Genomic DNA, 57,671 nt, shown 5'->3' on the forward strand with positions numbered 1-57,671 from the left:
TTAAACAGATAGGTCATGTTGGTACCAGAGAGTCCCTGGTTAATCACAATCAGCAGATCGACAACGACTAAAACGATCAGCGCTTTATTGCGTAACAATCCCTTCAGTAAAACAGATACCGGCACGTTCTCTTTTGTCTCAACGCGCACACGTTCCGTCGTTAACTGGCACGTCAGTGTTAAGAAGATGAAAGCCAGCACTGAACATCCGATCGAAATCCAGAAGAAGCGCTCACCAGAAATAACCTGGCTACCGTCAACAAGGGTGGTATACATCAGGATAGGAATAAAGAAGCCGGTCGCCCCGCCACCGATAGCGGAACCAATGCTGCGATACGTAGAGAGCGAAACACGGTCGTCCGGATTGGAGCTGATAGCCGCCGACATTGCGCCATAAGGAATGTTAACGGTCGATAACAGCGCACCGTAGACAAAATAGGAGCCGCAGATGTAAATGATTTTCGCGGTATATGAAAATTCACTCACAAATGGCAGGAACAGCAATACCGCAACGGCGCAAAAAGGATACTTCATGCGACTAACCCAGGGGTTAAAACGCCCTTTGGCGGTTAGCTTAGAGGTATCGCATAAACGCCCCACGGCCACATCGACAAACGCATCAAAGAGTTTTGTCACAAAATAGAGTGACCCGACGATAACGCCAGAAATACCCAGAACATTGGTGTAATAAATCATTAAAAAACTGTTCACTAACCCAAGGATAAAACAGTTACCCAGGTCACCGCACATATAACCAAATTTATCTCTAAACCCGAAAGGCCTGATATTAATACTTTTATTACTTTCGATGATATGTTCATCTCGAACCGTCATACCAACTCCTTACACGTATTATTCACAAAAATTATGTATACATTCTGATAGTCTGGGTAATAGAAAGATGTACTATCGCTAACCATTTTTGGTACGACACATTTTCGCTGTAAAGAATAATTGGTATGACATCAAGATGGAGTGCTGGAGATCACACAATCTCAACAGCCCCTTTAACGACCGCACAAAAGGTATATATTTCAAATAAAATTGGTGTGATAACTATAATGCAGTAAAACCTGGCTACGCTTTGTAAAACTATACGTTTTACATATGAAATGGTTTCAGGAAATTAACAACACATATACATTCGCGGAAGTTATAGATGGATTACATTAATATCATTGGTTTTATTGGCGGCGGTTGCACTACCATTTCTTTTATTCCGCAGGTTGTTTTAGTGCTAAAAACAAAGTCAACGAAAGATATCTCGTTGATGATGTACTCCATTTTTGTTTTCGGCATTTCTTTATGGCTGCTATACGGAATTTTGTCGGGCGCACTCCCCGTCGTCATCCCCAATTTGATTACTTTCGTACTGGCAGGTTCAATTCTGTTTATGAAGGTAAAAAACGAAATTATTCAAAAAAATCGATGATTGTAGCGCCAGGTAGTAAAGCGAGTATGGATAATGCCTGCTACTTTTACTACCTGGATAATGACAGCCCAGACCTTCCCCCTGTACAGCGCCACAGAGATAAAATATCTCAGGCATCAGGTTGGGCCATTTTTGGAGTCGCGCCCGCCGGCAAGCCGCGGGCGCGAAGTATTACGCAGTGGTAAATCCAAGCATCATTCCCGTGTCTTCATGCTCTAACAGATGACAGTGCGCCATATAGGCATGCTCTTTCGGGGCCTCATGATCAAACTTGACCAACACCTCGCTGACGCCGCCTTCGACGCGTACCGTATCTTTCCAGCCCGTACGATGTGCTGCTGGCGTTTTGCCGTTTTCCGACAGAATACGGAACTGGGTACCGTGGATGTGGAATGGATGTAGCATCATGTCGCCCTCACCGGAGATGACCCAGCGCTCATACTGCCCTTTCGCCACCGCAAACATCGGCTTGTTCATATCGAATGACTGACCATTGATCTTGTTGGCGTTATGGAAATCAAACTGCCCACCGTGATTCATATGCCCCATGCTGCCATGATTCATATTGCCGTGATTCATTTTTCCATTGCCCATATGTCCCATCATCTGCCCACTCTTCATCCCCGCCATCGCTTGATCGCCGTATTTTTGCATCAGCATTTGCATGCCCATCATGTCGAGCATAGGGTCCATGGCGAGTTGCAGCTTGCGTACCGTCAGGCCATCAAGGGACGGTAATGTCGGCATGCGGGTTAACGTATCCGGCAACGTACCAGAAGCGGTCACCACCAGCGGCTGGATGTGCATGACCGGGTGCGGTTGATCAAAAGGCGCAATCGCCATTCCCATCTGGCTGACTGGCAGAGTCATCAAATCAAACGCTTTGCCATCGCTGATATCCACCAGCACTTCGAAGCGTTCCCCCATCAACATGGGCAGTTCATTCACTTTGACAGGCTCAGCCAGCAATCCACCGTCGCTGGCGATCACATACAGAGGGCGGCCATCGCTGGCGGCGATGTTGAGCGAACGGGCGTTACAGCCATTGAGCAAACGCAGTCGTAGCCAGCCTTTTGGCGCGGCGTGTTGAGGGTAAATCGCCCCGTTGGTCAGCAATGTGTCACCAAACCACCCTACTGCGGCGGTCATTACATCCAGTTGGTAATTAATCTGTCCGTCGGCGGAAAACTGTTTGTCCTGGATTATCACCGGTACATCGTCGATGCCCCACTGCGTAGGGAGCAGCAGCTTACGAATATCATCATCTTCAATAAGCACCAGTCCCGCCAGCCCCATCGCGACCTGACGCCCCGTTTTTCCATGCTGATGTGGATGGAACCAGCAGGTGGCGGCCCGCTGCTCAGGTGTGAACGTAACAGTGCGCGAACCACCGGCAGGAATAACGCCTTGCGGGCCTCCATCCACTTCACCAGGAATTTCCAGGCCATGCCAGTGTAATGTGGTCTCTTCAGCGAGCTGATTATGAATGTCGACGGTGACGGCTTTCCCCCTGTGCAGTTTTAACGCCGGTCCCAGCAGATTACCGTTGTAACCCCATGTCGTGGCCGTCTTGCCCGCGAATGCCGATTGCCCGGTTTTGACGATCAACTGTATTTTATTGCGTGCATCGGCGGTTAACAGATCGGGAATCGGTAACGCGGGGCGCGCGGCGGCAAAGACACTCCGGCTCCACAGTGGCAATGCAGATGCGACCCCAAGTGCGACAGAATATTTTAAGAAATCACGACGTTGCATTTTCACTTCCTTATTCTCAGCAGGCGGGACACAGCCTAAAACTTGAGCATAGACCCTCCCCCTACAGGAAGGTCAAGTCAGGGACTGCATCGAATGTAATAATAAAAGTCGTCGCCTCGCTCGCAGTATGCTAACGTTTAATTTCCGTGATGCAGTGGTAGAAGCAATGAAGACGTTTTTCAGAACCGTGTTGTTCGGCAGCCTGATGGCCGTATGCGCAAACAGCTATGCGCTCAGTGAGTCCGAAGCCGAAGATATGGCCGATTTAACGGCAGTTTTTGTGTTTCTGAAAAATGACTGCGGATACCAGAATTTACCCAATGGGCAGATTCGTCGCGCACTGGTCTTTTTTGCCCAGCAAAACCAGTGGGATCTCAGTAATTACGACACCTTCGACATGAAATCCCTCGGTGAAGACAGCTACCGGGATCTCAGCGGAATTGGTATCCCCGTCGCAAAAAAATGCAAAGCACTGGCACGAGATTCCCTCAGTCTGCTGGCCTACGTCAAATAAATTCCCCGATACCAGATTGCTGAAGTAATGACCGTGCAACACCGGTCATTGTTAGCTATGATGTTGCGCCCTTTTTCACGGGCGTCAACAATGGAGGTATCAACCAATGGCCGAAAATACCCCGTGGCATGAAACGCTACACGACCAGTTTGGTCAGTACTTTGCCGTGGATAACGTGCTGTATCATGAGAAAACCGACCATCAGGATTTGATCATTTTCGAGAACGCCGCGTTTGGTCGCGTAATGGCGCTGGACGGCGTGGTGCAAACCACCGAGCGCGATGAGTTTATCTATCACGAAATGATGACCCACGTGCCGTTGCTCGCGCACGGTCACGCTAAACATGTGCTGATCATCGGCGGCGGCGACGGTGCTATGCTGCGCGAAGTCACGCGCCATAAAAACATCGAAACCATTACGATGGTGGAGATCGATGCAGGTGTGGTCTCATTTTGCCGACAGTATTTGCCGAACCACAACGCAGGCAGCTACGACGATCCGCGGTTTAAACTGGTGATCGACGACGGCGTCAACTTCGTGAATCAGACCCGCCAGACTTTCGATGTGATCATTTCCGACTGCACCGATCCTATTGGTCCCGGCGAAAGCCTGTTCACCTCGGCATTCTATGAAGGCTGCAAACGCTGCCTGAACCCTGGCGGGATTTTTGTCGCCCAAAATGGCGTCTGCTTCCTGCAGCAAGATGAAGCCCTCGACAGCCATCGAAAACTCAGCCACTACTTTGATGACGTTGGTTTCTATCAGGCCGCCATTCCAACCTATTACGGCGGGATCATGACCTTTGCCTGGGCGACCGACAACGAAGCCCTGCGCCATCTTTCGACCGAGATTATTCAGGCCCGATTCCACACTTCCGGTCTGAAATGCCGTTACTACAATCCGGCAATTCACACGGCAGCCTTTGCCTTACCTCAATACTTGCAAGATGCACTGTCCGCGCAGTGAATCTAAGGATGTGATAAAAATTGAAAAAGCTGAAACTGCATGGCTTTAATAACCTGACCAAAAGCCTGAGTTTTTGTATTTATGATATCTGCTATGCCAAAACCGCCGAAGAGCGTGACGGCTACATCGCCTATATCGATGAACTCTACAACGCCAACCGTCTGACTGAGATTCTCTCGGAAACCTGTTCCATCATCGGCGCAAACATCCTGAATATTGCCCGTCAGGACTACGAACCGCAGGGCGCCAGCGTCACCATTCTGGTGAGCGAAGAGCCGATGGACCCCAAACTTATCGATAAAACCGAACATCCAGGCCCTTTGCCGGAAGCGGTCGTCGCGCACCTTGATAAGAGCCATATCTGCGTGCACACCTATCCGGAGAGTCACCCGGAGGGCGGGTTGTGTACCTTTCGCGCCGACATTGAAGTTTCCACCTGCGGCGTGATTTCACCGCTGAATGCGCTGAATTACCTTATCCACCAGCTCGAGTCAGATATCGTGACGATTGATTATCGTGTACGGGGTTTTACTCGTGATATCAACGGCATGAAGCACTTTATCGATCATGAGATTAATTCAATCCAGAACTTTATGTCCGAGGATATGAAGTCGCTGTATGACATGGTGGATGTGAACGTCTATCAGGAAAATATCTTCCATACCAAAATGTTGCTTAAAGAGTTCGACCTTAAGCACTACATGTTCCACACCAAACCGGAAGACCTGACAGAAACCGAGCGCAAAGAGATTACCGCTGCGCTGTGGAAGGAAATGCGCGAGATTTACTACGGCCGTAATATTCCTACGCTGTAAGCGTAATCGCGGAGCACGGAGGCTCCGCTGTGTAAAGTATCCCTGAACTAGCGTTGTTGTGCGAATTCACGATATGCCGCAACCACCTGAAGAAAATCCTCCACGCCGCAGAGTGACAGGCTCTCTTCGTCGTAGTAGTTCATCCCTTCTTCCATTTCGTCGCCAGAAAACTCAAGCTGGTTGGCGCGAACCATCACCTCTTCGCCATCCATCCAGAGCGTGTATTCATGCCCTACCCGTTGCCAGGAACGTTCACTGCCTTTCACCGCCTGCGCCGCCTGTTCCACTTCATCAAGCAAGGCCAGGTTTTCTTTCACTTCTTCATTAAACCAGTGCCCCACCACTTCGTGGCCCATGGACATCCGCACCTTTACGACTCCGGTAATATCACGCAGAAATTCGTAATCCATAATGTGTTCCTCTGCTCCCGGCAATGCGTAATTCCCGCACTGCGCCATGCTGTAATTATCGCAGCCTGGTCGCAGAAAAAAAGCGCCACGAGTGGAAGGAATGAAAATAAAAAACCCCGCTTCGAAGGAAGTGGGGTTTTATAGGCCGGTAAGCGGAGCGCTTCCAGCCATATTGCCGGGTGGTAACGAATTCACCCGGCCTTTAACAGCGTGTAACGCCTTATACCGCGGTCTGGAAAATCACGCCGTCCGCTTTCTCGGTGTACTGAGAGAGCTTATCGAAGTTCAGATAACGGTACGTGTCGACAGCGGTTTTATCTACCTGCGCCACATAGGTCTGATACTCTTCCGGCGTCGGCAGTTTGCCAATCAGCGCCGCAACGGCAGCCAGCTCCGCAGAGGCCAGGAAGACGTTCGCGCCGGTACCCAGACGGTTCGGGAAGTTACGGGTGGAGGTAGAAACCACCGTCGCACCGTCCGCCACACGTGCCTGGTTACCCATGCACAGTGAACAGCCAGGGATCTCGATGCGCGCACCGCTCTTACCGAAGACGCTGTAGTAGCCTTCTTCGGTCAGCTGCGCGGCGTCCATACGGGTTGGCGGAGCCACCCACAGGCGCGTCGGCAGTTGGCCTTTGTGCGCATCCAGCAGTTTACCTGCGGCACGGAAGTGACCAATGTTGGTCATGCAGGAGCCGATAAACACTTCATCGATCTTCTCGCCCTGTACGTCAGAGAGCAGACGCGCATCGTCCGGATCGTTCGGCGCGCACAGAATCGGCTCTTTGATATCAGCCAGATCGATGTCGATCACCGCTGCGTACTCTGCATCTGCGTCGCCTTCCAGCAGCTCAGGGTTCGCCAGCCATTTTTCCATGCCCTGAACGCGACGTTCCAGGGTGCGGCGATCGCCGTAACCTTCTGCGATCATCCACTTCAGCAGAACAATGTTAGAGCTGAGGTATTCAACGATCGGCTCTTTGTTCAGCTTGATGGTACAGCCCGCAGCGGAACGCTCAGCGGAGGCATCGGTCAGCTCAAACGCCTGCTCGACTTTCAGATCCGGCAGACCTTCAATTTCCAGGATACGACCAGAGAAGATGTTTTTCTTCCCTTTCTTCTCAACGGTCAGCAGACCCTGTTTGATGGCGTACAGCGGGATGGCGTGCACCAAATCGCGCAGGGTGATGCCCGGCTGCATTTTGCCTTTGAAGCGCACCAGCACGGATTCCGGCATATCCAGCGGCATCACGCCGGTCGCAGCAGCAAACGCCACCAGACCAGAGCCAGCCGGGAAGGAGATACCAATCGGGAAACGGGTATGGGAGTCACCACCGGTACCGACGGTATCCGGCAGCAGCATACGGTTCAGCCAGGAGTGGATAACGCCGTCGCCCGGACGCAGGGAAACACCACCACGGTTCATAATGAAGTCTGGCAGCGTATGGTGCGTGGTGACGTCAACCGGCTTCGGATAGGCCGCAGTATGACAGAAGGACTGCATCACCAGGTCAGCAGAGAAGCCCAGGCATGCCAGGTCTTTCAGCTCATCACGGGTCATTGGGCCAGTGGTGTCCTGAGAACCCACAGACGTCATTTTCGGTTCGCAGTACGCACCCGGACGAATGCCTTTCACGCCACAGGCGCGGCCAACCATTTTCTGCGCCAGCGAGAAGCCACGGTTGCTTTCCGCCACGTCTTTCGCCTGACGGAACACATCACTGTGCGGCAGACCGAGAGACTCACGCGCTTTGGTAGTCAGGCCACGACCGATAATCAGCGGGATACGACCACCGGCACGCACTTCGTCAATCAGCACGTCGGTTTTCAGTTCAAAACTTGCCAGCAGCTCGCCGGTTTCGTGGTTACGCACTTCGCCTTTGAACGGGTAAACGTCAATCACGTCGCCCATATTCAGGTTGTTCACGTCCACTTCGATCGGCAGTGCGCCCGCATCTTCCATGGTGTTAAAGAAGATCGGTGCAATTTTGCCGCCGAGGCACAGACCGCCGCCGCGTTTGTTCGGCACATGGGGGATGTCATCGCCCATGAACCACAGTACGGAGTTGGTTGCGGATTTACGTGAAGAACCGGTCCCCACAACGTCGCCAACGTAGGCCAGCGGGAACCCTTTCTTGTTCAGTTCTTCGATCTGTTTGATCGGACCAACAACGCCCGGCTGATCCGGCTCGATCCCTTCACGGGCGTTTTTCAGCATCGCCAACGCGTGCAGCGGAATATCAGGACGCGACCACGCATCCGGTGCCGGGGAGAGATCATCTGTGTTGGTTTCACCGGTCACTTTGAAGACGGTAACGGTAATTTTTTCGGCAAGCGCAGGACGGTTCAGGAACCACTCGGCATCGGCCCAGGACTGGATCACCTGCTTAGCAAAGGCGTTACCCGCTTTCGCTTTCTCTTCGACGTCGTAGAAGTTATCGAACATCAGCAGGGTGTGGGAGAGCGCTTTCGCGGCAATCGGCGCCAGTTTCGCATCGTCGAGCGCGTCGATCAGCGGATGAATGTTGTAACCACCCTGCATGGTGCCCAGCAGTTCAATGGCTTTTTCAGGGGTAACCAGCGGGGAAGTTGCTTCGCCTTTGGCGACAGCAGCAAGGAATCCGGCTTTGACGTAAGCAGCTTCGTCAACGCCCGGCGGTACACGGTTAATTAACAGGTCTAACAGGAATTCTTCTTCGCCAGCAGGCGGGTTCTTCAGCAGCTCGACAAGCGCAGCCATTTGGGTAGCATCCAGGGGCTTGGGTACAATCCCCTCAGCGGCACGCTCAGCTACGTGCTTACGGTATTCTTCTAGCACGACGGTTCTCCTCGCTCTCATTGTCATAGTGCGGCGCTTTTGTATATGGGCGATTCTCTTCACGCTCCTGTGAGACAGCAGTTAGTAGGGTAAATGCCCGATACCGCAATCGGCAGAATAGCAGGATTTTAGTGGGGTGTTAATGCGTTTACAAAAAAGCAACATAAAAAAGTGGCTGAATCGATACATATGGTCTAATGCCCTTCATCATGAGGACAAGAAATTATTTTCCCCCGTTACGTTTAGTCACATAATTTCGTCTGCTGATAGTCATCTTGCGGTATCGATCCCAAGATAAGTTAAAAATTAAACTATTGTCTCTCTATACTCATGCCACACCGCAACGTCATGCGGCAGGTATTATGACCCTGGCGATTCCGCAGGAATCGGGAGAGAGAAGATGAAGTTGCCCTTTAAGCCCCATGTGATTGCTCTGGTGTGTTGCACTGGATTACTCGCCGCTTCGGGTGTTTTGTATGTCAAAAGCCGTAGCCCTGAAGCGCCCGTTCCAGCGCCTGTCCCGGTTCAGACCGCCCCAGCCCCTGTAGCGACGCCGCCTCAAGCCCCCACTGCCGCCGCCACGCCTGACGCAAAACCGACGTTCACCAATGCCCAAATTGATCAGTGGGTTGCCCCTATCGCGCTTTTCCCTGATCCATTGCTTTCTCAGGTACTGATGGCCTCTACCTACCCGGCGAACGTGGTTCAGGCTGTACAATGGTCGCGTGATAATCCGAATTTGCAGGGAGATGCCGCAATTCAGGCGGTAGCAGGTCAACCGTGGGATCCGAGCGTCAAATCTCTGGTCGCATTTCCACAGCTGATGGCGATGATGGGCGAGAATCCACCGTGGGTACAAAACCTGGGTGACGCCTTCCTGGGGCAGCCGCAGGATGTGATGGATTCCGTTCAGCGACTGCGATTACTGGCGCAACAAACCGGTGCGCTGAAATCTTCACCGCAACAAACGGTGACCAGCGAACCGAAGAAAACGGTTGCCGCGACACAGACCACCACAACAACAACCACCAACAACACCACAAATACGACGACACAAGCCCCGGCACCGACCGTCATCAAAATTGAGCCCACCGACCCGCAGGTCGTCTATGTCCCGAGCTATAACCCTTCAACGGTTTACGGCACCTGGCCAAATACGGCCTACCCGCCGGTATATATGCCACCGCCTCCGGGGCAACAGTTTGCCAGCAGTTTTGTTAACGGGTTTGGTTTTAGTCTGGGCGTTGCCACCACTTACGCTTTGTTTAGTGACATTGACTGGGATGATGACGACGACGATTATCACCACGATCATGATGACTACAACGGTGGTGGCGGCCATTATGAACGTAACGGGGACAACAACATCAATATTGATGTGGAAAACCTCAACCGTATCTCCGGTCAAAATCTTAAAGACAGGAACATGAACTGGCAGCACAACCCTGCTTATCGCGGCGGCGTGCCTTATCAGAGCAACGCGGTCTCACAGCGTTTTAATCAGACCAATGCCAACGGTGGATTACGTACAACGCAGCAATCAGCTGCCACAACAGCATCCCGCGACAGCCAGCGCCAGGCGGCAATGACGCAGCTCCAGCAGCGTAACAACACGTCAACCAAAACGGCCCAGCAGTCGGTCTCTTCCCGCGATATGCAACGCAAAGCAGCTTCCCAACAACTGAATCAAGTTGCCCAGCGTAACAACTATCGCGGTTACGATACCCCGCAAAACAGCACGCGTCGGGAAGCCGCACAAAAAACGCTACAAAAATCGACAACGCCAAAGCAACAGCAGAATCGCAATGAGCAGAGAGCGAAAGCCCAACAGCAGGTTTCTCAGCAGCAACGCGATAACGCTCGCCAGCGCGTAGAGTCATCCACAACGCAACGGCGAAGCACTGTCTCGTCAGATCAACGTCAGGCACGCGTACAGAGTAACCGTCCTAACGCATTCAGTGGGAACGACAGCCGTTCACCCTCCTGGCAATCTCAGCAATCGCGAGGTCAGGAAAGCCGCCGAGTGAGCCGTGCGAATACCCAACAGCGTGCCGAGGCGCGTGGAAATGTGTCTGAGCGTCACGAACGCCGTCGTTAATCGGAGCAAATGATGAAAAAAATCATGTTAAGTGCCCTGCTGCTGTCATTGCCTCTGATGAGCCACGCGCAGCAGTTGTTCTCTTCCCCCGAAGAGGCGGCAAAGGCCTTTGCTGATGCTGTTGCTCAGCAAAATGAAACGCACCTTAATGCCGTGTTAGGCGACAACTGGCAACAGTATCTCCCGCCGGAAGGGGCCGACCCGGAAGCGGTCGCTCGCTTTAACCGTGACTGGAAGGTTAGCCATCGCATTGTAAAACAAGAGAACATCGCGCATCTGAATGTCGGCCAGGAAGACTGGCAACTGCCCGTCCCTATCGTCAAAACCAGCAAAGGCTGGCATTTCGATATGGCTGCCGCAGAGGATGAGATCCTCACCCGCGCCATCGGTCGTAATGAACTGTCGGCTATACAAGCAATGCGCGCCTATGTTGACGCCCAGTACGACTACTGGCAGCGCAAACAGGTTTTCGCCACCAAATTGATCAGCAGTGAAGGCAAGCAGGATGGCCTGTACTGGCCGATGAAACCCGGAGAAGACCCAAGCCCGTTGGGGCCGGCATTCAGCCCGGTTGTGCCAGGCACAGGTTATCATGGCTACCACTTCCGCATCGTCAAAAGCAATGATGAGAAAGGATTCGCGCTGCTGGCCTGGCCGGTCGAGTGGGGAGAAACGGGCGTGATGAGCTTTATTGTGAATCAGGACGATCGGGTTTATCAGGCTGATTTAGGTGACGATACCGTAGAGAAAGTGACGGCTATCACCCAGTATACTCAGGATGCCCCCTGGACACCGGTAGAATAACCGACATAAAAAAGCAGCGTATCGCTGCTGCTGACGACCCATAATCCCCGTGTTTTTACACGGGGATTATTGTCTATAGCTCCCCAGTAGGGCTCAAGTGATTCGCCTTTTTACGGGTGCAGCGTCAGATTACAGAATGTTGGCAACGGATTTTGCCAGTTGCGCTTCCAGCACCGGTTTCGCCTCTTCAAACTTCAGGTTAACTTTGTTGGCGTTAGAGACGACGCGAGTCTGGTATTTCGCGCGATCGCCCTTCTCACTGCTGGTTTGCAGCTTGATGCCGGAGGTGCCCTGACGTAGTGCAGCAACATTATCCGTAGTGACTTTCGCTTTGCTACGCTCGGAAATTTGCAGGTCGGTTACCATGGTGTAGTTCACGTCTTCTACCATCGCATCAGCGGCCATCCCGATCAGACCTGCCGCCAGCCCCACACCCAGCGCAGCACCGGAGGAGTTGCTGTTATAGGCGGTGATACCCGCGCCCAGAGCCGCCCCCATCGCAGCGCCTTCATAACCGGTTTTCAGGAATCCCTGAGCCTCGCGCAGATCCATTTTGTCCGCTTTCAGCACATTGGCCTGTACCCAGTAGTACGCGCTGTCCGGTGAACTGGTCACTTTATAGCCCTTCGCTGACAGATCATTTGCCAGCATAGTTTGCAGGTTGCTCATGTCTTTATCAGAAGTGTTTTTTACCTGAATGTAGACGGTCTTCTCGCTGGAAGGCTCCAGCCAGATGGTTTCACTCATCTGCGTTTTCACTTCAAGGTTACGTTTTTTCACTGCGGTGGTCATTGCGCCGCACCCGGTCAGCGTCATTGCCGCGACGACCATACCAACAACCGCGATTTTTTTTAAAGACATGTTTATTCCTTTCTTCGTGTAATGAGAGTCCAGATCCCAGTAAGCGCGCAGCCAGAAGCCACACAAAGGTGAAAGGGTTATCGGCAGAAGAGCGGTTTTTTTTAGGGAATAAATCAATACGATGACTACCAGAACAGGTAGCTTTCAGGCAAAAAAAAACGCCTCCGAAGAGGCGCTTTCACAAAAGTCAGAAGATTACTTCTTCTTCGCTTTCGGGTTTGGCAGGTCGGTGATGCTACCTTCGAAGATTTCTGCGGCCAGGCCAACAGATTCGTGCAGCGTCGGGTGCGCATGGATGGTCAGCGCGATGTCTTCAGCGTCACAACCCATTTCGATTGCCAGACCGATTTCACCCAGCAGCTCGCCGCCGTTGGTGCCGACAATCGCACCACCGATCACACGGTGAGACTCTTTGTCGAAAATCAGCTTGGTCATACCGTCTGCGCAGTCGGAAGCGATAGCACGGCCAGAAGCAGCCCATGGGAAGGTGGCGGTTTCGTAGCTAATGCCTTTCTCTTTCGCTTCTTTCTCGGTCAGACCTACCCATGCAACTTCTGGTTCAGTGTATGCAATGGAAGGGATAACTTTCGGATCGAAGTAGTGTTTCTTACCGGCGATAACTTCAGCGGCAACGTGACCTTCGTGAACACCTTTATGCGCCAGCATCGGCTGACCGACGATATCGCCGATAGCAAAGATGTGCGGTACGTTAGTACGCAGCTGCTTGTCTACGCGGATGAAGCCACGGTCGTCCACTTCCACGCCCGCTTTGCCCGCGTCGAGGTTTTTACCGTTCGGTACACGACCGATAGCTACCAGTACAGCATCATAACGCTGTGCTTCAGCAGGCGCTTTTTTGCCTTCCATGGAAACGTAAATACCGTCTTCTTTCGCTTCAACGGCAGTCACTTTGGTTTCCAGCATCAGGTTGAATTTCTTGCTGATGCGCTTGGTGAAGACTTTCACGACATCTTTATCGGCAGCCGGGATAACCTGGTCGAACATTTCAACCACATCAATCTCTGAACCCAGCGCATGGTACACCGTACCCATTTCCAGACCGATGATACCGCCGCCCATAACCAGCAGACGTTTCGGTACGGATTTCAGCTCCAGTGCGTCGGTGGAATCCCATACGCGCGGATCTTCGTGCGGAATAAATGGCAGTTCGATCGGACGGGAACCCGCCGCGATGATAGCGTTGTCGAAGTTGATAACGGTTTTGCCGTTCTCGCCTTCCACTTCCAGGGTGTTCGCCCCGGTAAATTTACCCAGACCGTTGACCACTTTCACTTTACGGCCTTTCGCCATACCAGCCAGACCGCCAGTCAGCTGAGTGATCACTTTCTCTTTCCAGGTACGAATCTTGTCGATATCGGTTTTCGGCTCGCCGAAGACGATACCGTGGTCAGCCAGCGCTTTGGCTTCTTCGATAACTTTTGCAACGTGCAGCAGCGCTTTAGAAGGGATACAGCCAACGTTCAGACAAACACCACCGAGGGTGCTGTAACGTTCTACGATTACGGTTTCCAGACCTAAATCAGCGCAACGGAAGGCCGCAGAATAACCTGCCGGGCCTGCCCCAAGTACCACGACCTGAGTTTTGATTTCAGTACTCATCATGACCTCTTAATTTATTTCCGGCGATCCCTGGTCTTGTCGCCCATCATCCACCGGGTCGTTCTATCCGTCCGTAGTGTACAAAAATGTTAACAATTTTGAAACAACAAACGGCAAACGAATTGTCTTTGTCACCCAATAACCTCACAACATACATGAGATTACCAGAAAAAAGCCGGCCGTCAGGCCGGCTTTTCGATTACATCACCAGGCGGCGAATATCAGACAGCGTGTTGTTGATGATGGTGATAAAGCGCGCACCATCAGCACCGTCGATCACGCGGTGGTCGAAGGAGAGAGAAATTGGCATCATCAGACGCGGTACAAACTCTTTCCCGTTCCATACCGGCTCCATCGCCGATTTGGAAACACCGAGGATAGCCACTTCCGGCGCGTTCACAATCGGCGCGAAGTGGGTGGTACCCAGGCCGCCGATGCTGGAGATAGTGAAGCAACCGCCCTGCATTTCGCCAGCCGTCAGCTTACCATCACGCGCTTTTTTGGAGATGGTGGTCAGTTCGCGAGACAGCTCAGTAATGCTCTTCTTGTTCACGTCTTTGAAGACCGGAACAACCAGACCATTTGGCGTATCAACCGCAACACCGATGTTGATGTATTTCTTCAGCGTCAGACGCTGACCATCTTCGGACAGAGAGCTGTTGAAGCGAGGCATCTGCTCAAGCGCCGCCGCAACGGCTTTCATGATGAAGACAACCGGGGTGAATTTCACGTCCAGTTTGCGCTTCTCAGCTTCGGCGTTCTGCTGTTTACGGAACGCTTCCAGATCGGTGATATCGGTTTTGTCGAAGTGCGTAACGTGCGGGATCATCACCCAGTTACGGCTCAGGTTAGCACCAGAGATTTTCTGGATACGACCCAGTTCCACTTCTTCGATTTCGCCGAACTTGCTGAAGTCAACCTTCGGCCACGGCAGCATGCCCGGAATACCGCCACCCGCTGCGGCAGCCGGAGCCGCTTCAGCGCGCTTGATAGCGTCTTTCACGTAAGTCTGAACGTCTTCGCGCAGGATACGACCTTTACGGCCAGTGCCCTTCACTTTCGCCAGATTCACACCGAACTCGCGCGCCAGACGGCGAATCAGCGGGGTCGCATGAATGTAAGCGTCGTTCTCAGCAAACTCAGATTTGCCTTCGGCTTTCACGGCCGGTGCCGCTGCTTTTGCAGCAGGCGCAGGAGCGGCAGCAGCAGGTGCAGCAGCCGGAGCCGCAGCAGGCGCAGCGCCTTCCACTTCGAAGACCATAATCAGAGAACCAGTTTTCACTTTATCGCCGGTGCTGATTTTGATTTCTTTCACAGTGCCCGCGAACGGTGCCGGAACTTCCATAGAGGCTTTGTCACCTTCTACGGTGATCAGAGACTGCTCAGCGGCAATTTTGTCGCCTACTTTGACCATCACTTCGGTAACTTCAACTTCGTCACCGCCGATGTCAGGTACGTTCACTTCTTTAGAACCGGAAGCCGCAGGAGCCGCCGCTGCTGCTGGTGCAGCCGCCTGAGCCGGAGCAGCAGCGCCCGCAGCGCCAGCTACTTCGAAGACCATGATCAGGGAGCCGGTAGACACTTTGTCGCCGGTGTTGATTTTAATCTCTTTGACCACGCCCGCGAACGGAGCCGGGACTTCCATAGAGGCTTTGTCGCCTTCAACGGTGATCAGGGATTGTTCAGCAGCAACGGTGTCGCCCACTTTCACCATGATCTCAGTCACTTCAACTTCGTCACCGCCGATGTCCGGTACATGAACATCTTTCGCCGCCGCCGCAGCAGGTGCTGCTGCCGGAGCCGCTTCTTTTTTCGCTTCTGCCGGAGCAGGTGCAGCAGCAGCTGCACCGTCGGCGGAATCGAAAATCATGATCAGTTTGCCGGTCTCGGTTTTGTCGCCGACAGAGACTTTGATCTCTTTAACAACGCCAGCCTGCGGAGACGGAACTTCCATAGAGGCTTTGTCGCCTTCTACGGTGATCAGCGACTGTTCAGCTTCAACTTTGTCGCCCACTTTGACCAGGATCTCGGTGATTTCAACTTCATCTGCGCCGATGTCCGGTACTTTGATTTCGATAGCCATTCTTCTTTTACCTCTTACGCCAGACGCGGGTTAACTTTTTCTGCATCGATGTTGAATTTGGCGATTGCGTCCGCAACCACTTTCTTATCGATTTCGCCACGTTTAGCCAGTTCGCCCAGTGCCGCTACAACCACATAGGAAGCATCAACTTCGAAGTGGTGACGCAGGTTTTCACGGCTGTCAGAGCGACCGAAACCGTCGGTACCCAGTACGCGGTAATCATCAGCCGGTACATAAGTACGAACTTGTTCGGCAAACAGTTTCATATAGTCAGTAGATGCCACAGCCGGAGCGTCGTTCATCACCTGAGCGATGTACGGAACGCGCGGAGTTTCCAGCGGGTGCAGCATGTTCCAGCGCTCACAATCCTGGCCATCACGTGCCAGTTCAGTGAAGGAAGTGACGCTATACACGTCAGAACCTACGCCGTAGTCGTTCGCCAGGATCTGCGCTGCTTCACGGACGTGACGCAGGATAGAACCGGAGCCCAGCAGCTGAACTTTACCTTTGCTACCTTCGAGGGTTTCGAGTTTGTAGATACCTTTACGGATACCTTCCTCGGCACCTGCTGGCATTGCCGGCATGTGGTAGTTTTCGTTCAGCGTGGTGATGTAGTAGTAAATGTTCTCTTGTTTCTCACCGTACATACGCTCCAGACCATCGTGCATGATGACCGCAACTTCGTACGCGTAAGACGGATCGTAAGAGATACAGTTCGGGATAGTCAGAGACTGAATATGGCTGTGGCCATCTTCGTGCTGCAGACCTTCGCCGTTCAGCGTCGTACGACCGGAAGTACCACCGATCAGGAAGCCGCGAGCCTGCTGGTCACCTGCTGCCCAGCACAGGTCGCCAATACGCTGGAACCCGAACATGGAGTAGTAGATGTAGAACGGGATCATCGGCAGATCGTTGGTGCTGTAAGAAGTTGCAGCAGCCAGCCAGGAAGAACCTGCGCCCAGCTCGTTGATACCTTCCTGCAGGATCTGACCTTTCTCGTCTTCTTTGTAGTAAGCAACCTGCTCACGGTCCTGCGGGGTGTACTGCTGGCCGTTCGGGCTGTAAATACCGATCTGACGGAACAGACCTTCCATACCGAAAGTACGCGCTTCGTCAGCGATGATCGGCACCAGACGATCTTTGATCGACTTGTTCTTCAGCATCACGTTCAGGGCACGAACGAAAGCGATAGTGGTGGAGATCTCTTTGTTCTGCTCTTCCAGCAGCGCACCGAAGTCTTCCAGGGTCGGCAGTTCCAGCTTCTCAGTGAAGTTCGGCTGGCGGCTCGGCAGGTAGCCGTGCAGTTTCTGACGCTGAGCGTGCAGATAGGTGTGCTCTTCAGAACCTTCCGGGAAGGTAATGTAAGACAGTTTTTCAACCTGCTCGTCGGTGACTGGAACGTTGAAACGGTCGCGGATATGACGCACGCCGTCCATGTTCATTTTCTTCACCTGGTGCGCGATGTTTTTACCTTCGGCGGTGTCGCCCATGCCGTAACCTTTAATGGTATGGGCGAGGATGACAGTGGCTTTGCCTTTGGTGTCCTGCGCTTTTTTCAGTGCTGCGTAAACTTTCTTCGGATCGTGACCACCACGGTTCAGTGCCCAGATCTGCTCATCAGTCCAGTCAGCGACCAGCGCTGCGGTTTCCGGGTATTTACCGAAGAAGTGCTCGCGAACGTAGGCGCCATCTTTGGATTTGAAGGTCTGGTAATCACCGTCAAGGGTTTCGTTCATCAGTTGGATCAGTTTACCGCTGGTATCTTTACGCAGCAGCTCATCCCAACGACCGCCCCACATCACTTTAATCACGTTCCAGCCAGCACCCGCGAAGATGCCTTCCAGTTCGTTGACAATCTTGCCGTTACCGGTGACCGGGCCGTCAAGACGCTGCAGGTTACAGTTGATAACAAAGACCAGGTTGTCCAGTTTTTCACGGGTAGCGATGGTGATCGCACCTTTAGATTCCGGCTCATCCATCTCGCCGTCACCCAGGAAGGCGTAAACGGTTTGTTTAGAGGTATCTTTCAGGCCACGGTGTTCCAGATATTTCAGGAATTTAGCCTGGTAGATCGCACCGATTGGGCCCAGACCCATAGAGACGGTCGGGAACTGCCAGAATTCCGGCATCAGTTTCGGGTGCGGGTAGGAAGACAGGCCTTTGCCATTCACTTCCTGACGGAAGTTGTCCATCTGCTCTTCAGTCAGACGGCCTTCGAGGAATGCACGTGCGTAGACGCCCGGGGAGATGTGACCCTGGAAGTACACCAGGTCGCCGCCATCCTGCTCGTTGCGCGCACGGAAGAAATGGTTGAAACACACATCATAAACGGTTGCGGAAGACTGGAAGGATGCCATGTGGCCACCCAGCTCAAGGTCTTTTTTAGATGCACGCAGCACCGTCATGATGGCGTTCCAGCGGATAGCAGAACGAATACGACGTTCCAGCTCCAGATTGCCCGGGTATTCCGGCTCATCTTCAACGGCAATAGTGTTTACATAATTGCTGGCCCCTGCACCTGCCGCTACTTTCACGCCGCCTTTGCGGGCTTCAGAAAGAAGCTGGTCAATCAGATACTGAGCGCGCTCAACACCTTCTTCACGGATGACCGATTCGATCGCCTGTAGCCAGTCGCGAGTTTCGATCGGATCCACGTCATTTGGGAAACGTTCTGACATGGGGGTATTCCTTATCTATCTAATACGTTGAGTTATCTGGAACCTGTCCCATTGCATTTTCGCTGGAAAACGCAATAAGACAGGTTCTGCGTTTAGTTGCCGCGCCTTAAATAGCGCTTGATTTACAACATCTTCTGGTTAACTTTCTACCAGAAAAATCACTAATTCTTTCGTTGCTCCAGGCGGCGTAAGGCGCGTTCACGACGGCTTTCCTCACGGCTTCGGTCCAGGAGAATCTCTTCAATAAACGCCAGGTGACGGTGCGACGCTTCACGCGCCTCTTCCGGATTCCCGGCGATAATCGCTTCAAAAATACGGGTACGGTGACTGCTTACCAGCGGCAGCATCTCCCGACGCGCATACAGCAATTCAAAGTTTTGACGAACGTTTTGCGCCAGCATCGGCTCCATGCATCTCAGTAAATGGAGCAACACCACATTGTGCGCTGCTTCAGTGACCGCAATTTGATACTGGAGAACGGCGTCGGACTCTGCGTCCAGGTCGCCTGACTGTTGCGCCAGTTCGATGGCATGGTGGAGTTCACGAATACGAGTCTTGTCTTCATCCGTGCTGCGCAGTGCCGCGTAGTATGCAGCAATGCCTTCCAGCGCATGGCGCGTCTCGAGCAGGTCAAACTGGGATTCAGGGTGATCGGAGAGCAGTTCTACCAGTGGGTCGCTAAAACTCTGCCACAGGCTGCTCTGAACAAAAGTCCCGCCGCCCTGGCGACGAAGCAGCAGACCCTTCGCTTCGAGACGTTGGATCGCCTCGCGCAAGGAGGGTCGGGAAACATCGAACTGTTTTGCCAGTTCGCGTTCCGGTGGGAGTTTTTCGCCGGGGCGCAAGGTCCCCTCAAGAATTAAAAACTCCAGCTGCTGCTCAATCACATCGGATAATTTAGGTTGGCGAATTTTGCTGTAGGCCATGATTCCCTGTCTTAAGCCATTTGCCCGGAGTCAATTGGTCTTACCAATTTCACGTTCGTGACGCTAAAGTAACAAAGTATTCACCTTCTGTCCATACAGGTTTTGATTGAAATCAGTAAACCAAGCACATTTTAACAAGATTACAGAAATAACGTTTCAAACATGTAACCATGCACAAATGTTAAATTTACCCCCAGGCAAGCAGATTTAACGTAATTGAAACGAAAAAATATCCCATCTGAACCGATTCACCTGCTTAATTATCGATTTTCACTACCTAATTATTGAATAAACATTCATATTGCAACCAGCGTTTCCGGTGAAATGGCATTTACAAATGGTTTCTTTTTATTCAAGTCGTCACCCGCCCTTCACAAAGCAGGTGCATTCGCGACCGCATACCATTATTCTGAATAAGACAAAAGTCTTTGTGTAACATTTTAGAATTCATTGCCGTAAACAAATTAATACAACAAACGGAATTGCAAACTTACACACGCATCACTGCGTAGTTCAAAAATAATGACTCAAAATAGTGCGGGCAGCGCCAAAGCCGCCTGGAATATGAAGAGTAAAACCACACACGAGGTTTCATGATGGATGGTCAACAGCATGGCGAGCAGCTAAAGCGCGGCCTTAAAAACCGCCATATCCAGCTCATCGCTTTGGGTGGCGCGATAGGCACCGGGCTGTTCCTGGGTAGCGCTTCCGTTATTCAGTCTGCAGGACCCGGCATTATTCTGGGTTATGCGATCGCCGGTTTTATCGCTTTTTTAATCATGCGTCAGTTAGGTGAAATGGTCGTTGAAGAGCCTGTTGCGGGCTCCTTCAGTCATTTCGCCTACAAATATTGGGGCGGATTCGCCGGTTTTGCCTCCGGATGGAACTACTGGGTGCTGTACGTTCTGGTTGCGATGGCGGAACTGACCGCCGTTGGCAAGTATGTCCAGTTCTGGTGGCCGGAAATCCCGACCTGGGTCTCAGCTGCCGTCTTCTTTGTTGCCATCAACGCCATTAACCTGACCAACGTAAAAGTGTTCGGTGAAATGGAATTTTGGTTCGCCATTATTAAGGTTATCGCTGTTGTGGCGATGATCCTGTTCGGCGGCTGGCTGCTGTTTAGCGGTAACGGTGGTCCGCAGGCCAGCGTCAGCAACTTGTGGGATCAAGGTGGCTTCCTGCCTCATGGCTTCACCGGTCTGGTCATGATGATGGCCATTATCATGTTCTCGTTTGGCGGCCTTGAATTAGTGGGGATCACCGCCGCAGAAGCGGATAACCCGGAGCAAAGCATCCCGAAAGCCACTAACCAGGTTATCTACCGTATCCTGATTTTCTATGTGGGTTCGCTGGCCGTCCTGCTCTCTCTGATGCCATGGACGCGTGTTACCGCTGACGTCAGCCCGTTCGTCCTGATCTTCCACGAACTGGGCGATACCTTTGTAGCGAACGCGCTGAACGTTGTGGTACTGACCGCCGCTCTTTCTGTCTATAACAGCTGCGTGTACTGTAACAGCCGTATGCTGTTCGGTCTGGCCCAGCAGGGTAACGCACCGAAAGCATTGATGAGTGTCGATAAACGCGGCGTGCCGGTGAACACCATTCTGGTTTCTGCGCTGGTCACCGCCCTGTGCGTACTGATCAACTACCTGGCGCCAGAATCTGCGTTCGGTCTGCTGATGGCGCTGGTCGTTTCTGCGCTGGTCATCAACTGGGCCATGATAAGCCTCGCGCATATCAAGTTCCGTCGCGCTAAAGAGCAACAGGGTGCAACCACCCGCTTCCCGGCGCTGTTTTATCCGTTAGGTAACTGGATCTGCCTGATTTTCATGGCGGCAGTGCTGGTGATTATGCTGATGACACCGGGTATGGCGATCTCCGTGTGGCTGATCCCGGTCTGGCTTGTGATCCTTGGCGTCGGCTATCTGTGCAAACAGAAAACCGCTAAAGCCGTAAAAGCGCATTAATCTTCTCCACCCTCACCCACCCGGGTGAGGGTTGTTACCTGCCTCACACTTTCCCCCGCATAGCTATTTTGTCCATATCCCTGACCTTTTACTGCAACGCAATTACCCATACCGGAGCGAATAATCCTCTTCACACCTGATGGGGAGAATTCTCAATGGAAACGCGTAAGCTGTCTGTAAGAGAAAAGATCGGTTATGGCATGGGTGACGCCGGATGTAACATCATCTTTGGCGCTATTATGCTGTTTGTTAACTATTTTTATACGGATATTTTTGGTCTGGCTCCGGCACTGGTCGGCGTGTTGCTGCTTTCTGTGCGCGTCATTGACGCCGTCACTGACCCGATTATGGGGGCTCTGGCAGACCGCACGCGCAGCAAATACGGGCGTTTCCGCCCCTGGTTACTGTGGATTGCCTTCCCCTATGCTCTGTTCAGCGTACTGATGTTTACCACGCCTGAGTGGAGCTACAACAGCAAGGTTATCTATGCGTTTGTCACCTATTTCCTGTTATCCATCACTTACACGGCCATCAACATTCCTTATTGCTCGTTAGGCAGTGTCATCACCAACGACCCGAAAGAGCGCGTCGCCTGTCAGTCTTATCGCTTTGTACTGGTGGGTATCGCCACCCTGCTGCTGTCGCTTACGCTCTTGCCAATGGCGGACTGGTTCGGCGGCGAAAACAAAGCCAAAGGTTATCAGATGGCGATGACCGTACTGGCCTTTATCGGCATGTGCATGTTCTTGTTTTGCTTCGCCACTGTGCGCGAACGTATACGTCCGGCGGTCCCGACCAATGACGATTTAAAAGCCGACCTCAAAGACGTCTGGAAGAACGATCAGTGGGTTAAAATTCTGCTGTTAACCCTGTGCAATGTATGCCCGGGGTTTATTCGCATGGCGGCAACCATGTATTACGTCACCTGGGTTATGCAACAGAGTACCCATTTCGCGACGCTGTTTATCAGCCTGGGCGTGGTCGGAATGATGGGGGGCAGCATGCTGGCGAAAGTGCTGACGGACCGCTGGTGTAAACTGAAGGTGTTTTTCTGGACCAACATCGTACTGGCGATTTTCTCCTGCGCCTTTTACTTCCTCGACCCGCATGCGACAACACTGATTGTCGTACTGTACGTACTGCTCAATATTCTCCATCAAATCCCTTCCCCGCTGCACTGGTCGCTAATGGCGGATGTGGATGACTACGGCGAATGGAAAACAGGTAAACGTATCACCGGGATCAGTTTTTCCGGCAACCTGTTCTTCCTGAAATTGGGTCTGGCGATTGCCGGGGCGATGGTGGGTTTTCTGCTCTCCTGGTACGGCTACGACGCCGGAGCGAAAGCGCAAAGTGAAAATGCCATCAATGGCATTATGCTACTGTTCACCATCATTCCAGGCATTGGCTATCTGATCACTGCAGGTGTGGTTCGCCTGCTGAAAGTCGATCGCGAATTTATGCAGCAGATTCAGGCCGATCTGGAGAAACGCCGTATCAACTACCGCGAGCTCAACGAGTATCAGGACATTCACTCTGCAGAAACAGTAAGGAAAGCCTAATGCACACCTGGCCAAATCCGTTTATTGAGCAACGCGCCGATCCGTTTATCCTGCAGGACGGCAGCCATTACTACTTCATTGCTTCCGTCCCGGAATACGATCGCCTGGAGATCCGTCGGGCTGATTCACTGGAAGGATTGCGCGATGCCACTTCCGTTGTGGTTTGGCGCAAGCCAGAAAGCGGCCCAATGAGCGAACTGATCTGGGCGCCAGAACTGCACCACATTGAAAATAAGTGGTACATCTATTTTGCCGCCGCGCACACCCAGGCGCTCGACAGTTTGGGCATGTTTCAGCACCGCATGTTCGCCCTCGAGTGCACGAATGATGACCCACTCACTGGCGTTTGGGTTGAAAAAGGCCAGATAAAAACACCGTTCGACACCTTCGCGCTGGATGCCACCACGTTTAGCCATCAGGGGAAACAGTGGTATCTGTGGGCGCAAAAATCGCCTGACATCGCCGGGAACTCGAACATCTATCTCGCTGAACTGTCCAATCCGTGGACGCTCAAAGGTGAGCCGGTCATGCTTAGCAAACCCGAGTATGACTGGGAATGTCGAGGCTTCCTGGTTAACGAAGGCCCCGCCGTTTTACGACTCGACGATACGCTGTTTATCAGCTATTCGGCCAGCGCCACGGATGAAAACTACTGTATGGGGTTGCTGTGGATTGCGGCAGATGCCGATCCGCTGAACCCGGATAACTGGCAAAAATCACCGCATCCGGTCTTTACCACCAGCAATGAAAACCGCCAGTACGGCCCTGGGCATAACAGTTTTACAAAAACGTCGGATGGAGAAGATGTGCTGGTTTATCACGCACGTAACTACACCGAAATCGAAGGCGATCCGCTCTACGATCCTAATCGTCACACACGTCTGAAGTTAGTTCACTGGAAGGAAAACGGGATGCCTGATTTTGGCATCCCGCCTGTGGATACACCTTAACTCATCGCCCGGTGGCGCTGCGCTTGCCAGACCTACTCTTCCGTAGGCCGGATATGCGCAGCCTCATCCGGCGATACAACGTTAAATCAGCGTCCCATAAATCGTCAGCAGTGCTATCACTACCACCACCACAAATGACGCTTTCTTCGCCATCGAAACAGCGGCTTTTGGCGTTTCTACTTTGCCCGTATGTGACTCCCGCGCCAGTGAGAACTGCGCCAGACGCGTCAGCACCTGATACTGCGAGGTGCGCAGATCCGCCAGCGAAGCAAACCAGGCTGGCAACGCCTTCTCTCCATGTCCCAACAAAGCATAAACCACACCGGCAAGACGCACAGGGATCCAGTCCACCACATGCAAAATGGCATCAACCCCCGATTGCAGACGCTGATGCGGGTTTTGATAACGCGCCAGCCAGGATTGCCATGCGCGTAAAAAGGCGTAACCCATTAGCGTCACAGGCCCCCACGAACCACCGACAATAAACCAGAACAACGGCGCCAGATAGAAACGAAAGTTAATCCATAACAGCGCATTTTGCAGTTCACGCAGAAACTCGCGCTCATTACACTCCGGCGGAACGCCATGGATCAGCGTCAACTCGTTGGCCATCGCCTCACGCGCATGCGCGTCATCGCGAGAAGCCGCATTCAGATAGGCGTGATAATGCAGGCGAACTTTACCTGCGCCGACACAGAGCAGGCCGATCAAGATCCAGACCGCAAGCGTTGGGGCATTGAACAGTAAACCTTCCAGCGCGCGCAGCAGCAAAAAGGTGATGCCCATCGCAATCGCCGTCATTCCCAGCGTTCGCAGCATCGAAAAATGCTTAATGCGGCGGAAAAACGCCTCCAGCCGGTGATCGAGGTGCCAGTGTTCACCCAGCTTAAACAGGCGCTCAACGATCAGCACCAATAATGTTGTAAACAGCGTCATGTCATCTCCTTGTGCGACGAGGGGGTGACCAGAGCGCGAAACTTCGCCCAGTCAAACGACGGGCCAGGATCGGTTTTACGCTCAGGCGCGATATCGCAATGTCCGGTCATGTTGTTGGTTATTGCCGGGTAAAGCGCGATTAGCGTACGCGTCACTGCGGCCAGTTGCTGATACTGCTCATCGCTATAGGCCAACGTGTCTGTACCTTCCAGCTCAATACCGATGGAAAAATCATTACAGCGCTCACGCCCGTGATAGTTCGACACGCCTGCATGCCATGCTCGCTTATCGAAAGGAACATACTGGACGATTTCGCCATCGCGGCGAATCAGACAATGGGCAGAAACACGCAGGTGCGCAATCCCGGCGAAAAATGGGTGGGCATCGGGATCCAGAGTTCCTGTGAATAATGCATCAATCCAGGGGCCACCAAACTCACCGGGCGGTAAGCTGATATTGTGCACCACCAATAATGAAGGAATTTCGTCGTCCGGGCGGCAATCAAAATGCGGAGAGGGGACACGTCGCGCCTCTGCCAGCCATCCCTTGTCTAACAACATGCAAGCTCTCCTTAAATGTGGTGCTGATATCCGGTTCAGAGTAGCATGTTTCTACCTTATGATTCGTTAGCAATTGGAGTTTTATCATGCCGCCTCGCCGCTATAACCCTGACTACCGACGTGACGCGCTGTTGGAACGCATAAATCTGGATATCCCTGCCGCTGTTGCCCAGGCGCTGCGCGAAGATTTAGGCGGAGAAGTTGATGCCAGTAACGATATTACTGCGCAACTTCTGCCGGAGAACACACGTTCTCACGCCATCGTTATTACACGCGAAGACGGCGTATTTTGTGGCAAACGCTGGGTTGAAGAGGTCTTTATTCAACTGGCCGGCGACGATGTAAGCCTCACCTGGCATGTCGCAGATGGCGACAGCATCAAAGCCAACCAGCCGTTATTTGAACTTGATGGCCCGTCTCGTATCTTGCTGACGGGTGAACGCACCGCGCTCAATTTTGTTCAAACTCTCTCTGGCGTTGCCAGCGTGGTACGCGAATATGTCGATCTGCTTGCTGGCACAAACACCCAATTGCTGGATACACGCAAAACGCTGCCAGGTCTGCGTACTGCGCTAAAATACGCGGTACTCTGCGGTGGCGGCGCGAACCATCGGCTAGGTCTTTCTGACGCATTCTTGATCAAAGAGAACCACATTATTGCCTCCGGCTCCGTACGCCAGGCCGTTGAAAAAGCGTTCTGGCTGCATCCGGATGTTCCGGTAGAAGTCGAAGTTGAAAATCTGGATGAGCTGGACGACGCGCTGAAAGCGGGCGCGGATATCATCATGCTGGACAATTTCGAAACAGATCAAATGCGCGAGGCGGTTAAACGCACTAACGGTCAGGCGCGACTGGAAGTTTCGGGTAATGTGACCCATGAGACCCTGCGTGAATTTGCCGAAACGGGTGTCGACTTCATCTCCGTAGGCGCACTCACCAAGCACGTGCGCGCACTGGATCTCTCCATGCGTTTCCGCTAATAGCGAATTGCATTGCTCGATGGCGCTTCGCTTATCGGGCCTGGTATTCTCGCTTCTTTTGTATGCCGGATAAGGCGCTTACGCCGCCATCCGGCATTTTCTTCGAGCCTCTTCGCAAATACTCTGTCTGGCTTTGAAACCAACATAAATACGCCTGAACTCGCCTTCCCGTTTTGCTTTTTGCCTCTCGTATGCAGTGCCCTGTGTTTGCCACAGTAGCGCCAGCTAACTCAAGGAGCAGACAATGGACAAGCAACGTGGCTTCACACTTATTGAATTGATGGTCGTCATTGGCATCATCGCCATTTTAAGTGCTATTGGTATTCCGGCTTATCAGAACTACCTGCGTAAAGCGGCACTGACCGACATGCTGCAAACCTTCGTCCCCTATCGCACCGCGGTGGAACTGTGCGCGCTGGACCATGGTGGGATGGATACGTGCAATGCCGGTACCAATGGTATTCCATCCCCCACGACCACCCGCTATATCTCAGAAATGAGCGTAGTGAAAGGCGTCGTCATCCTTACAGGACAAGAAAGCCTCAATGGTCTGAGCGTCACCATGACGCCTGGCTGGGATAACGCTAACGGTATTACTGGCTGGACACGCGTTTGCGCGATTCAGAATGACAGCGCATTGCAGCAAGCCTGCGAAGACGTTTTTCGCTTTGACGCCAACTGAGGTTAAATGATGAAAGACGCACAACTCCAGGCCTTGTGCCAGCGCCATCAGGCTGTACTCATCAATGTGGATAGCGATACTGTCCATATCGCCGTGGTCGACTCGCCCTCTCAGGGATTGTTGGATGCGCTGCGGTTCGCGACGCAAAAACGGATCGATCTCGTGTGCTGGACCCTACAACAGATGGAAAGTCATCTGCACAAACCCCAACAAGCGCCGTCGACAGCTATCCCGGAAAACAGCCCCACTGCCGCTGGATTGCTGCATCAGACCTTACAGACGGCACTGGCAAAACGCGCCTCTGATATTCACATTGAACCGTCTGAAAACCATTACCGAATCAGACTGCGCGTGGACGGCGTGTTACACGCCTTGCCGAACATTTCGTCGGACACGGGCACCGCGCTGGCAGCAAGACTCAAAGTGCTGGGTCATCTGGACATCGCGGAACACCGTCTCCCACAGGACGGGCAGTTCACCATCGAATTAACCGGTAGCACAGTCTCATTTCGTATCGCCACGCTTCCCTGTCGGGGCGGAGAGAAAGTGGTGCTCCGCCTGCTACACCAGGTCAATCAGGCGTTGGACATAAAAATGCTGGGGATGCAGGAATCCCAGTTAACCGAATTCATGCAAGCGCTACAGCAACCGCAGGGACTGGTGTTGGTCACAGGCCCGACAGGGAGCGGAAAAACCGTCACACTCTACAGCGCACTGCAAACACGCAACATGCCAGACCTTAACCTCTGCAGTGTGGAAGATCCGATCGAGATCCCCATTGAAGGTCTCAACCAGACACAAATTCACCCTCGTGCGGGTCTCACCTTTCAGGGCGTATTACGTGCATTGCTGCGTCAGGACCCCGATATCATCATGGTTGGAGAAATCCGCGACGGAGAAACGGCGGAAATTGCCATTAAAGCGGCGCAAACCGGTCATTTGGTTCTCTCTACGCTACATACCAACTCAACCATTGAAACATTGGTCCGTTTGCAGCAAATGGGCGTGGCGCGTTGGATGCTTTCCTCAGCGTTGACGCTGGTGGTTGCACAACGGCTGGTGCGAAAACTGTGCCCGCACTGTCGGCATACCACCGGAGATTCCATAACTCTCCCGGCTGCACTATGGCCCACGTGGCTACCGCGCTGGCAGGCGCCCGGTTGCGAACATTGTCACCATGGGTTCTACGGGCGAACGGCACTGTTCGAAGTCCTGCCCGTCACGCCAGCGCTCAGGCAACTCATCGCTAACGGAACTGACATTGAAACGCTTGAATCCCATGCCCAGCAGGCCGGTATGCGTTCGCTTTTTGACAATGGCTGCCAGGCCGTTGAACAAGGATTAACGACATTTGAAGAGTTGATCCGTGTACTGGGTATGCCTCATGGCAGCTAAACAACTTTGGCGTTGGCAGGGCCTTAACAACGAAGGCGTCTCTGCCGACGGCACGTTGTGGGCTGAGAACCGGGTATTGTTGCTTGTGGCTCTGACGCAACAACGAATTACACCGCTTCGTGTCAGGCGCATAAGCGTGAAAACCGCCCAATGGCGTGCCGAAAAAACCGCAGAACTTATCTACCAACTGGCAACGCTCCTCAAAGCAGGATTGACACTTTCAGAAGGGCTGACGTTACTTGCAGGGCAGCATCCCAGTGGGCAATGGCGGGCATTACTACACGTTCTGGCGCACGACCTGGAACAGGGAATACCGTTTTCCAGCGCGCTGTCGCAATGGTCTAATGTCTTTCCCCCGCTCTATCAGGCGATGATTCGTACTGGGGAATTAACGGGTAAGCTTGATGAATGCTGTTTTGAGCTGGCCCGCCAGCAAAAGGCGCAGCAGCTACTTACGGAAAAAGTGAAAAAAGCGCTGCGCTATCCCATCATCATTTTAACCATGGCGGTACTGGTGGTTATCGCTATGCTGCACTTTGTTCTACCGGAATTTGCGGCGATCTATAAAACGTTCAATACACCGCTGCCCGCCCTGACGCGAGGGGTGATGGCATTCGCTGATTTTATGGCGTCCTCGGGATGGCTACTGGCGCTGCTTTGCATCCTGTTAGCGGTAGCAAATACGCTGCTAAGGCGAAAGCCTTCCTGGCAGATCGTGTGCCAGCGTATTCTGCTGAGAACGCCGGTGATTGGTCGTCTGGCTCGGGGACAGAAGCTCACTCAAATATTTACCATCCTGGCGCTGACGCAAAGTGCGGGCATCACTTTTTTACACGGGCTGGAGAGCGTGAGAGAAACGATCGTTTGCCCCTGGTGGTCGCAACGACTGATGCAAATTCAGCACGACATTACCGCAGGGCACCCCATCTGGCTGGCGTTCAAAAATGCCGGAGAATTTAGTCCATTATGCCTGCAACTGGTGAGAACAGGAGAAGCCTCTGGCTCGCTGGATACGATGCTGCATAACCTTGCCCGACATCACAGTGAAAATACGCTCTCCCTGGCAGATAACCTGGCGGCACTGCTGGAACCCACGCTGTTGGTGATAACCGGGTTAATTATAGGAACGCTGGTGGTGGCAATGTATTTGCCCATTTTCCATCTCGGGGATGCAATGAGCGGAGGATAGTGAGAGGCTGGCGCTGAATACAGCGCCAGCACAGGCGATTACAGGCTATTGAAAACGCGGTTTTCTTGTTCCTGAACGCGAATAAAGGTGGTGCGCTTGGTCAGTTCTTTCAGACGAGATGCCCCAACATAAGTACAGGCAGAACGCAAACCGCCCAGGATATCACGCGCGGTGTTTTCAACCGGGCCACGCAGCGGCAGCTTAACGGTTTTACCCTCTGCGGCACGGTATTGCGCAACGCCACCTACGTGGCGAGTCATTGCAGACTCTGAGCTCATACCGTAGAACAGCATGAACTTCTCGCCGTTCTCTTCAACAATTCTCCCGCCGCTTTCTTCATGACCCGCCAGCATTCCGCCCAGCATCACGAAGTCTGCGCCACCGCCAAAGGCTTTGGCAACATCGCCTGGCATCGTACAACCGCCATCGCTGACAATCATGCCGCCCAGACCGTGTGCTGCATCAGCACATTCAATCACAGCAGAAAGCTGCGGATAGCCCACGCCGGTTTTCACTCGGGTTGTGCATACAGAACCAGGGCCAATCCCGACCTTCACGATATCCGCGCCGGAAAGAACCAGTTCTTCACACATTTCACCGGTGACCACATTACCTGCACAGATGGTTTTTGTTGGCCATGCTTCCCGCGCTTTCGCCACGAACTGTACGAAATGTTCAGAGTAACCGTTTGCCACATCAATACAGATAAAGTTCAGTACCGGATTCAGCGCCAGAATCTGATTCGTTTTTTCAAAATCAGCATCAGAAGTCCCGGTAGAGACCATCACGTGCTTAATCACATCTGCAGATGCTTCACTGACAAACGCGCTCCAGTCTTCAACGGAGTAGTGCTTGTGAACGGCGGTCAGAATACCGAAAGAGGCCAAAGCGGCAGCCATCGAAAATGTGCCAACGGTGTCCATATTCGCAGCAATAACCGGGACGCCAGACCAGGTCTGACCTGAGTGTTTAAAGGTAAATTCACGTTCCAGTTCAACATCGGAACGACTTTTGAGAGTAGAACGCTTAGGGCGGATAAGAACGTCTTTGAAACCTAACTTCAGATCTTCTTCGATACGCATGTGCGGATTCCTGGGGTTAATGGCTATTAGAATGAGAGCACAACTCCAGTGACGCTATCATACGCACTAATCATGGCTGCGCAAGACTGCGAAATTCTCTTTTTTTACGCTACAATCCCATAAATTTACCTGGCGAACAGTGGGCAAACCCCACGACAGCCTCGCCTTCGCATGTTTAACTTTTAACCATTTGATTATCAAAATCAATTTCCCGGGATCAAATAATATGAGGTATACGGTAGCCTTAACGGGCGGCATCGGCAGTGGTAAAAGCACCGTTGCAAATGCATTTGCTGACCTCGGAATAAACGTAATTGATGCAGATATTATTGCCCGCCAGGTGGTTGAACCCGGCCAACCTGCCCTTAACGCGATTGCGGAACATTTTGGTTCAGACGTTATCGCTGCGGACGGTTCGTTGCAGCGGCGAGTTTTGCGCGAACGCATATTTGCCACCCCAGAAGAGAAGTCCTGGCTAAATGGCTTGCTGCACCCACTCATCCAGCAGGAAACTCAGCGGCAATTTCAGCAAACCACATCGCCTTACGTGCTTTGGGTGGTGCCGCTGCTGGTTGAAAACGCGCTCTACAAAAAGGCCGATCGCGTACTGGTGGTTGATGTCACCCCGGAAACTCAGCGCCTTAGAACCATGCAACGCGATGATGTGACGCGTGAGCATGTTGAACAAATTCTGGCTGCCCAGGCGACGCGTGAAGCGCGTCTTGCCGTGGCGGACGATGTTATTGATAATAACGGCGCACCGGATGCCATTGCATCGGATGTCGCACGCCTGCACGCGCGCTATTTGCAACTTGCGTCGCAGTTTGTCTCACAGGAAAAACCGTAATGCACACCCAGGTCCTTTTTGAACACCCTCTCAATGAGAAGATGCGTACATGGCTGCGCATTGAGTTTCTGATTCAACAACTCTCTGTCAAACTCCCTATTGCCGATCATGCCGGAGCACTGCATTTCTTCCGCAATATCGGCGACTTGCTGGACGTGTTTGAGCGGGGTGAAGTGCGTACAGAACTTCTCAAAGAACTTGAGCGCCAGCAGCGTAAGCTTAAGGCCTGGATGGAAGTGCCTGGTGTTGATCAAAATCGAATCGAATCCCTTCGCCAACAATTAAAAACGGCTGGCAGCATTTTGATTTCAGCGCCGCGAATTGGGCAGGAACTGCGTGAAGATCGCCTTGTCGCTCTGGTACGCCAGCGCCTGAGCATTCCAGGCGGCTGCTGCAGTTTTGATCTGCCAACGCTGCACATCTGGCTGCATCTGCCGCAGTCGCAACGTGATGCCCAGGTTGAAACATGGCTTACAAGCCTGAATCCACTTAATCAAGCGTTGACGCTGATCCTGGATCTGATCCGTAATTCCGCGCCTTTCCGTAAGCAAACCAGCCTGAATGGTTTCTATCAGGATAACGGTGACGATGCGGATCTGTTGCGTCTGCAACTGACGCTGGACTCACAGCTTTATCCGCAAATTTCAGGGCATAAAAGCCGTTTTGCGATCCGTTTTATGCCGCTGGACAGTGAAAATGGACTGGTTCCAGAACGCCTGGACTTTGAGCTGGCATGTTGTTAAGAAGTGAGTTTAAGGAGCGAAAATGTCTGAACAAACCATCGTAAACTGCCCAACCTGCGGTAAAAATGTTGTCTGGGGCGAAATCAGTCCATTTCGTCCATTCTGTTCCAAACGCTGTCAGTTAATCGATTTAGGTGAATGGGCTGCCGAAGAAAAACGCATTCCCAGTTCTGGCGATCTGTCAGAGAGTGATGACTGGAGCGAAGAACAGCAGTAGATCTGCTGCTCTGTCGGGCGGGCAACCGCCATTCTTTACCGGATGGCGGCAGCGCCGTATCCGGCCTACTGTCTACCTATTTTGCTTTAACTTCGTAATAACGGGTTCATTTGCCGGAGGAAAATCTTTTGCATCCAGCTCGCTCTGTGCAATCCACTGACCGGGTTGTCCTTCCCTTCCCCACGGCTCCCCTTCCCAGCTTTCGACCAGCCAGAACCAGAGGGTGATATGCCGATCCGGGAACTGATATTCCAGCGTATCAAATAACGTCGCACCTTGCGGTGTAATGCCTACCTCTTCCTGTAGCTCACGAATCAGCGCCTGTTCCGGCGTTTCGCCCAATTCAATTTTCCCACCAGGAAATTCCAGTTTATTCGCCATATGGGCATCAGCGGCGCGTTGAGTAATGAAGATCTCCCCCGCGTCGTTGCGAATAATGCCCACCGCGATTTGCAGTATTTTCATATTATCTCGTCCATAAAAAAGGCGCAGATATCTGCGCCTTTATCGTTTTTATTCAGACCTTAGCTCAGACGACCATGGCACTGTTTGTATTTTTTACCGGAACCGCAAGGGCATGGATCATTACGACCCACTTTGCGATCGCCCGTTTGCGCAGCCAGCTCTTCTGCCACAGCGGAATCATCACCTTTATGGCTCAGTTGTTGCATTTGCGCCAAACGTTCAGCTTCTTCACGACGCTGCTGTTCCATGGCTTCAACCTCTTCCGGCATGCGAACCTGAACTTTGCTCAGCGTACTGATCACTTCGTATTTCAGTGACTCCAGCATAGAGGCAAACATGGCGAAAGATTCACGTTTATATTCCTGCTTCGGATCTTTCTGCGCATAGCCACGCAGGTGGATACCCTGACGCAGGTAATCCATCGCCGCCAGGTGCTCTTTCCACAGCGAATCGAGTGTTTGCAGCATAACGCCCTTCTCGAAGTGGCGCATCATTTCTGCACCGACCACCTCTTCTTTGCGCTGATAAACATCGATAGCATGCGCCAGGATACGTTCACGCAGCGTTTCTTCATGCAGTTCAGGCTCTTTATCCAGCCACTCTGAAATCGGCATCTCGAGATCAAAATCGTTTTTCAGGCGTTCCTGCAGCCCTGGAACATCCCACATCTCTTCCAGCGACTGCGGCGGAATATAGGCATCGATGGTGACCTTGAACACATCTTCGCGGATGCTGTTGATGGTTTCGCTTACGTCACTCACATCCAGCAGTTCATTACGCTGGCTGTAGATAGCGCGACGCTGATCGTTCGCCACATCATCATATTCCAGCAACTGCTTACGAATATCGAAGTTACGGCTTTCCACTTTACGCTGTGCGTTGGCAATCGCTTTAGTTACCCACGGGTGCTCAATGGCTTCGCCTGGTTTCATGCCCAGTTTGCGCATCATGCCTGAAACACGGTCAGAGGCGAAGATACGCATCAGCGCATCTTCCATCGACAGGTAGAAACGGGAAGAACCGGCGTCACCCTGACGACCAGAACGGCCACGAAGCTGGTTATCGATACGACGAGATTCGTGACGCTCGGTACCAATGATGTGCAAACCGCCCGATTCCAGCACAGCATCATGACGCACCTGCCAGTCTGCTTTGATCTGGGCAATCTGTTCCGGCGTCGGATTTTCAAGCTCGGCCACTTCCGCCTGCCAGCTACCACCCAGCACGATATCGGTACCACGACCCGCCATGTTAGTCGCGATGGTCACTGCAGCCGGGTAACCCGCCTGTGCAACGATCGCCGCTTCGTTGGCGTGGAATTTGGCGTTCAGAACGTTATGTTTGATACCAGCTTTCACCAGCTCGTTAGAAACCACTTCGGATTTCTCGATGGAGATCGTACCGACCAGCACCGGCTGACCATTCGCAGTACGCTCTTTGATATCTTCAATAATCGCCTGAATTTTTTCCGCTTCCGTCATGTAGACCAGGTCCGGCATGTCTTTACGGATCATCGGACGGTTGGTCGGAACCACAACGGTATCCAGCTTGTAGATAGAGCTAAATTCAAATGCTTCGGTATCTGCAGTACCGGTCATACCGGCCAGTTTCTCGTACAGACGGAAGTAGTTCTGGAATGTAATGGAGGCCAGCGTCTGGTTTTCGTTCTGGATATCCACGCCTTCTTTCGCTTCAACGGCCTGGTGCAAACCATCAGACCAGCGACGCCCCTGCATGGTACGACCGGTGTGTTCGTCAACGATGATAACTTCACCGTCTTTCACGATGTAGTCGACGTCGCGGGTGAACAGCACGTGCGCGCGCAGCGCAGCGGTGACGTGGTGCATCAGCATAATGTTGCCCGGAGAGTACAGCGACTCACCTTCGTCCATGATGCCTTCGTTCACCAGCAGTTCTTCAATCAGTACCAGACCACGTTCGGTCAGGTTCACCTGACGGGCTTTTTCATCAACGGAGAAATGGCCTTCACCCTGGAAGGTGTCGGAGTCTTCTTTCTCCTGGCGCACCAGGCGCGGGATAATTTTGTTCACTTTCTTATACATTTCTGAGCTGTCTTCAGCCGGACCAGAAATGATAAGCGGCGTACGTGCTTCATCGATCAGGATGGAGTCCACCTCATCCACCAGCGCGTAGTGCAGCTTACGCTGAACGCGTTCTTCAGGGCTGAACGCCATGTTGTCGCGCAGGTAGTCAAAGCCGTATTCGTTGTTGGTGCCGTAAGTGATGTCCGCCGCGTATGCTTCACGTTTTGCAGGCGCAGGCAGGCCAGACATGTTGATGCCGACGCTCATGCCGAGGAATTCAAACAGTGGGCGGTTATTTTCGGCGTCACGCTGTGCCAGGTAGTCGTTCACGGTCACCACATGCACACCTTTCCCGCTTAATGCGTTCAGGTACGCAGGCAGCGTTGCAGTCAGGGTTTTACCTTCACCGGTACGCATTTCCGCGATGCAGCGATCGTTAAGGACCATACCGCCTAACAACTGAACGTCAAAGTGGCGCATCCCGAAGACACGTTTACTGGCTTCGCGGACAACCGCAAAGGCTTCCGGAATCAGGCTTTCCAGGCTTTCACCTTTTTCCAGACGAGCACGGAACTCTGCAGTTTTCGCTTTCAGTTCGTCATCGGAGAGTTTTTCCATCTCCGGTTCCATGGCATTAATCACGCCGACCACTTTGCGCATGCGACGCAACGTACGATCGTTACGACTACCGAATACTTTCGTTAATAATTTGATTAGCATAATAATAAAATCTCAAACGCCCCGCGAAGCGAAGTCATAAAAATGAATTAAAGGTTTTTTTGTTGTTAGCTGAGGCGTTGAGGACCGGCACGTATTCCCTGCGCCTGGCTAATCCAGACGGAAACGTTAAATACGGCCTGAGGTGTAAAATGGGCGTACGCCAGATGGCGCACGATCGCAGGCGGCTGGCCTTCCTGAGTCAGCATGGCGCTGAGCGTATTCAGTAAAGCAAGATGATGCGCCTGGAGCGGTAACGGTTCTTCAGCAACGGGCAGCGCTTGCGGCGCCATTGCGAAGGAAAGATGGCGAATAACCGTTCGAATTGCATGTTGGTGCCAGTAATCGACGGTAAAATTCGGACGACGGTTGGTGGCTTCCAGCAACGCAAGCTGGCTAAAGTTTACCTTAGCAGATTGGTCGTGGTTGCTGGCTGTCGCTTTTGCTGGCGTATTAGGCTCGGCAGCGTTACTGAGAGCGGGCAGACCAAAGCTCGCCGCGACCATCCCCAATAAGAGATGCGGCCAGAAGTACCGTCTGCCTAACTGTCGCCAGCGCGTCAGTATTCCACTCACGTCATTGCCACCTTAAAAGCCCGAACGTCGGGTTTATGCTTTCTAAACGTTATTTTTGCGCACAAATCTTATCACTAATACCGCTGTACTACAGCAGGAATGACAAAAAGCTAAGGGTAAAAATGCTTAAGAAAGCAGCGAACGCGCTGCATTTCGATTCAGCAACACATAAAAATCGCTTCGGAAAAAATGACGGGCGCGCTACAAAAAAAACGACTGGCTTACCTGGCCGGAGAGAGTGCCAGATTAACCAGTCGAATTTATGCGACAGGGTGTGTCGTTATGCCAGTACAGTCGAAGGCGCTTTGAAAGCCAACGGCAGTTCTGCGTCGTCCTGGAAGGTCACAAATTCCCAGGCTTCCTGTTTAGCCAGGACTGCCTGCAGCAGTTTGTTATTCAGTGCATGACCGGATTTATACGCGGTAAATGCACCGATAATGTTGTGACCACACATGAACAAGTCACCGATAGCATCAAGCATTTTGTGACGAACAAATTCATCTTCAAAACGCAAGCCGTCTTCGTTCAATACGCGATAATCGTCAACAACGATGGCACAATCGAAGCTGCCGCCCAGGCACAAACCACGAGACTGCAGATATTCGATATCACGCATGAAGCCGAAAGTACGCGCACGGCTGATCTGGCGCATGAACGCGTCAGCAGAGAAGTTCATCGCATAGCGCTGTGTGCTGGAGTCGATCGCCGGATGGTTAAAGTCGATGGTGAAATCCAACGTAAAACCATTGTACGGCTTGAACTCAGCCCACTTGTCGCCATCTTCGACACGAACAGTCTCTTTGATGCGTACAAATTTCTTGGCGCTTTTCAGTTCTTCAATACCCGCATCAAGCAGCAGGTAGACGAACGGAGCGGCACTGCCATCCATGATCGGGATTTCCGGAGCATTGACTTCGATAACAATGTTATCGATGCCCAGGCCCGCCAGAGCAGCGTTAAGGTGCTCAACGGTTGAAATCCGTACATCATGCTCATTAACCAGACACGTACAGAGCATGGTATCACGCACAGATTTGGCATCGGCCGGGAAATCTACCGGTGGATTCAAGTCGGTGCGACGATAGATGACCCCGGTGTTGGCCGGCGCAGGGCGTAATGTCAGGGTGACTTTTTTGCCGGTATGTAAACCGACGCCAGTCGCCTGAACGATACGTTTAAGTGTCCTTTGTTTGATCATCGTATAATCTCGCCAAATTACCTATCCAACCGAAGTGTACTATACATTCGGCGGGTCAGTTTAGCACAAAGAGCCACGATACCCAAATTCCAGCTAATTCTTAGTCAGCTTGCTTGCGCAGGAACGCAGGGATATCGAGATAATCCGGCTCTTTAGTGGTTTGCGGCGTGTTGTCGTTAACCACTTTAGCAACTGGTTTTTGCTCTTGCGTCAACGGTGCCATGCCGTGCTGCTGGTAGCGATCCATCACGGGCTGCTGCACCTGCTTATTGGTGACCAGGGTGATTTCCGGACGTTTGTCCATACCAATTCCAGTGGCAACAACGGTAACGCGCAGTTCGTCATTCATATCCGGGTCAAGAGACGTACCGATAACCACGGTTGCATTATCCGAAGCAAATGCACGGATGGTGTTACCCACGGTTTCAAACTCATCCAGACGCAGATCGAAGCCCGCCGTAATGTTGACCAGTACGCCGCGAGCGCCAGACAGATCGATATCTTCCAGCAGCGGAGAAGAGATAGCCATTTCAGCCGCTTCTTCCGCACGGTCTTCACCGCTCGCCACGCCGGAGCCCATCATCGCATAGCCCATTTCGGACATCACGGTGCGCACGTCTGCAAAGTCGACGTTCATCAGGCCAGGACGGGTGATCAGCTCAGCGATACCCTGTACCGCGCCTTTCAGCACGTCGTTTGCTGCGCCAAATGCGTCCAGCAGGGAGATACCGCGTCCCAACACTTTCAGCAGTTTGTCGTTCGGGATAGTGATCAGAGAGTCCACATGTTTGGACAGCTCGGTGATACCCTGCTCCGCGAATGCCATGCGCTTCTTGCCTTCAAAGTTGAAAGGCTTAGTCACGACAGCGACGGTCAGAATACCTAAATCTTTTGCGACTTCAGCAACAACTGGCGCAGCACCGGTACCGGTACCGCCACCCATGCCTGCTGCGATAAACACCATGTCTGCCCCGTCAAGCGCTGCACGCAGAGCTTCACGATCTTCGTCAGCCGCATTGCGACCCACTTCCGGGTTTGCGCCCGCCCCCAGACCTTTGGTAATACCGCTACCGATCTGAATGGTCTGGCCAACAGCAGTTTTACGCAACGCCTGGGCGTCAGTATTGACTGCAAAGAATTCAACACCTTCAATGCGCTCGCGCACCATGTGTTCAACGGCATTACCGCCGCCGCCACCGACGCCGATGACTTTAATCACCGCGTCGTTGGTCAGTTCCATAGGTTCAAACATAGTTTCTCTCCGTTTTGTGCCTGTCGCCTGAGACCGTTAATCTTCTCCGGTCTCATAAAAATTAAAACTCTTTTCGCAGCCAGCTATTAAGTCGCTTGATCCACGAGCCAACTGAAGCCGTAACACGTTTTTCTACTTCTGCTTCACCACTCAAATGGGACTCTTTCCCGTAGTGAAGCAACCCCACCGCCGTTGAGTAATACGGCTCCTGAGCATAATCCGTCAGTCCGGTGATATTCAGTGGCGCACCAATACGCACCTGCGTATGGAACACGCGCTGGGCGCAGGCTGCAAGGCCTTCAATTTGCGCCGCGCCACCGGTTAAAACAATCCCCGCCGCCAGATGATGTTTCACACCCTGCTGGCGAAGCTGTTCTTGTAATTGCAGTATCTCTTCGTTGACCAGATTGAGCAGTTCGGTATAACGCGGCTCAATGACCTCTGCGAGCGTCTGACGCTGCAGGCTGCGCGGCGGTCGCCCACCCACACTGGGCACTTCCACGCTCTCGTCTTTCCCAACGATGGAGCCTAACGCACACCCGTGGCGCACTTTAATGGCTTCGGCGTCGCTCGGCGGCGTACCAAAGGCATAGGCGATATCACTGGTCACTACGTTTCCTGCGTAAGGTATTACTTTGGTATGGCGCAACGCCCCGCCAGTATAAACGGCGATATCCATTGTACCACCACCAATATCCACGACGCAGACGCCCAGTTCACGCTCATCTTCCGTCAACACGGAATAACTGGCCGCCAGTCCGGCAAATATCAATTGGTCAACTTTCAGGCCACAACGTTCCACGGCTTTGACAATGTTTTTCGCCATATCGTTGTGGCACGTAATCAAATGCACTTTTGCCTGCATACGTACGCCGGAAAGACCGACAGGATTTTTGATGCCTTCCTGGTAGTCAATCGCATACTCTTGCGGAATAACGTGCAGAACACGATGTTCATCACGAACACGGACCGACTTTGCGGTGTGCACCACGTTTTCCACATCTTCCTGCGTCACTTCCTCTTCGGAGATCGGCACCATGCCGATTTCATTCTGACAGCTAATATGCTTCCCAGAAAGCGCCAGATACACCGAGGAGATCTGGCAATCCGCCATCAGTTCAGCCTGGTCAATGGCGCGCTGTACGCACTTTACCACTGACTCAAGGTCGTTCACTCCGCCTTTATCCATACCGCGCGACGGGCAACTGCCCACCCCAATGATATTGACTATACCATCGGGCAGAACTTCCCCTACTAAAGCGGCAACCTTCGCGGTGCCAATCTCCAGTCCAACTACCAGTTTTCTGTCCGTCGCCTTGATCATTGTTGTTCTGCCTGTGCCTGATTCTGTTGCTGATTAGATTCCTCAGGAGGTAAGGGAACCCACCCTACTGCCGCCCCCGAGTCATAACGCAAATCAACGTAGCTAATCCGTTTGCCATCGGTTTGCGCCTGCTGCTGTAAAACCGGATAAAGTTCTACAAAGCGAGCCAAACGTTTCATGGTGTCGCCCCGCCCCAGATTGAGCTTAATATCGTTATTCAGCGTCAACTGCCAGGAACGACGAGCGGTCATTGCCGCTTCCTTCAGGGTGAATCTATCCTTAGCCAGCACCTGCCCCATTTCACGGTACCCTTGCAACACTTCACTCGCGCTGCCTTCCGGGCCGTATAACATGGGTAAAACCTGTTTGCTGGTCCGATCGGTGGGTACACTGAAGGCATTACCTTCCGCATCCACCATATGCTGATCATTCCAACGCGCAATCGGCACATATTCAACCAGATGAATCTTCAATTCATCAGGCCACTGTTTTCTGACACTCGCCTGTTTAATCCATGGCAAACGTTCAATCTGACTCTGAATGATGTTCACGTCCTGGGTCATAAAGGTTCCAGGCGCCCCGAGAGCCAGAATTGACTGCCGGATATCATCATTGCGCGTGTAATGCCGATCGCCGGTCAGCACCAGTTTCGACAAGGGTAAACGCTGAGCGTCTTCCATCCAGCCCAACACCACCCAGCCGCTGACAAACACGGTGCACAACACTGTCAGCAGGAAAAGGATTCCTGCAAGACGCGTTCCATTACTGCGGCGTGAAGATGAGAGTTCTTCTTCACTGTTTCGCGTGTTCAGCGCAGCCTGCGACATATCAGTCCGCCAACTCCAGAATTCGTACCACCAACTGCGAGAAGCTCATGCCCGCCTGACGTGCCGCCATAGGCACCAGACTGTGGCTGGTCATACCCGGAGAGGTATTGGCTTCCAGCAGATAAAACTGGCCATCGCTGTCCTTCATGACATCAATACGACCCCAACCTTTGCAGCCCAGCGCGGTCCACGCTTTCAGGACTAATGCCTGTAACGCGGCCTCTTGATCCACTTCCAGACCAGCAGGACAGAAATATTGTGTCTCATCAGACAGATACTTCGCCTCATAATCATAGAAGGTTCCAGCGGGTTGGATACGAATTGACGGTAAAATTTCTTCACCGAGCATCGCTACCGTAAATTCTGGACCGCTGAGCCATTTTTCAATCAATACTTCTTCATCATGATGAAAAGCCAATGCTAATGCGTTTTGCAAAGCATTTTGTTCTTCAACTTTCGACATTCCCACGCTGGAGCCTTCACGGCTCGGCTTCACAATCAGCGGTAAACCCAACACAGAAATTTGCGCCATGACGTCATCGCTAAGCCCTTTTTCGAACTCAGCGCGCGTTAACGCCACCCACGGCGCGACCGGTAATCCAGCCCCTTGCCACAGCAATTTGCTGCGCAGTTTATCCATTGAAATGGCAGATGCCATCACGCCACTGCCGGTGTACGGCAGGCCAATCAGATCCAGCATCCCCTGCAAAGTGCCATCTTCACCACCGCGCCCGTGCAGCGCGATGAACACCTTCTGAAAACCCATCGATTTCAGAAGGGTGATGTCAACCTCTTGCGGATCCACCGGATACGCATCCACGCCGCCTTCGCGTAAGCCAGCCAACACGGCTGCACCGGAGTTCAGCGAAACTTCACGTTCAGCGGAGGTTCCCCCCAACAAGACCGCAATCTTATCAGCCATGTTGTTCTTCCTCCTGAGTTTGCGGCTTCAGTTTGATTTCAGCTAAGGAACGTGCGATTTTGCCGATATTTCCCGCACCCTGCACCAGAATCAAATCGTTGCCGGTTAATACCGGTGCCAGCATCTCCGCCACTTGGGCAGGGTCGGACACCAGAATCGGGTCAATCTTGCCGCGTCCACGAATGGTACGGCACAGTGAGCGGCTATCCGCGCCAGGGATCGGTGTCTCTCCCGCCGCATAAACGTCCAGCATCAGTAACGTATCAACCTGGGTCAATACGTTGGCGAAGTCATCGTACAGATCGCGCGTACGCGTGAAACGGTGCGGCTGGAACAGCATAACCAGATTTTTGTCCGGCCAGCCCGCGCGCGCGGCTTTGATAGTCGCGTCAACTTCCGTTGGATGATGGCCGTAATCATCGACCAGCATCGCCGTACCGGCTTTTCCGTTTACCGGCTCAAGCGGGAACTCACCAAGAACATCGAAACGGCGTCCTGTCCCCTGGAAGCTCTCCAGCGCACGCAGGATTGCCTCGTCTTCAATCTCTTCTTCCGTTGCCACTGCCACGGCAGCAGCCGCATTCAGGGCATTATGGCGACCTGGCGCATTCAAGGTCACGCGCAGCGCAGGTTTGTCCTGGCGCAAGAGCGTGAAGTGCCCTTGCGGACCAATCTGCTGATAGTCTTCAATACGCACATCCGCGTCATCGCTAAAACCGTAGGTCGTGGTCTGACGCCCCACTCGCGGCAGCAGCTCACGGATCACCGGGTCATCAACGCACATCACTGCACGACCATAAAACGGCAAATTGTGCAGAAAATTAATGAACGTCTGCTTTAAATTTTCGAAGTCGCCCTGGTAAGTATCCATATGGTCCGCTTCGATGTTGGTGACAATCGCCACCATCGGCTGCAGATGCAGGAACGACGCATCGCTCTCATCTGCTTCAGCAATCAGATAACGACTGTGGCCAAGACGCGCATGCACGCCCGCCGCTTTGACCAGACCACCGTTCACAAAGGTCGGATCCAGACCCGCTTCGGCATAAATACTGGAAACCATTGCCGTGGTTGTGGTTTTGCCATGCGTCCCGGCAATGGCGATGCCGTGACGAAAACGCATTAATTCCGCCAGCATCTCTGCACGGCGAATCACCGGAATGCGCGCTTCATGCGCAGCGACAATCTCCGGGTTATCCGCCGAAATAGCGCTGGATACCACCACCACGCTCGCATCACGGACGTTCTCCGGGCGATGGTTGAAAAAGATAGTGGCACCCAGACTCGTCAACTGTTGCGTAACCGGATTCGGCGCCAAATCGGAACCACTGATCTGATACCCTTCATTGGCCAAAACTTCGGCAATACCGCCCATACCAGCACCACCGATGCCGACAAAGTGAATATGCCGAACGCGACGCATTTCAGGCACGATGGAACGCAGTTTCGCCAATTGTTGTGTATTCATTCTTTACGCCATTAACTTCAAAATTTCATGCGATGCAAAAGGCACCGCCACAATTACACCCGGGCAGCCCGGCTCACTTCATTTGCGACTCGTTCTGTGGCATCAGGAATCGATGCCGCGCGAGCACGCTCTGCCATGGTGAGTAACGTTTCTCGCGACCACCCGGAAAGGGTGCTGGCGACGGCATCCACGGTAAACTGTGGCTGCTCGAGAATTTTGGCTGCGCCCGCTTTTTCCAGCGGCAGCGCATTCCAGTACTGCTGCCTGTCTTTATGCTGAAAGGGCACAAACAGCGCAGGTAACCCTGCGGCAGCAATCTCGCTCACGGTCAATGCACCCGAACGACAAACAACCACATCTGCCCACGCGTAAGCGCCTGCCATGTCGTCAATAAACTCCGTCACCTTATGCTGCGGTTGCCCCGCCTGTGCATAAGCGTCTTCAACCGTCTGCTGCGCGCCTTTACCGCTCTGATGCCAGATAGTGACCGCATCGCCAAGTTTTGCGGCAACCAGCGGTAGCGTCTGGTTCAGAACGCGAGCGCCCTGGGAACCGCCAACCACCAGCAGACGAACCGGGCCTTCACGCCCCGCCAGACGCTCCTGCGGCAGAGGCAGCGCCAGCACGTCCGTACGCACCGGATTCCCCACCACTTCCGCTTTCGGGAAGGCGCCAGGAAAAGCCTGCATAACCGTGGTTGCTATCTTCGCCAACCATTTATTGGTCAAACCGGCAATACCGTTCTGCTCATGCAGCACCACCGGGATCCCTAAAGACCAGGCAGCAAGGCCGCCGGGACCGGAAACATAGCCCCCCATGCCCAGCACCACGTCGGGTTTGAACTGTTGCATGATGGCGCGCGCCTGACGCCAGGCGTTAAAAATACGCAGCGGGGCGGCAAGCAATGCCTTGATCCCTTTGCCACGCAAACCGGAGATACGAATGAAGTCAATCTCAATGCCGTGTTTTGGCACTAAATCCGCTTCCATACGATCGGCGGTGCCCAGCCAGCGAACCTGCCAGCCCTGGGCCATTAAATGGTGAGCAACGGCCAATCCTGGGAACACATGTCCGCCGGTACCGCCTGCCATCACCATTAACCGCTTCGGTTGACCACTCATCGTGAACCTCGTGTAAACGCCTGCGCTTTTTCCAGACGCGTTTCATAATCAATACGTAACAAAAACATGATGGCTGTCGACATAATCAACAAACTCGAACCACCGTAGCTGATCAGCGGCAGCGTCAGACCTTTGGTCGGTAGCATACCGGCAGCTGCGCCAACGTTGACAAGTGCCTGGAAACTAAACCAGATACCGATCGAACAGGCGAGAAAACCGGAGAAACGGTGGTCAATTTCCAGCGCTTTACGCCCAATCGACATCGCGCGAAAAGCGACGAAGAATACCATTAAAAGTGCCAATACCACACCGATATAACCCAGTTCTTCCCCAATAATGGCGAAGATAAAGTCGGTATGCGCCTCCGGCAGGTACTCCAGTTTTTGTACCGAATTCCCCAGTCCTTGCCCCCAGACTTCACCGCGACCAAATGCCATCAGCGATTGCGTTAACTGGTAACCGCTGCCAAACGGATCTTCCCAGGGGTTCCAGAAAGAGGTCACACGGCGAATACGATAAGGCTCGGCGAGGATCAGCAGAACAACCGCCGATATCCCCATCCCGATGATGGCGATGAACTGCCACAGTTTCGCCCCGGCAAGAAACAGCATCGCCAGCGTGGTCACAAATAACACCACCACCGTACCGAGGTCAGGCTGCGCCAGCAAAAGCACTGCCAGCACCAGGATCACGCCCATCGGTTTTAAGAAGCCGCGCAGGTTATTACGCACCTCGTCGACCTTACGCACCAGGTAGTTCGCGAGGTAGCAGAACAGCGACAGCTTGGTGAATTCCGCAGGCTGAATACGCAGCGGCCCCAGTGCAATCCAACGCGATGCCCCGTTAACGGAACTCCCCACCACCAGTACGATCAACAGCATGATGATCGACGCAATCAGCATCGTGGTGCTGTACTTTTGCCAGAACTCCATCGGCAAACGCAGCGTGACCATCCCCAGGCAAAATGCCAGGAAAATATACAGCGCATCACGTTTGGCAAACAGGAACGGATCGTTCGCCAGTCTTTGCCCCACGGGCATCGACGCTGACGTCACCATCACGAAACCAATCGCCGCAAGTCCCAGGGTTAACCACAACAACATGCGGTCGTACATAATCAGGCTGTCCGCGTCTTTCTCACGCGAAGCCATCACCCAGCCCTTAAGCGCAGCAAAGCCCCATGCCAGGAGTCCAAATCCCGGCAGGCGCGGCATTCTCAGGCGAGGCAGAGAGAAGCGCATCAACCCAACTCCTTCGCCAGGCGGGTAAATTCATCCCCCCGCTGCTCAAAATTCTTGAACTGATCGAGGCTGGCGCAGGCGGGCGACAACAGCACCATATCTCCCGGCTTCACGCGCGGCGCGATCAAACGCATCGCCTCTTCCATCGTTTCCGTCTGTTCAGCGACGTCCGGACGCAGTTCCGCCAGTTGTGCACCATCACGACCAAAGCAGTACAGACGAACACGATCGCCGTTCAAATAACGCCCCAACGAAGAGAAATCCGCTGATTTACCATCTCCGCCGAGCAGCAGATGCAGCGTGCCATCGACATGCAGCCCCTTCAACGCCGCTTCGGTACTGCCTACATTGGTCGCTTTAGAATCGTTGATCCAGCGAACACCGTTATGCTCCAGCGCCAATTGGAAGCGATGCGCAAGACCGGTAAACGTCGTTAGCGCTTTCAGGCTGCTGGCACGAGGTAATCCTGCTGCGTCCGCCAGTGCCAGCGCCGCCAGCGCGTTGGTGTAGTTATGCTGACCGGAAAGCTTCATCTCTTTCACGTTCAGTATTTTTTCGCCTTTGACGCGCAGCCAGGTTTCGCCCTGCTGACGGTTAAGGTGATAGTCACCCATATTGACGCCAAAACTCACACAGCGCTCATCCGCACCGCGTACCGGCATGGTTAGCGCATCATCGGCATTGACCACGCACACTTTCGCATTCTCGTACACGCGCAGTTTTGCCGCGCGATACTGTTGAAGACCAAATGGATATCTGTCCATATGGTCTTCAGTCACGTTCAGAATCGTTGCGGCAACGGCCTGTAGACTGGACGTGGTTTCCAGTTGGAAACTGGACAGTTCAAGCACATAGAGTTCGCGATCGTCATCCAGCAACATCAGGGCTGGCAGACCGATATTGCCGCCCACACCGACGTTAACGCCTGCCGCTTTCGCCATTTCGCCGACCAGCGTCGTTACCGTGCTTTTACCGTTCGACCCGGTGATAGCGACAATGGGTGCCTGCGCTTCGCGACAGAACAGCTCAATGTCGCCCACAATTTCAATGCCCGCATCAGCAGCAGCGCGTAGTGAAGGATGCGCAAGGGCAATACCAGGGCTGGCAACCACCAGATCGGCGGCCAACAGCCACTCGTCGTTCAGGCTGCCAACGTGGCGTTCAACCGCTTCAGGTAATTTATCCAGTCCCGGCGGCGTCGCGCGGGTATCCATCACACGCGGCGTCACGCCGCGCGCGAGGAAAAAGTCCACGCAAGAAAGCCCGGTGAGACCCAGACCAATGATAACGACGTTTTTACCCTGGTAATCAGCCATGATTAACGTACCTTCAGCGTTGCCAGGCCAATCAGCACCAGCATCAGCGAAATAATCCAGAAGCGCACAATAACGCGCGGCTCCGGCCAGCCTTTCAGTTCATAGTGATGGTGAATCGGCGCCATGCGGAAAATACGCTGTCCGCGCAGCTTAAAGGAACCGACCTGCAGGATGACCGACAACGTTTCCACCACGAACACCCCACCCATAATCACCAGCAGGAATTCCTGGCGCAGCAGCACGGCGATAATCCCGAGCGCGCCGCCCAGCGCCAGTGAACCGACGTCACCCATAAAGACCTGCGCCGGATAGGTGTTAAACCACAGAAAGCCTAACCCCGCGCCGACAATCGCCGTACAGACAATCACCAGTTCACCAGCATGGCGTAAATAGGGAATGTGCAGGTAGCTGGCGAAGTTCATGTTACCGCTCGCCCACGCCACCAGCGCAAAACCAGCCGCGACAAACACGGTTGGCATAATCGCCAGGCCATCAAGACCATCGGTCAGGTTGACCGCGTTCCCCGTCCCCACAATCACGAAGTACGCCAGCAGAACGTAGAACAGCCCCAGCTGAGGCATCACGTCTTTAAAGAACGGCACAACCAGTTGAGTGGCTGGCGTATCTTTGCCCGCCAGATAGAGGGCAAACGCCACGCCTAATGCGATGACGGACATCCAGAAATACTTCCAGCGCGCAATCAGGCCTTTCGTGTCTTTGCGGACCACTTTGCGATAGTCATCGACGAACCCAATAATGCCGTAGCCAACCAGCACGACCAATACACACCAGACATACGGGTTAGACGGGTATGCCCACAGCAGCACAGAAACGACAATCGCGGTCAGGATCATAATGCCGCCCATCGTCGGCGTACCGCGCTTGCTGAAATGCGACTCCGGACCGTCGTTACGTACAACCTGGCCAAACGACAATTTTTGTAAACGGGCAATCATGCGCGGGCCCATCCACAAAGAGATGAACAGCGCGGTCAGCAGGCTGACGATGGCGCGAAACGTCAGATACGAAAAGACGTTAAAGCCGGAATAATATTTGACCAAATGTTCGGCCAGCCAAACTAACATGTCCCATTCTCCTGTAATGCGCGTACTACCTCTTCCATGGCGGCACTACGTGAACCTTTCACTAAAACAGTCATTGTCTGATGCTCTGCAACCAGCGCCTTAAGACGCGCCACTAACGCAGATTTGTCAGCAAAATGCTCGCCGACGCCGCTGGCGTTACTGATGGCCTGGCTCAGTTTCCCTGTACTCAATACACAATCGATATCTGCCGCTTTCGCCGCCTCGCCGACCTGCACATGGCACGCTTCGCTTTCTGCCCCCAGTTCTGCCATATCGCCAACCACCAACACACGGAAGCCCGGCATTTCAGAAAGAACCTGAACGGCGGCGGTCATCGACCCCACATTGGCGTTGTAGGAGTCATCAAGCAGCAGCTGGTTTTCTGCCAGTGGGATCGGGAATAAACGGCCAGGTACGGCTGTTAAATTAGCCAGACCCGCTTTGATAGCCTCAAGCGGCGCGCCAACCGCCATCGACAGCGCGCTCGCAGCAAGCGCGTTGGCGATGTTGTGGCGACCAGGTAACGGCAGTAGCACATCAATGCTGCCCTTCGGGGTTTGCAGAGAAAATGTTGTGCCATGCAGCGTCACGTGGATTTGGGTTGCCGTGAAATCACTGTTGGCGGCATTGGGCGAAAAGCGCCAGACAGTGCGATCGCCAATGATGCTCTGCCAGTTCAGCCAGTCGTTGTTATCGGCATTCAAGATGGCAATGCCGTTTTCCTGCAGACCGGTAAAGATTTCGCCTTTGGCTTTCGCTACACCCGCCAGCGAGCCGAACCCTTCCAGGTGCGCCGCAGCGAGATTGTTCACCAGCGCCGCTTCCGGACGCGTCAGGCCAACGGTCCAGGCAATTTCACCCTGGTGGTTAGCGCCTAATTCAATCACCGCATAGTCATAATCATGATTCAGACGTAGCAGCGTCATCGGCACGCCGATGTCGTTATTGAGATTGCCGGCGGTGTACAAGGTGTTTCCGCACTGGCTCAGAATGGCCGCCGTCATCTCTTTAACCGATGTTTTACCGGATGAACCGGTCAATGCCACCACGCGGGTCGGAACCTGCGCGCGTACCCACGCCGCCAGTTCACCAAACGCCAGACGCGTGTCTTTGACAATCAGTTGCGGGAGGGAGATATCCAGCGGACGGCTGACCAGCAGCGCCCCTGCCCCGCCTGCTTTTGCTTTATCGGCAAAATCGTGGGCGTCGAAGCGTTCGCCTTTCAGCGCCACAAACAGGCAGCCCGGCGTCAGTTGACGCGTATCGGTCGTTACCGCGTCCAGCGTCAAATCGGCACCTTGCAACTCGCCATGCAGAATCTCAGCCAGTTGGCTGAGCGTTACGCTAATCATGCGATAACCCCCAGCAGACGCGCGGCGGTCACACGATCGGAATAGTCAAGACGCTGGGAGCCGACGATCTGATAATCCTCATGACCCTTACCCGCAATCAGTACGACGTCGTCTTCTTTCGCTTGCATAATGGCGTTGGTGACGGCTTCGGCACGGCCTTCCATCACCTTCGCATGCCCGGCGTCCAGCATTCCGGCAAGGATATCGTTGATAATGGCGCGCGGCTCTTCAGTACGCGGGTTGTCGTCGGTCACCACCGCCACATCAGCAAATTGTTCAGCAATCGCGCCCATTAGCGGACGTTTGCCTTTGTCGCGATCGCCGCCGCAGCCGAAGACGCACCACAGTTTGCCTGCGCAATGCAGGCGTGCCGCTTCGAGCGCTTTTTCCAGCGCGTCCGGCGTATGGGCGTAGTCAACAACGACAGTCGGTTTACCCGGCGCACTGAAGACTTCCATGCGCCCGCAAACGGGCTGCAGGCGGGAGGCTGTTTTCAGCAGTTCTGCCAACGGATAACCCAACGCCAGCAGCGTAGCCAGCGCCAGCAGAAGGTTGCTGACGTTAAACGCGCCCATCAGACGGCTTTCAATCTCGCCTTCGCCCCAACTGGAAGCAAAACGAATGGTCGCTCCGCTGTCGTGGTAATTCACCTCAACGGCTTTCAACCAACGGCCATGGCAGTTGGGATTAATACGGTCTTCCATCGAAACGGCAACCGCGTCCGGCAGTTTCGCCAGCCAGCGACGCCCCACGTCATCATCAGCATTAACAATCGCCTGACCGCAGTGATGCGTGGAGTACAGCAGCCATTTCGCCGCTTCGTAATGCTCCATGTCACCGTGATAGTCGAGGTGATCACGACTTAAATTCGTAAAGACTGACGCCGCAAATTTCAGCGCTGCAACGCGGTGTTGCACCAGGCCATGAGAAGAGACTTCCATCGCGCCGAGTGTCGCGCCCTGTTCTACCAGTCCCGCCAGCACATGCTGGACATCAACCGCTGAACCGGTGGTATTTTCCGTCGGGATCACTTTGCCCAGCAGACCATTACCTACCGTACCCATCACTGCGCTGGTTTCGCCGAGCAATTGGCTCCATTGCGCCAGCAGTTGGGTGGTTGTGGTTTTACCGTTTGTGCCGGTCACGCCCACCAGACGCATTCTTTCTGAGGGTTCATGATAGAAGCGACCAGCCAGTGCAGATAAACGCTCGTTGAGCTGGCTGAGATAGATGACCGGAACGCCGTGCATTTCACGGATCTCACCGTCGGTCGCCTCATCTTTTGCCTCTGCAATAATGGCAGCCACACCTTGCGCTATCGCCTGCGGGATATATCGACGCCCGTCCGCCTGATGACCTTTTACTGCCACAAAGAGATCGCCCGATGCAGCCACACGGCTGTCGAGTGTCATCTCCCGCAGTGCTCGCTCTGGTGCGCCCGGCACCCATGGAGCAAGAAGGTCGCGCAAATTACGATCTGCCACCTGTTCCCTCGCCTTGATTAATTACGAATTCACTTTTCTCGCCCGTTGCCAGTGCGTCCGGTTCGATGTTCATGGTGCGCAGTACGCCGCCCATGATGGCACCAAAGACCGGCGCGGAAACGGCGCCGCCGTAGTATTTACCCGCCTGCGGATCGTTGATAACAACAACCAGCGCAAAGCGCGGCTGACTCGCAGGTGCAACGCCTGCGGTATACGCAATGTATTTATTGATGTAGCGCCCGTCCGGCCCCACTTTTTTCGCCGTACCGGTTTTAATGGCGATGCGATAACCTTTGATCGCGGCCTTCACGCCGCCGCCGCCCGGTAACGCCACGCTTTCCATCATGTGCACGACGGTACGAACGGTAGATTCCGGGAAAATACGCTCGCCCGGAACGGGCGGGTCAACTTTGGTAATTGAGAGCGGGCGATAGACGCCGTAGCTGCCAATCGTTGCATAGACTCGCGCTAACTGTAACGGCGTTACCATTAGCCCGTAGCCGAAAGAGAAGGTGGCCCTCTCTATGTCAGACCACCGTTGTTTTTGAGGATATAAGCCACTGCGTTCTCCGACCAACCCCAAATTGGTCGCTTTTCCCAGCCCAAAACGTGAGTAAGTATCTACTAACGCTGAGGACGGCATCGCTAACGCCAGCTTAGAAACACCGACGTTACTCGACTTCTGTAAAACCCCGGTAAGGGTCAGTTCGCTGTAACGCGCCACGTCTTTGATTTCGTGACCGTTAATTCGGTAGGGAATGGTGTTGAGTACGGTATTTTCACGCACCACGCCGCGTTGTAGCGCGGTCATCACCACCATCGGTTTGACGGTTGACCCCGGTTCGAAGACGTCGGTAATGGTACGGTTACGCATGACATCTTTCTGCGTGCCGGTCAGGTTGTTCGGGTTATAAGACGGGCTGTTAGCCATCGCCAGCACTTCGCCAGTGCTCACATCCACCAGCACGGCGCTACCCGACTCCGCCTTGTTAAAGGCTACAGCGTTATTCAGCTCGCGATACACCAGCGCCTGTAAGCGTTCATCAATGCTCAACGCCAGGTTATGCGCCGCCTGACTGTCGGTAGAAGAGATATCCTCAATGACGCGACCATAGCGATCTTTACGCACAACACGTTCGCCCGGCTGACCCGTAAGCCACTTATCAAAGCTCTTCTCAACGCCTTCAATACCCTGACTGTCGACGTTGGTAAAACCAATGAGGTGAGCGGTCACTTCTCCGGAAGGATAGTAACGGCGGGATTCTTCACGCAGATGAATACCAGGAAGCTTCAGCTTTTTGATGTAATCGCCAAGATCCGGGTTTACCTGACGCGCCAGATAAATAAAGCGGCCTCTTGGATTCGCGTTAACCCGCGCCGCCAGCTGATCGAGCGGCATTTTCAGCGCGTCAGCCAGCGCTTTCCAGCGATTATCCAGCGTAATGCCACCGGCATCATGCAGCTCTTTCGGATCGGCCCAAATCGCTTTTACCGGGACACTCACAGCCAGCGGACGACCAGAGCGATCGGTTATCATACCGCGTGATGTTGCGACTTCCTGCACACGCAGAGAACGCATGTCCCCCTGGCGCACCAGCATATCCGGCGCGATGATCTGTAGCCAGGCCGCGCGACCCAACAGAAAAACCAGCGCCAGTAAAATGCAGCCGCACAGCAACGCAAAACGCCAACTGATAAAGTTGGGCTGTTCTTCCTGGCGTTTTGGTTTGAGCGTTTTTGCCGCTGCTTTCATGCGTCGCGTTTATCCTTATTTTTGCACTACGATATTTTCTTGTGAGGGATCAACATGCTGCAACTGCAGTTTTTCCGTTGCAATCCGTTCCACCCGGCTATGATCGCCGAGCGCATTCTCTTCAAGGATCAGGTTGCGCCATTCGATATCCAACGCATCCCGCTCCAGAACCAATTGCTCACGCTGCGCGGTCAATAGTCGCGTGTGATGCGCCGTGGTGACAACAGTCACCGCCGTCAAAATGATGCAAATGAACAGGCAGAGTGGCAGCTTCCCGTACCGCAAAAGATCGTCACCGATCACGCCAGGCAAAGCATGGCGCTCGTTGCTTCCTATTGATCCCTTAACTTTGCTGAGGGCATCTGTCACTCTGCTGATCATGCGTTCGTCCTCTCTGCAATTCGCAGAACTGAACTACGGGCACGTGGATTCTCTGCCACCTCTTCTTCGCCCGGCATCAACTTACCTAACGCTCGCAACTCGCGGCCACCCAGCTTTTTGAGCTGATCTTCCGTCATCGGCAATCCTGCTGGTACTTGCGGACCGCGACTTTGCTCACGCATAAAGCGCTTCACAATACGGTCTTCCAGCGAGTGGAAACTGATGATGGAAAGTCGCCCTCCCGGGGCCAGCACGCTGAGCGAGCTTTTTAGCGCCTGCTCTATCTCCTCCAGTTCACTGTTCACCCAAATGCGCACCGCCTGGAAGGTACGGGTCGCGGGATGTTTATGTTTGTCCTTCACCGGCGTCGCCGCCGCAATCACCTCTGCAAGCTCTTTGGTACGCGTCATCGGTTCAATGCGGTTACGTTCAACAATGGCGCGGGCAATGCGTTTACCAAAACGCTCCTCGCCAAAGGTTTTGATCACCCAGGCGATGTCTGCTTCTTCAGCGGTTTGCAGCCATTCGGCAGCAGACTGACCGCGCGTCGGATCCATTCGCATATCCAACGGACCGTCACGCATGAAGGAAAAGCCGCGCTCGGCATCATCGAGTTGCGGAGAAGAGACGCCAAGATCGAGAAGGATTCCGTCAATCTTACCCGTCAGTTCACGCTCGGCGACGTACTCAGCCAGCGCAGAGAAAGGTCCATGAATGATGGAGAAGCGAGGATCATTGATGGTTTGGGCAACGGCAATAGCCTGCGGATCGCGATCGATTGCCAGTAAACGTCCGTTGTCGCCAAGTTGCGACAGGATCAGACGTGAGTGACCACCGCGACCAAATGTCCCATCAATGTAAATGCCGTCAGGGCGAATGTTCAGACCGTTTACGGCCTCGTCCAGCAGCACCGTTGTATGTTTAAAATTTTCCATCATCATTATAGAGACAAGTCCTGCAGTCGCTCCGACAAGGTTTCGGTAACAGACTGCTCAGCGTCGATATCTTCCTTGACCCGTTGATACCAGGTCGTTTCATCCCACAGTTCAAATTTGTTGAACTGTCCAACCAGCATCACTTCTTTCGTCAGTGCGGCATGTTGCCGCAGAATCGGCGCGATCAATAGACGACCGGCACTGTCCATCTGACATTCGCTGGCATGTCCCAATAGTAAGCGCTGCACGCGGCGCTCAACCGGATTCATGCTCGACAGACGCGATAATTTTTGCTCGATAACTTCCCATTCAGGCAGGGGGTACAGCAGCAGGCACGGGTGATGAATGTCAATGGTACACACCATTTGACCGGTAGCGCTCTCGAGCAGTTGATCCCGATAACGGGTGGGCACAGATAAGCGCCCTTTACTGTCGAGATTGACTAACGTTGCTCCCCGGAACATGCCAGCCTCACCCCCAATTACCACTTTATCCCACAAAATCCCACTTAAAGGAGTTTACGGAGCGGAGGAAAAGCTTGTCAAGCCAGTAGCAACGCTTACCGGAGCAAAAAACCCAATGTTTACGGCTAATATCAGCGTTGATTAAATTACGTCCAACGAACGAAGCAAATTAACGTCATGAATATTTGTAAGAAAAAAAACAAAAACTCATCACCGTTTAAAACGACTCAATACCATCTGAAGAAAATATAAAGTGTCAGTTTGCGACGCGAGCGGCATTTTAGGACATATTGCAACGGGATAACAGTACCTGTTTATCGGTCGTTATGCCCCTTACAGCCAGGGAGTACGATGCGTTACCGCATCAGGGAAGGAAAGTGTTTGTTAATTCGGCAATTCCCCACAAGCATGTAACAAAATAATACAAGAGCAACCTGCCGTTACCGCCCAATAACCTGAAAAAGGGTTGTGAGAGTGCAATCAGGATTATTTATAAGATATCTCAGCGAGATTTTAAGGAATAATCTTAATTCTGATACGGTTATTGATTTTCTTTTTTTATTTCCCCCGCACCTAAGCATTTTCTGGCGCGGGGGTATTAACTCAGCTACGGCTAAGGACGCCACGGCGATACAAATTACGTTTGATCCGTGTTAAACCCGGTTTTGGCTTACGGGGCTCATCCAGACTCGCCAGAACAATCTCAAGAACGCGCTCGGCGACATCACGATGGCGTTGCGCCACGGCAAGTACCGGACATTGCAGAAAATCAAGCAGTTCATTATCACCAAAAGTAGCGATAGCCAGTTCGGAAGGTAATTTTCCGTCACGACGTAATGTCACATCCATCACGCCCTGCAACAATGCAAAAGAGGTGGTAAACAGCGCCTGCGGCATCGGGTGCGTTTCCAGCCATTTTTCAAACAGCTGCGCTGCGGCGGCCCGCTCGTAACTGTTGGCATACAAGAAATGCACTTCACGCGGATCATCCTTCCACGCGGTACGGAATCCCTGCTCACGCAGGAAACTCACCGACAGTTCTGGCAGCGCGCCCAAATAGAGCACCGTTTCCCCAGGGAATTTGCGAAGCTCTCCAGCCAGCATTTCTGCGTCATCCTGATCAGCGCCAACAACGCTGGTAAAATGTTCGCGATCGAGGGCACGATCCAGCGCAACAATCGGGAACGCGTCATTCGCCCAGCGCTGATAGAAAGGATGCTCCGGCGGCAAAGAGGTCGACACAATGATTGCATCCACCTGGCGCTGCAAAAGGTGTTCGATGCAGCGCATTTCGTTATCCGGCTGATCTTCAGAACAGGCGATTAACAGTTGATAACCCCGCTGGCGCGCCTGGCGTTCCAGATAGTTTGCAATGCGGGTATAACTTGTGTTCTCAAGGTCAGGAATGACCAGACCAATGGAGCGAGTGCGTCCCGCACGCAGCCCGGCAGCCACAGCATTGGGGTGATAATTATGCTCGCGCACCACCGCCATGACTTTTTCAACGGTCTTGTCGCTCACGCGATATTGCTTTGCTTTTCCGTTAATAACGTAGCTTGCAGTCGTTCGCGATACACCGGCTAGCCGAGCGATTTCATCCAGTTTCACAATTGCCCCTTGCGTAAAAAGTACAAACCATAACCACTGAGACGGCATGGGTAAAATTAATTAACATCTAATCGCAGAATACGCACTGCGTGCAACCGCTTTTGTCTCTGGTTATTGCAGATTTCGCAAAAAAAGGCCCAACCGGTAACGTTGAGCCTACGAAATCGGAGTAAGGTATTCCTTAGCGCATGATTTTGTCACCGCGCGAAAGACCGACCACGCCTGAACGCGCAACTTCGACAATCTTCGCCACCTCGCGCAACGTTGCCAGGAAAGCATCCAGCTTTTCACTGGTTCCCGCCAGTTGGACGGTATAAATAGACGGGGTGACGTCGATGATCTGCCCACGGAAGATCTCGGTGTTGCGCTTGACCTCTTCGCGCCCGTAGCCGCTGGCCTGGATCTTCACCAGCATGATTTCACGTTCAACATGCGCCCCTTGCCCAAGCTCACTCACCCGCAACACATCGACCAGCTTGTGCAATTGTTTTTCGATTTGTTCGAGGACTTTTTCATCACCCACGGTCTGGATGGTCATACGCGATAATGTCGGATCGTCAGTCGGCGCAACGGTCAGGCTTTCAATATTGTAGCCACGCTGCGAAAAGAGGCCGATAACGCGCGACAATGCCCCTGACTCGTTCTCCAGCAATACAGATAATATCCGGCGCATAATCAGGTCCTCTCCGTTTTGCTTAACCACATTTCATCCATCCCGCCCCCGCGAATCTGCATAGGGTAGACATGCTCACTGCCATCCACCGTCACGTCGACGAAGACCAGGCGATTATTATGTACGTGCTCAAGGGCCTCGCTCAGTTTGCTTTCCAGCTCGCCCGGATGGTTAATCTGGATCCCAACATGCCCATAGGCTTGCGCCAGACGCACAAAATCAGGCAACGACTGCATGTAAGATTGTGAATGACGCCCCGAGTAGATCATGTCCTGCCACTGCTTAACCATCCCCAGATATCGGTTATTCAGGTTGAGCACCAGAACAGGCAGTTCATACTGCAGCGCAGTCGACAGCTCCTGGATGTTCATCTGGATACTGCCATCCCCGGTCACACAAACGACCGTTTCTTCGGGCAGCGCCATCTTCACCCCCAGCGCCGCAGGCAGACCAAACCCCATGGTGCCCAGCCCACCGGAGTTAATCCAGCGACGCGGTTTATCAAACGGGTAGTAAAGCGCGGCAAACATTTGGTGTTGGCCGACGTCGGAGGTGACGTACGCCTCGCCTTTGGT

The 57,671-nt window shown here is 53.2% G+C and carries 50 protein-coding genes (2 of these 50 only partly in view); 16 read left to right on the forward strand and 34 right to left on the reverse strand.

Going from position 1 to position 57,671, the window contains the following annotated elements:
• Window positions 1-833 carry the 5' portion of an MFS transporter gene (locus tag JM656_RS17695; RefSeq protein WP_203358902.1) on the reverse strand. 595 nt of this gene lie to the left of the window's left edge, so the window shows 833 of its 1,428 coding nt (coding positions 1-833); its start codon is at window positions 831-833; its stop codon lies off the left edge, out of view.
• A 325-nt stretch (window positions 834-1,158) separates the two neighbouring features.
• Between JM656_RS17695 and JM656_RS17700 the strand changes: the two genes are divergently transcribed.
• A complete protein-coding gene (locus JM656_RS17700) occupies window positions 1,159-1,431 on the forward strand; it encodes a SemiSWEET transporter (RefSeq protein ID WP_203358903.1) in 273 nt (90 codons plus the stop codon).
• Between the two features lie 171 nt (window positions 1,432-1,602).
• Here JM656_RS17700 and cueO read toward each other — a convergent pair whose 3' ends face one another.
• A complete protein-coding gene (gene cueO / locus JM656_RS17705) occupies window positions 1,603-3,186 on the reverse strand; it encodes a multicopper oxidase CueO (RefSeq protein WP_203358904.1) in 1,584 nt (527 codons plus the stop codon).
• Between the two features lie 166 nt (window positions 3,187-3,352).
• Between cueO and JM656_RS17710 the strand changes: the two genes are divergently transcribed.
• The 3 genes from JM656_RS17710 to speD all read left to right on the forward strand — a co-directional run bounded on the left by JM656_RS17710 (window position 3,353) and on the right by speD (window position 5,482).
• Complete coding sequence (locus JM656_RS17710) at window positions 3,353-3,700, forward strand: YacC family pilotin-like protein (protein ID WP_000846617.1); 348 nt, start codon at window positions 3,353-3,355, stop codon at window positions 3,698-3,700.
• A gap of 106 nt (window positions 3,701-3,806) precedes the next feature.
• Window positions 3,807-4,667 (forward strand): polyamine aminopropyltransferase, encoded by an 861-nt coding sequence (gene speE / locus JM656_RS17715; RefSeq protein ID WP_203358905.1) that lies wholly within the window; start codon window positions 3,807-3,809, stop codon window positions 4,665-4,667.
• Between the two features lie 20 nt (window positions 4,668-4,687).
• Window positions 4,688-5,482 carry an adenosylmethionine decarboxylase gene (speD, locus tag JM656_RS17720; protein ID WP_203358906.1) on the forward strand — a complete coding sequence of 265 codons (795 nt, stop codon included), beginning with the start codon at window positions 4,688-4,690 and terminating at the stop codon, window positions 5,480-5,482.
• Window positions 5,483-5,529: 47 nt separating this feature from the next.
• Here the strand turns inward: speD and yacL are convergent, their stop codons facing one another.
• Together yacL and acnB are read right to left on the reverse strand one after the other, a co-directional pair.
• Window positions 5,530-5,892, reverse strand: coding sequence for a protein YacL (gene yacL / locus JM656_RS17725; RefSeq protein WP_203358907.1), 363 nt, complete (start codon window positions 5,890-5,892; stop codon window positions 5,530-5,532).
• A gap of 220 nt (window positions 5,893-6,112) precedes the next feature.
• Window positions 6,113-8,710 (reverse strand): bifunctional aconitate hydratase 2/2-methylisocitrate dehydratase, encoded by a 2,598-nt coding sequence (gene acnB / locus JM656_RS17730; RefSeq protein WP_203358908.1) that lies wholly within the window; start codon window positions 8,708-8,710, stop codon window positions 6,113-6,115.
• A 400-nt stretch (window positions 8,711-9,110) separates the two neighbouring features.
• Between acnB and JM656_RS17735 the strand changes: the two genes are divergently transcribed.
• Both JM656_RS17735 and JM656_RS17740 read left to right on the forward strand, forming a co-directional pair.
• Window positions 9,111-10,808 carry a DUF3300 domain-containing protein gene (locus JM656_RS17735; protein ID WP_203358909.1) on the forward strand — a complete coding sequence of 566 codons (1,698 nt, stop codon included), beginning with the start codon at window positions 9,111-9,113 and terminating at the stop codon, window positions 10,806-10,808.
• Window positions 10,809-10,820: 12 nt separating this feature from the next.
• On the forward strand, window positions 10,821-11,612 hold the full coding sequence (locus JM656_RS17740) for a DUF2950 family protein (RefSeq protein ID WP_162381213.1): 792 nt from the start codon (window positions 10,821-10,823) through the stop codon (window positions 11,610-11,612).
• Between the two features lie 129 nt (window positions 11,613-11,741).
• On the opposite strand, the gene traT is transcribed toward JM656_RS17740, so the two are convergent.
• The 5 genes from traT to pdhR form a co-directional block, all read right to left on the reverse strand.
• Window positions 11,742-12,473, reverse strand: coding sequence for a conjugal transfer complement resistance protein TraT (gene traT, locus JM656_RS17745; RefSeq protein ID WP_203358910.1), 732 nt, complete (start codon window positions 12,471-12,473; stop codon window positions 11,742-11,744).
• A 195-nt stretch (window positions 12,474-12,668) separates the two neighbouring features.
• Complete coding sequence (gene lpdA / locus JM656_RS17750; protein WP_203361317.1) at window positions 12,669-14,093, reverse strand: dihydrolipoyl dehydrogenase; 1,425 nt, start codon at window positions 14,091-14,093, stop codon at window positions 12,669-12,671.
• A 199-nt stretch (window positions 14,094-14,292) separates the two neighbouring features.
• Window positions 14,293-16,176, reverse strand: a complete 1,884-nt coding sequence (gene aceF, locus JM656_RS17755) for a pyruvate dehydrogenase complex dihydrolipoyllysine-residue acetyltransferase (protein ID WP_203358911.1) — start codon at window positions 16,174-16,176, stop codon at window positions 14,293-14,295.
• 14 nt (window positions 16,177-16,190) lie between these two features.
• The gene (gene aceE / locus JM656_RS17760; protein ID WP_203358912.1) at window positions 16,191-18,854 is read right to left on the reverse strand and encodes a pyruvate dehydrogenase (acetyl-transferring), homodimeric type; all 2,664 of its coding nucleotides are present in this window, start codon (window positions 18,852-18,854) and stop codon (window positions 16,191-16,193) included.
• 161 nt (window positions 18,855-19,015) lie between these two features.
• Window positions 19,016-19,780 carry a pyruvate dehydrogenase complex transcriptional repressor PdhR gene (gene pdhR / locus JM656_RS17765; RefSeq protein WP_192611100.1) on the reverse strand — a complete coding sequence of 255 codons (765 nt, stop codon included), beginning with the start codon at window positions 19,778-19,780 and terminating at the stop codon, window positions 19,016-19,018.
• Window positions 19,781-20,373: 593 nt separating this feature from the next.
• Between pdhR and aroP the strand changes: the two genes are divergently transcribed.
• The 3 genes from aroP to JM656_RS17780 all read left to right on the forward strand — a co-directional run bounded on the left by aroP (window position 20,374) and on the right by JM656_RS17780 (window position 24,259).
• Window positions 20,374-21,747 (forward strand): aromatic amino acid transporter AroP, encoded by a 1,374-nt coding sequence (aroP, locus tag JM656_RS17770; protein ID WP_203358913.1) that lies wholly within the window; start codon window positions 20,374-20,376, stop codon window positions 21,745-21,747.
• Between the two features lie 155 nt (window positions 21,748-21,902).
• Window positions 21,903-23,309: a glycoside-pentoside-hexuronide (GPH):cation symporter gene (locus JM656_RS17775; RefSeq protein WP_203358914.1), complete on the forward strand. Its 1,407-nt coding sequence runs from the start codon at window positions 21,903-21,905 to the stop codon at window positions 23,307-23,309.
• Window positions 23,309-24,259, forward strand: coding sequence for a family 43 glycosylhydrolase (locus tag JM656_RS17780; protein WP_203358915.1), 951 nt, complete (start codon window positions 23,309-23,311; stop codon window positions 24,257-24,259). The genes JM656_RS17775 and JM656_RS17780 overlap by 1 nt, the downstream gene beginning before the upstream one ends.
• An 81-nt stretch (window positions 24,260-24,340) precedes the next feature.
• Here JM656_RS17780 and ampE read toward each other — a convergent pair whose 3' ends face one another.
• Both ampE and ampD read right to left on the reverse strand, forming a co-directional pair.
• Entirely contained in the window at window positions 24,341-25,195 is an 855-nt protein-coding gene (ampE, locus tag JM656_RS17785; RefSeq protein ID WP_203358916.1) for a beta-lactamase regulator AmpE, read from the reverse strand.
• Window positions 25,192-25,755 (reverse strand): 1,6-anhydro-N-acetylmuramyl-L-alanine amidase AmpD, encoded by a 564-nt coding sequence (gene ampD / locus JM656_RS17790; protein ID WP_192611097.1) that lies wholly within the window; start codon window positions 25,753-25,755, stop codon window positions 25,192-25,194. Before ampD ends, ampE begins: the two co-directional genes overlap by 4 nt.
• 86 nt (window positions 25,756-25,841) lie before the next feature.
• Here ampD and nadC point away from each other — a divergent pair, with 86 nt between their 5' ends.
• The 4 genes from nadC (at window position 25,842) to hofC (ending at window position 30,001) form a co-directional block, all read left to right on the forward strand.
• On the forward strand, window positions 25,842-26,735 hold the full coding sequence (nadC, locus tag JM656_RS17795) for a carboxylating nicotinate-nucleotide diphosphorylase (RefSeq protein WP_203358917.1): 894 nt from the start codon (window positions 25,842-25,844) through the stop codon (window positions 26,733-26,735).
• A 244-nt stretch (window positions 26,736-26,979) separates the two neighbouring features.
• A complete protein-coding gene (ppdD, locus tag JM656_RS17800; protein WP_203358918.1) occupies window positions 26,980-27,417 on the forward strand; it encodes a prepilin peptidase-dependent pilin in 438 nt (145 codons plus the stop codon).
• Window positions 27,418-27,426: 9 nt separating this feature from the next.
• Complete coding sequence (gene gspE, locus JM656_RS17805; protein ID WP_203361318.1) at window positions 27,427-28,812, forward strand: type II secretion system protein GspE; 1,386 nt, start codon at window positions 27,427-27,429, stop codon at window positions 28,810-28,812.
• Window positions 28,802-30,001: a protein transport protein HofC gene (gene hofC / locus JM656_RS17810; RefSeq protein ID WP_203358919.1), complete on the forward strand. Its 1,200-nt coding sequence runs from the start codon at window positions 28,802-28,804 to the stop codon at window positions 29,999-30,001. Before gspE ends, hofC begins: the two co-directional genes overlap by 11 nt.
• 38 nt (window positions 30,002-30,039) lie before the next feature.
• Here hofC and JM656_RS17815 read toward each other — a convergent pair whose 3' ends face one another.
• Window positions 30,040-31,083, reverse strand: a complete 1,044-nt coding sequence (locus JM656_RS17815) for a GMP reductase (RefSeq protein ID WP_203358920.1) — start codon at window positions 31,081-31,083, stop codon at window positions 30,040-30,042.
• Window positions 31,084-31,309: 226 nt separating this feature from the next.
• Between JM656_RS17815 and coaE the strand changes: the two genes are divergently transcribed.
• The 3 genes from coaE to yacG are packed head-to-tail and all read left to right on the forward strand — an operon-like array spanning window position 31,310 to window position 32,890.
• On the forward strand, window positions 31,310-31,930 hold the full coding sequence (gene coaE / locus JM656_RS17820; RefSeq protein WP_203358921.1) for a dephospho-CoA kinase: 621 nt from the start codon (window positions 31,310-31,312) through the stop codon (window positions 31,928-31,930).
• Window positions 31,930-32,673 carry a cell division protein ZapD gene (gene zapD / locus JM656_RS17825; protein ID WP_203358922.1) on the forward strand — a complete coding sequence of 248 codons (744 nt, stop codon included), beginning with the start codon at window positions 31,930-31,932 and terminating at the stop codon, window positions 32,671-32,673. Before coaE ends, zapD begins: the two co-directional genes overlap by 1 nt.
• 22 nt (window positions 32,674-32,695) lie before the next feature.
• Window positions 32,696-32,890, forward strand: a complete 195-nt coding sequence (yacG, locus tag JM656_RS17830; protein WP_203358923.1) for a DNA gyrase inhibitor YacG — start codon at window positions 32,696-32,698, stop codon at window positions 32,888-32,890.
• Between the two features lie 72 nt (window positions 32,891-32,962).
• On the opposite strand, the gene mutT is transcribed toward yacG, so the two are convergent.
• The 22 genes from mutT to ilvI form a co-directional block, all read right to left on the reverse strand.
• The gene (gene mutT, locus JM656_RS17835) at window positions 32,963-33,355 is read right to left on the reverse strand and encodes an 8-oxo-dGTP diphosphatase MutT (RefSeq protein WP_203358924.1); all 393 of its coding nucleotides are present in this window, start codon (window positions 33,353-33,355) and stop codon (window positions 32,963-32,965) included.
• Between the two features lie 59 nt (window positions 33,356-33,414).
• Window positions 33,415-36,120, reverse strand: coding sequence for a preprotein translocase subunit SecA (secA, locus tag JM656_RS17840; protein ID WP_203358925.1), 2,706 nt, complete (start codon window positions 36,118-36,120; stop codon window positions 33,415-33,417).
• 65 nt (window positions 36,121-36,185) lie between these two features.
• On the reverse strand, window positions 36,186-36,692 hold the full coding sequence (gene secM / locus JM656_RS17845; RefSeq protein ID WP_192611086.1) for a secA translation cis-regulator SecM: 507 nt from the start codon (window positions 36,690-36,692) through the stop codon (window positions 36,186-36,188).
• 280 nt (window positions 36,693-36,972) lie between these two features.
• Entirely contained in the window at window positions 36,973-37,890 is a 918-nt protein-coding gene (lpxC, locus tag JM656_RS17850; protein ID WP_162381022.1) for a UDP-3-O-acyl-N-acetylglucosamine deacetylase, read from the reverse strand.
• Window positions 37,891-37,990: 100 nt separating this feature from the next.
• Window positions 37,991-39,142, reverse strand: coding sequence for a cell division protein FtsZ (ftsZ, locus tag JM656_RS17855; protein WP_003018753.1), 1,152 nt, complete (start codon window positions 39,140-39,142; stop codon window positions 37,991-37,993).
• 61 nt (window positions 39,143-39,203) lie between these two features.
• The gene (gene ftsA, locus JM656_RS17860) at window positions 39,204-40,466 is read right to left on the reverse strand and encodes a cell division protein FtsA (protein ID WP_192611085.1); all 1,263 of its coding nucleotides are present in this window, start codon (window positions 40,464-40,466) and stop codon (window positions 39,204-39,206) included.
• Window positions 40,463-41,293 carry a cell division protein FtsQ gene (gene ftsQ / locus JM656_RS17865; protein WP_162381018.1) on the reverse strand — a complete coding sequence of 277 codons (831 nt, stop codon included), beginning with the start codon at window positions 41,291-41,293 and terminating at the stop codon, window positions 40,463-40,465. Before ftsQ ends, ftsA begins: the two co-directional genes overlap by 4 nt.
• Before the next feature lies 1 nt (window position 41,294).
• The gene (locus tag JM656_RS17870) at window positions 41,295-42,215 is read right to left on the reverse strand and encodes a D-alanine--D-alanine ligase (RefSeq protein ID WP_203358926.1); all 921 of its coding nucleotides are present in this window, start codon (window positions 42,213-42,215) and stop codon (window positions 41,295-41,297) included.
• Complete coding sequence (gene murC, locus JM656_RS17875; RefSeq protein ID WP_192611082.1) at window positions 42,208-43,683, reverse strand: UDP-N-acetylmuramate--L-alanine ligase; 1,476 nt, start codon at window positions 43,681-43,683, stop codon at window positions 42,208-42,210. The genes JM656_RS17870 and murC overlap by 8 nt, the downstream gene beginning before the upstream one ends.
• A gap of 53 nt (window positions 43,684-43,736) precedes the next feature.
• The gene (gene murG / locus JM656_RS17880) at window positions 43,737-44,804 is read right to left on the reverse strand and encodes an undecaprenyldiphospho-muramoylpentapeptide beta-N-acetylglucosaminyltransferase (protein ID WP_203358927.1); all 1,068 of its coding nucleotides are present in this window, start codon (window positions 44,802-44,804) and stop codon (window positions 43,737-43,739) included.
• The gene (gene ftsW / locus JM656_RS17885; protein WP_203358928.1) at window positions 44,801-46,045 is read right to left on the reverse strand and encodes a cell division protein FtsW; all 1,245 of its coding nucleotides are present in this window, start codon (window positions 46,043-46,045) and stop codon (window positions 44,801-44,803) included. Before ftsW ends, murG begins: the two co-directional genes overlap by 4 nt.
• Window positions 46,045-47,361, reverse strand: coding sequence for a UDP-N-acetylmuramoyl-L-alanine--D-glutamate ligase (gene murD, locus JM656_RS17890; protein ID WP_203358929.1), 1,317 nt, complete (start codon window positions 47,359-47,361; stop codon window positions 46,045-46,047). Before murD ends, ftsW begins: the two co-directional genes overlap by 1 nt.
• A 2-nt stretch (window positions 47,362-47,363) precedes the next feature.
• Entirely contained in the window at window positions 47,364-48,446 is a 1,083-nt protein-coding gene (gene mraY / locus JM656_RS17895) for a phospho-N-acetylmuramoyl-pentapeptide-transferase (protein ID WP_203358930.1), read from the reverse strand.
• Entirely contained in the window at window positions 48,440-49,798 is a 1,359-nt protein-coding gene (gene murF / locus JM656_RS17900) for a UDP-N-acetylmuramoyl-tripeptide--D-alanyl-D-alanine ligase (protein WP_203358931.1), read from the reverse strand. The genes mraY and murF overlap by 7 nt, the downstream gene beginning before the upstream one ends.
• Entirely contained in the window at window positions 49,795-51,282 is a 1,488-nt protein-coding gene (murE, locus tag JM656_RS17905; RefSeq protein ID WP_203358932.1) for a UDP-N-acetylmuramoyl-L-alanyl-D-glutamate--2,6-diaminopimelate ligase, read from the reverse strand. The genes murF and murE overlap by 4 nt, the downstream gene beginning before the upstream one ends.
• Window positions 51,269-53,035 (reverse strand): peptidoglycan glycosyltransferase FtsI, encoded by a 1,767-nt coding sequence (locus JM656_RS17910; protein ID WP_203358933.1) that lies wholly within the window; start codon window positions 53,033-53,035, stop codon window positions 51,269-51,271. The genes murE and JM656_RS17910 overlap by 14 nt, the downstream gene beginning before the upstream one ends.
• Before the next feature lie 15 nt (window positions 53,036-53,050).
• The gene (gene ftsL, locus JM656_RS17915; RefSeq protein WP_203358934.1) at window positions 53,051-53,416 is read right to left on the reverse strand and encodes a cell division protein FtsL; all 366 of its coding nucleotides are present in this window, start codon (window positions 53,414-53,416) and stop codon (window positions 53,051-53,053) included.
• On the reverse strand, window positions 53,413-54,354 hold the full coding sequence (rsmH, locus tag JM656_RS17920) for a 16S rRNA (cytosine(1402)-N(4))-methyltransferase RsmH (protein ID WP_192614295.1): 942 nt from the start codon (window positions 54,352-54,354) through the stop codon (window positions 53,413-53,415). Before rsmH ends, ftsL begins: the two co-directional genes overlap by 4 nt.
• Window positions 54,355-54,356: 2 nt before the next feature.
• Window positions 54,357-54,815: a division/cell wall cluster transcriptional repressor MraZ gene (mraZ, locus tag JM656_RS17925; RefSeq protein ID WP_203361319.1), complete on the reverse strand. Its 459-nt coding sequence runs from the start codon at window positions 54,813-54,815 to the stop codon at window positions 54,357-54,359.
• Between the two features lie 603 nt (window positions 54,816-55,418).
• Entirely contained in the window at window positions 55,419-56,423 is a 1,005-nt protein-coding gene (gene cra / locus JM656_RS17930; RefSeq protein ID WP_203358935.1) for a catabolite repressor/activator, read from the reverse strand.
• Between the two features lie 181 nt (window positions 56,424-56,604).
• Window positions 56,605-57,096: an acetolactate synthase small subunit gene (gene ilvN, locus JM656_RS17935; RefSeq protein WP_162380992.1), complete on the reverse strand. Its 492-nt coding sequence runs from the start codon at window positions 57,094-57,096 to the stop codon at window positions 56,605-56,607.
• A gap of 2 nt (window positions 57,097-57,098) precedes the next feature.
• A protein-coding gene (gene ilvI / locus JM656_RS17940) for an acetolactate synthase 3 large subunit (protein ID WP_203358936.1) crosses the window boundary here: on the reverse strand, window positions 57,099-57,671 show its final stretch. 1,152 nt of this gene lie beyond the right edge of the window; only the last 573 of its 1,725 coding nucleotides appear in the window; its start codon lies off the right edge, out of view — the gene reads right to left on this strand; the stop codon is at window positions 57,099-57,101.

This window comes from Citrobacter sp. R56, assembly GCF_016811995.1.
Classification (GTDB): domain Bacteria; phylum Pseudomonadota; class Gammaproteobacteria; order Enterobacterales; family Enterobacteriaceae; genus Citrobacter_D; species Citrobacter_D enshiensis.

Bases quoted from the DNA above. Each gene is read 5' to 3' on its own strand.
- JM656_RS17700 (WP_203358903.1), top strand. From the start codon at position 1,159: ATGGATTACATTAATATCATTGGTTTTATTGGCGGCGGTTGCACTACC.
- cueO (WP_203358904.1), bottom strand. From the start codon at position 3,186: ATGCAACGTCGTGATTTCTTAAAATATTCTGTCGCACTTGGGGTCGCA.
- JM656_RS17710 (WP_000846617.1), top strand. From the start codon at position 3,353: ATGAAGACGTTTTTCAGAACCGTGTTGTTCGGCAGCCTGATGGCCGTA.
- speE (WP_203358905.1), top strand. From the start codon at position 3,807: ATGGCCGAAAATACCCCGTGGCATGAAACGCTACACGACCAGTTTGGT.
- yacL (WP_203358907.1), bottom strand. From the start codon at position 5,892: ATGGATTACGAATTTCTGCGTGATATTACCGGAGTCGTAAAGGTGCGG.
- JM656_RS17735 (WP_203358909.1), top strand. From the start codon at position 9,111: ATGAAGTTGCCCTTTAAGCCCCATGTGATTGCTCTGGTGTGTTGCACT.
- JM656_RS17740 (WP_162381213.1), top strand. From the start codon at position 10,821: ATGAAAAAAATCATGTTAAGTGCCCTGCTGCTGTCATTGCCTCTGATG.
- traT (WP_203358910.1), bottom strand. From the start codon at position 12,473: ATGTCTTTAAAAAAAATCGCGGTTGTTGGTATGGTCGTCGCGGCAATG.
- lpdA (WP_203361317.1), bottom strand. From the start codon at position 14,093: ATGAGTACTGAAATCAAAACTCAGGTCGTGGTACTTGGGGCAGGCCCG.
- aceF (WP_203358911.1), bottom strand. From the start codon at position 16,176: ATGGCTATCGAAATCAAAGTACCGGACATCGGCGCAGATGAAGTTGAA.
- aceE (WP_203358912.1), bottom strand. From the start codon at position 18,854: ATGTCAGAACGTTTCCCAAATGACGTGGATCCGATCGAAACTCGCGAC.
- pdhR (WP_192611100.1), bottom strand. From the start codon at position 19,780: ATGGCCTACAGCAAAATTCGCCAACCTAAATTATCCGATGTGATTGAG.
- aroP (WP_203358913.1), top strand. From the start codon at position 20,374: ATGATGGATGGTCAACAGCATGGCGAGCAGCTAAAGCGCGGCCTTAAA.
- JM656_RS17775 (WP_203358914.1), top strand. From the start codon at position 21,903: ATGGAAACGCGTAAGCTGTCTGTAAGAGAAAAGATCGGTTATGGCATG.
- JM656_RS17780 (WP_203358915.1), top strand. From the start codon at position 23,309: ATGCACACCTGGCCAAATCCGTTTATTGAGCAACGCGCCGATCCGTTT.
- ampE (WP_203358916.1), bottom strand. From the start codon at position 25,195: ATGACGCTGTTTACAACATTATTGGTGCTGATCGTTGAGCGCCTGTTT.
- ampD (WP_192611097.1), bottom strand. From the start codon at position 25,755: ATGTTGTTAGACAAGGGATGGCTGGCAGAGGCGCGACGTGTCCCCTCT.
- nadC (WP_203358917.1), top strand. From the start codon at position 25,842: ATGCCGCCTCGCCGCTATAACCCTGACTACCGACGTGACGCGCTGTTG.
- ppdD (WP_203358918.1), top strand. From the start codon at position 26,980: ATGGACAAGCAACGTGGCTTCACACTTATTGAATTGATGGTCGTCATT.
- gspE (WP_203361318.1), top strand. From the start codon at position 27,427: ATGAAAGACGCACAACTCCAGGCCTTGTGCCAGCGCCATCAGGCTGTA.
- hofC (WP_203358919.1), top strand. From the start codon at position 28,802: ATGGCAGCTAAACAACTTTGGCGTTGGCAGGGCCTTAACAACGAAGGC.
- JM656_RS17815 (WP_203358920.1), bottom strand. From the start codon at position 31,083: ATGCGTATCGAAGAAGATCTGAAGTTAGGTTTCAAAGACGTTCTTATC.
- coaE (WP_203358921.1), top strand. From the start codon at position 31,310: ATGAGGTATACGGTAGCCTTAACGGGCGGCATCGGCAGTGGTAAAAGC.
- zapD (WP_203358922.1), top strand. From the start codon at position 31,930: ATGCACACCCAGGTCCTTTTTGAACACCCTCTCAATGAGAAGATGCGT.
- yacG (WP_203358923.1), top strand. From the start codon at position 32,696: ATGTCTGAACAAACCATCGTAAACTGCCCAACCTGCGGTAAAAATGTT.
- mutT (WP_203358924.1), bottom strand. From the start codon at position 33,355: ATGAAAATACTGCAAATCGCGGTGGGCATTATTCGCAACGACGCGGGG.
- secA (WP_203358925.1), bottom strand. From the start codon at position 36,120: ATGCTAATCAAATTATTAACGAAAGTATTCGGTAGTCGTAACGATCGT.
- lpxC (WP_162381022.1), bottom strand. From the start codon at position 37,890: ATGATCAAACAAAGGACACTTAAACGTATCGTTCAGGCGACTGGCGTC.
- ftsZ (WP_003018753.1), bottom strand. From the start codon at position 39,142: ATGTTTGAACCTATGGAACTGACCAACGACGCGGTGATTAAAGTCATC.
- ftsA (WP_192611085.1), bottom strand. From the start codon at position 40,466: ATGATCAAGGCGACGGACAGAAAACTGGTAGTTGGACTGGAGATTGGC.
- ftsQ (WP_162381018.1), bottom strand. From the start codon at position 41,293: ATGTCGCAGGCTGCGCTGAACACGCGAAACAGTGAAGAAGAACTCTCA.
- JM656_RS17870 (WP_203358926.1), bottom strand. From the start codon at position 42,215: ATGGCTGATAAGATTGCGGTCTTGTTGGGGGGAACCTCCGCTGAACGT.
- murC (WP_192611082.1), bottom strand. From the start codon at position 43,683: ATGAATACACAACAATTGGCGAAACTGCGTTCCATCGTGCCTGAAATG.
- murG (WP_203358927.1), bottom strand. From the start codon at position 44,804: ATGAGTGGTCAACCGAAGCGGTTAATGGTGATGGCAGGCGGTACCGGC.
- ftsW (WP_203358928.1), bottom strand. From the start codon at position 46,045: ATGCGCTTCTCTCTGCCTCGCCTGAGAATGCCGCGCCTGCCGGGATTT.
- murD (WP_203358929.1), bottom strand. From the start codon at position 47,361: ATGGCTGATTACCAGGGTAAAAACGTCGTTATCATTGGTCTGGGTCTC.
- mraY (WP_203358930.1), bottom strand. From the start codon at position 48,446: ATGTTAGTTTGGCTGGCCGAACATTTGGTCAAATATTATTCCGGCTTT.
- murF (WP_203358931.1), bottom strand. From the start codon at position 49,798: ATGATTAGCGTAACGCTCAGCCAACTGGCTGAGATTCTGCATGGCGAG.
- JM656_RS17910 (WP_203358933.1), bottom strand. From the start codon at position 53,035: ATGAAAGCAGCGGCAAAAACGCTCAAACCAAAACGCCAGGAAGAACAG.
- ftsL (WP_203358934.1), bottom strand. From the start codon at position 53,416: ATGATCAGCAGAGTGACAGATGCCCTCAGCAAAGTTAAGGGATCAATA.
- rsmH (WP_192614295.1), bottom strand. From the start codon at position 54,354: ATGATGGAAAATTTTAAACATACAACGGTGCTGCTGGACGAGGCCGTA.
- mraZ (WP_203361319.1), bottom strand. From the start codon at position 54,815: ATGTTCCGGGGAGCAACGTTAGTCAATCTCGACAGTAAAGGGCGCTTA.
- ilvN (WP_162380992.1), bottom strand. From the start codon at position 57,096: ATGCGCCGGATATTATCTGTATTGCTGGAGAACGAGTCAGGGGCATTG.